Source organism: Kitasatospora sp. NPDC053057 (assembly GCF_044546945.1).
Taxonomy (GTDB): Bacteria; Actinomycetota; Actinomycetes; order Streptomycetales; family Streptomycetaceae; genus Kitasatospora.
In genome coordinates this window covers 1-56404 of the sequence record NZ_JBITZP010000032.1, presented here as the reverse complement: position 1 = coordinate 56404, position 56404 = coordinate 1, and the positions used below count along the sequence as shown (strand labels likewise).

53 protein-coding genes and 1 tRNA gene (1 of these 54 cut by a window edge) are annotated in these 56404 nt (G+C 72.5%); 13 read left to right on the top strand and 41 right to left on the bottom strand.

The features are described 5' to 3' along the window. The 18 genes from ACIG5E_RS28285 to arc all read right to left on the bottom strand — a co-directional run. Positions 1-1221, bottom strand: partial view of an NAD(P)/FAD-dependent oxidoreductase gene (locus tag ACIG5E_RS28285; protein WP_396537968.1) — the 5' portion only. Its footprint begins 165 nt before the window's first position; 1221 of the gene's 1386 nt are visible here — the first part of the coding sequence; it begins with the start codon at positions 1219-1221; its stop codon lies beyond the left edge, outside the window. Next, a complete protein-coding gene (locus ACIG5E_RS28280) occupies positions 1202-1522 on the bottom strand; it encodes a (2Fe-2S)-binding protein (protein WP_396537966.1) in 321 nt (106 codons plus the stop codon). The genes ACIG5E_RS28285 and ACIG5E_RS28280 overlap by 20 nt, the downstream gene beginning before the upstream one ends. 66 nt (positions 1523-1588) lie before the next feature. Continuing rightward, complete coding sequence (locus ACIG5E_RS28275) at positions 1589-2788, bottom strand: NAD(P)/FAD-dependent oxidoreductase (protein ID WP_396537964.1); 1200 nt, start codon at positions 2786-2788, stop codon at positions 1589-1591. Positions 2789-2929: 141 nt separating this feature from the next. Continuing rightward, entirely contained in the window at positions 2930-3820 is an 891-nt protein-coding gene (tatC, locus tag ACIG5E_RS28270; protein WP_396538032.1) for a twin-arginine translocase subunit TatC, read from the bottom strand. Positions 3821-3986: 166 nt separating this feature from the next. Beyond that, positions 3987-4289, bottom strand: coding sequence for a Sec-independent protein translocase subunit TatA (gene tatA / locus ACIG5E_RS28265; protein WP_396537962.1), 303 nt, complete (start codon positions 4287-4289; stop codon positions 3987-3989). 212 nt (positions 4290-4501) lie between these two features. Beyond that, positions 4502-4678 (bottom strand): hypothetical protein, encoded by a 177-nt coding sequence (locus ACIG5E_RS28260; protein WP_360421834.1) that lies wholly within the window; start codon positions 4676-4678, stop codon positions 4502-4504. 29 nt (positions 4679-4707) lie between these two features. Continuing rightward, on the bottom strand, positions 4708-4938 hold the full coding sequence (locus ACIG5E_RS28255) for a hypothetical protein (RefSeq protein WP_396537960.1): 231 nt from the start codon (positions 4936-4938) through the stop codon (positions 4708-4710). A gap of 3 nt (positions 4939-4941) precedes the next feature. Beyond that, a complete protein-coding gene (locus tag ACIG5E_RS28250) occupies positions 4942-5898 on the bottom strand; it encodes a YafY family protein (protein WP_380417799.1) in 957 nt (318 codons plus the stop codon). Positions 5899-5971: 73 nt separating this feature from the next. Then, positions 5972-6946, bottom strand: coding sequence for a helix-turn-helix transcriptional regulator (locus ACIG5E_RS28245; RefSeq protein WP_396537958.1), 975 nt, complete (start codon positions 6944-6946; stop codon positions 5972-5974). A gap of 199 nt (positions 6947-7145) precedes the next feature. After that, positions 7146-7529, bottom strand: a complete 384-nt coding sequence (locus ACIG5E_RS28240; protein ID WP_396537956.1) for an FKBP-type peptidyl-prolyl cis-trans isomerase — start codon at positions 7527-7529, stop codon at positions 7146-7148. 163 nt (positions 7530-7692) lie between these two features. Further along, positions 7693-9015, bottom strand: coding sequence for an FKBP-type peptidyl-prolyl cis-trans isomerase (locus ACIG5E_RS28235; RefSeq protein ID WP_396537954.1), 1323 nt, complete (start codon positions 9013-9015; stop codon positions 7693-7695). Between the two features lie 203 nt (positions 9016-9218). Beyond that, positions 9219-10208, bottom strand: coding sequence for an FKBP-type peptidyl-prolyl cis-trans isomerase (locus tag ACIG5E_RS28230; protein ID WP_396537952.1), 990 nt, complete (start codon positions 10206-10208; stop codon positions 9219-9221). A 114-nt stretch (positions 10209-10322) separates the two neighbouring features. Continuing rightward, the gene (pafA, locus tag ACIG5E_RS28225; protein WP_396537950.1) at positions 10323-11684 is read right to left on the bottom strand and encodes a Pup--protein ligase; all 1362 of its coding nucleotides are present in this window, start codon (positions 11682-11684) and stop codon (positions 10323-10325) included. Positions 11685-11804: 120 nt separating this feature from the next. Further along, the gene (prcA, locus tag ACIG5E_RS28220) at positions 11805-12560 is read right to left on the bottom strand and encodes a proteasome subunit alpha (RefSeq protein ID WP_396537948.1); all 756 of its coding nucleotides are present in this window, start codon (positions 12558-12560) and stop codon (positions 11805-11807) included. Between the two features lie 31 nt (positions 12561-12591). Further along, positions 12592-13434 (bottom strand): proteasome subunit beta, encoded by an 843-nt coding sequence (gene prcB / locus ACIG5E_RS28215; RefSeq protein WP_396537946.1) that lies wholly within the window; start codon positions 13432-13434, stop codon positions 12592-12594. Between the two features lie 161 nt (positions 13435-13595). Further along, positions 13596-13814, bottom strand: a complete 219-nt coding sequence (locus ACIG5E_RS28210) for a ubiquitin-like protein Pup (RefSeq protein ID WP_396537944.1) — start codon at positions 13812-13814, stop codon at positions 13596-13598. Positions 13815-13997: 183 nt separating this feature from the next. Continuing rightward, complete coding sequence (gene dop, locus ACIG5E_RS28205; RefSeq protein WP_396537942.1) at positions 13998-15509, bottom strand: depupylase/deamidase Dop; 1512 nt, start codon at positions 15507-15509, stop codon at positions 13998-14000. Positions 15510-15738: 229 nt separating this feature from the next. Beyond that, positions 15739-17505, bottom strand: a complete 1767-nt coding sequence (gene arc / locus ACIG5E_RS28200) for a proteasome ATPase (protein ID WP_396537940.1) — start codon at positions 17503-17505, stop codon at positions 15739-15741. A gap of 286 nt (positions 17506-17791) precedes the next feature. On the opposite strand from arc, the gene ACIG5E_RS28195 reads away from it, so the two are divergent. Then, positions 17792-18097 carry a ferredoxin gene (locus tag ACIG5E_RS28195; RefSeq protein WP_207809367.1) on the top strand — a complete coding sequence of 102 codons (306 nt, stop codon included), beginning with the start codon at positions 17792-17794 and terminating at the stop codon, positions 18095-18097. A gap of 3 nt (positions 18098-18100) precedes the next feature. Here ACIG5E_RS28195 and ACIG5E_RS28190 read toward each other — a convergent pair whose 3' ends face one another. The 3 genes from ACIG5E_RS28190 to ACIG5E_RS28180 all read right to left on the bottom strand — a co-directional run bounded on the left by ACIG5E_RS28190 (position 18101) and on the right by ACIG5E_RS28180 (position 21063). Then, positions 18101-18763: a hypothetical protein gene (locus ACIG5E_RS28190; protein WP_396537937.1), complete on the bottom strand. Its 663-nt coding sequence runs from the start codon at positions 18761-18763 to the stop codon at positions 18101-18103. 80 nt (positions 18764-18843) lie between these two features. After that, positions 18844-19803: a tRNA (adenine-N1)-methyltransferase gene (locus tag ACIG5E_RS28185; protein ID WP_396537935.1), complete on the bottom strand. Its 960-nt coding sequence runs from the start codon at positions 19801-19803 to the stop codon at positions 18844-18846. Positions 19804-19851: 48 nt separating this feature from the next. Further along, entirely contained in the window at positions 19852-21063 is a 1212-nt protein-coding gene (locus ACIG5E_RS28180; RefSeq protein ID WP_396537933.1) for a site-2 protease family protein, read from the bottom strand. Between the two features lie 201 nt (positions 21064-21264). On the opposite strand from ACIG5E_RS28180, the gene ACIG5E_RS28175 reads away from it, so the two are divergent. Together ACIG5E_RS28175 and ACIG5E_RS28170 are read left to right on the top strand one after the other, a co-directional pair. Then, the gene (locus tag ACIG5E_RS28175; RefSeq protein WP_396537931.1) at positions 21265-22182 is read left to right on the top strand and encodes a RecB family exonuclease; all 918 of its coding nucleotides are present in this window, start codon (positions 21265-21267) and stop codon (positions 22180-22182) included. Then, on the top strand, positions 22182-22853 hold the full coding sequence (locus ACIG5E_RS28170; protein WP_396537929.1) for a response regulator: 672 nt from the start codon (positions 22182-22184) through the stop codon (positions 22851-22853). Before ACIG5E_RS28175 ends, ACIG5E_RS28170 begins: the two co-directional genes overlap by 1 nt. A gap of 92 nt (positions 22854-22945) precedes the next feature. On the opposite strand, the gene ACIG5E_RS28165 is transcribed toward ACIG5E_RS28170, so the two are convergent. The 3 genes from ACIG5E_RS28165 to metH form a co-directional block, all read right to left on the bottom strand. After that, a complete protein-coding gene (locus ACIG5E_RS28165) occupies positions 22946-24559 on the bottom strand; it encodes an ABC transporter substrate-binding protein (protein ID WP_396537927.1) in 1614 nt (537 codons plus the stop codon). A 255-nt stretch (positions 24560-24814) separates the two neighbouring features. Further along, complete coding sequence (locus tag ACIG5E_RS28160) at positions 24815-25519, bottom strand: HAD family hydrolase (RefSeq protein ID WP_396537925.1); 705 nt, start codon at positions 25517-25519, stop codon at positions 24815-24817. A gap of 153 nt (positions 25520-25672) precedes the next feature. Beyond that, positions 25673-29200 carry a methionine synthase gene (gene metH / locus ACIG5E_RS28155; RefSeq protein ID WP_396537923.1) on the bottom strand — a complete coding sequence of 1176 codons (3528 nt, stop codon included), beginning with the start codon at positions 29198-29200 and terminating at the stop codon, positions 25673-25675. Positions 29201-29385: 185 nt separating this feature from the next. Here metH and ACIG5E_RS28150 point away from each other — a divergent pair, with 185 nt between their 5' ends. After that, positions 29386-30438: a hypothetical protein gene (locus ACIG5E_RS28150; RefSeq protein ID WP_396537921.1), complete on the top strand. Its 1053-nt coding sequence runs from the start codon at positions 29386-29388 to the stop codon at positions 30436-30438. Here ACIG5E_RS28150 and ACIG5E_RS28145 read toward each other — a convergent pair. Beyond that, positions 30435-30956 carry an SRPBCC family protein gene (locus tag ACIG5E_RS28145; RefSeq protein ID WP_396537919.1) on the bottom strand — a complete coding sequence of 174 codons (522 nt, stop codon included), beginning with the start codon at positions 30954-30956 and terminating at the stop codon, positions 30435-30437. The two genes, ACIG5E_RS28150 and ACIG5E_RS28145, sit on opposite strands and share 4 nt — an antisense overlap. A gap of 356 nt (positions 30957-31312) precedes the next feature. On the opposite strand from ACIG5E_RS28145, the gene ACIG5E_RS28140 reads away from it, so the two are divergent. Then, positions 31313-32266, top strand: coding sequence for a PAC2 family protein (locus ACIG5E_RS28140; RefSeq protein WP_396537917.1), 954 nt, complete (start codon positions 31313-31315; stop codon positions 32264-32266). Between the two features lie 85 nt (positions 32267-32351). On the opposite strand, the gene mshC is transcribed toward ACIG5E_RS28140, so the two are convergent. The 6 genes from mshC to ACIG5E_RS28110 all read right to left on the bottom strand — a co-directional run bounded on the left by mshC (position 32352) and on the right by ACIG5E_RS28110 (position 37441). Then, positions 32352-33581 (bottom strand): cysteine--1-D-myo-inosityl 2-amino-2-deoxy-alpha-D-glucopyranoside ligase, encoded by a 1230-nt coding sequence (gene mshC, locus ACIG5E_RS28135; protein WP_396537915.1) that lies wholly within the window; start codon positions 33579-33581, stop codon positions 32352-32354. 209 nt (positions 33582-33790) lie between these two features. Next, a complete protein-coding gene (locus tag ACIG5E_RS28130; protein ID WP_396537913.1) occupies positions 33791-33961 on the bottom strand; it encodes a helix-turn-helix domain-containing protein in 171 nt (56 codons plus the stop codon). Positions 33962-33966: 5 nt separating this feature from the next. Further along, positions 33967-34752 carry an SCO1664 family protein gene (locus ACIG5E_RS28125; protein ID WP_396538030.1) on the bottom strand — a complete coding sequence of 262 codons (786 nt, stop codon included), beginning with the start codon at positions 34750-34752 and terminating at the stop codon, positions 33967-33969. Positions 34753-34808: 56 nt separating this feature from the next. Continuing rightward, entirely contained in the window at positions 34809-35375 is a 567-nt protein-coding gene (locus tag ACIG5E_RS28120) for a DUF3090 domain-containing protein (RefSeq protein ID WP_396537911.1), read from the bottom strand. Between the two features lie 205 nt (positions 35376-35580). After that, positions 35581-36273, bottom strand: a complete 693-nt coding sequence (locus ACIG5E_RS28115; RefSeq protein WP_396537909.1) for an MSMEG_4193 family putative phosphomutase — start codon at positions 36271-36273, stop codon at positions 35581-35583. A 121-nt stretch (positions 36274-36394) separates the two neighbouring features. After that, on the bottom strand, positions 36395-37441 hold the full coding sequence (locus ACIG5E_RS28110) for an LLM class F420-dependent oxidoreductase (RefSeq protein ID WP_396537907.1): 1047 nt from the start codon (positions 37439-37441) through the stop codon (positions 36395-36397). 241 nt (positions 37442-37682) lie between these two features. Between ACIG5E_RS28110 and ACIG5E_RS28105 the strand changes: the two genes are divergently transcribed. Further along, positions 37683-38663, top strand: a complete 981-nt coding sequence (locus tag ACIG5E_RS28105; protein ID WP_396537905.1) for an aldo/keto reductase — start codon at positions 37683-37685, stop codon at positions 38661-38663. 59 nt (positions 38664-38722) lie between these two features. Further along, the gene (locus ACIG5E_RS28100; protein WP_396537903.1) at positions 38723-40840 is read left to right on the top strand and encodes a helix-hairpin-helix domain-containing protein; all 2118 of its coding nucleotides are present in this window, start codon (positions 38723-38725) and stop codon (positions 40838-40840) included. Positions 40841-40920: 80 nt separating this feature from the next. Here ACIG5E_RS28100 and ACIG5E_RS28095 read toward each other — a convergent pair whose 3' ends face one another. Next, entirely contained in the window at positions 40921-41520 is a 600-nt protein-coding gene (locus ACIG5E_RS28095; protein ID WP_196948001.1) for a hypothetical protein, read from the bottom strand. A 362-nt stretch (positions 41521-41882) separates the two neighbouring features. Between ACIG5E_RS28095 and ACIG5E_RS28090 the strand changes: the two genes are divergently transcribed. Then, entirely contained in the window at positions 41883-42092 is a 210-nt protein-coding gene (locus tag ACIG5E_RS28090) for a DUF5703 family protein (protein ID WP_033350848.1), read from the top strand. A 179-nt stretch (positions 42093-42271) separates the two neighbouring features. Here ACIG5E_RS28090 and ACIG5E_RS28085 read toward each other — a convergent pair whose 3' ends face one another. From ACIG5E_RS28085 to ACIG5E_RS28075, 3 genes are all read right to left on the bottom strand, one after another. Next, positions 42272-43045, bottom strand: a complete 774-nt coding sequence (locus ACIG5E_RS28085) for a chaplin family protein (protein WP_396537900.1) — start codon at positions 43043-43045, stop codon at positions 42272-42274. A gap of 364 nt (positions 43046-43409) precedes the next feature. Then, on the bottom strand, positions 43410-43652 hold the full coding sequence (locus ACIG5E_RS28080) for a chaplin family protein (RefSeq protein ID WP_396537898.1): 243 nt from the start codon (positions 43650-43652) through the stop codon (positions 43410-43412). 278 nt (positions 43653-43930) lie between these two features. After that, positions 43931-45262, bottom strand: coding sequence for a M20/M25/M40 family metallo-hydrolase (locus ACIG5E_RS28075; protein WP_396537896.1), 1332 nt, complete (start codon positions 45260-45262; stop codon positions 43931-43933). 291 nt (positions 45263-45553) lie between these two features. Here ACIG5E_RS28075 and ACIG5E_RS28070 point away from each other — a divergent pair. After that, positions 45554-45641, top strand: a tRNA-Leu gene (locus ACIG5E_RS28070). 86 nt (positions 45642-45727) lie between these two features. On the opposite strand, the gene ACIG5E_RS28065 is transcribed toward ACIG5E_RS28070, so the two are convergent. From ACIG5E_RS28065 to ACIG5E_RS28055, 3 genes are all read right to left on the bottom strand, one after another. Beyond that, positions 45728-47629 (bottom strand): FAD-binding protein, encoded by a 1902-nt coding sequence (locus tag ACIG5E_RS28065; protein WP_396537894.1) that lies wholly within the window; start codon positions 47627-47629, stop codon positions 45728-45730. A 328-nt stretch (positions 47630-47957) separates the two neighbouring features. Continuing rightward, complete coding sequence (locus ACIG5E_RS28060) at positions 47958-48647, bottom strand: HAD family hydrolase (RefSeq protein ID WP_396537892.1); 690 nt, start codon at positions 48645-48647, stop codon at positions 47958-47960. Between the two features lie 23 nt (positions 48648-48670). Beyond that, positions 48671-49378, bottom strand: a complete 708-nt coding sequence (locus ACIG5E_RS28055) for a ScbR family autoregulator-binding transcription factor (RefSeq protein WP_396537890.1) — start codon at positions 49376-49378, stop codon at positions 48671-48673. A gap of 155 nt (positions 49379-49533) precedes the next feature. Between ACIG5E_RS28055 and ACIG5E_RS28050 the strand changes: the two genes are divergently transcribed. The 3 genes from ACIG5E_RS28050 (at position 49534) to ACIG5E_RS28040 (ending at position 53292) form a co-directional block, all read left to right on the top strand. Then, the gene (locus ACIG5E_RS28050; RefSeq protein WP_396537888.1) at positions 49534-50625 is read left to right on the top strand and encodes a ScbA/BarX family gamma-butyrolactone biosynthesis protein; all 1092 of its coding nucleotides are present in this window, start codon (positions 49534-49536) and stop codon (positions 50623-50625) included. Then, positions 50622-51758, top strand: coding sequence for an oxidoreductase (locus ACIG5E_RS28045; protein WP_396537886.1), 1137 nt, complete (start codon positions 50622-50624; stop codon positions 51756-51758). Before ACIG5E_RS28050 ends, ACIG5E_RS28045 begins: the two co-directional genes overlap by 4 nt. Before the next feature lie 166 nt (positions 51759-51924). Then, entirely contained in the window at positions 51925-53292 is a 1368-nt protein-coding gene (locus ACIG5E_RS28040; protein ID WP_396537884.1) for a TetR family transcriptional regulator, read from the top strand. 33 nt (positions 53293-53325) lie between these two features. Here the strand turns inward: ACIG5E_RS28040 and ACIG5E_RS28035 are convergent, their stop codons facing one another. After that, on the bottom strand, positions 53326-53664 hold the full coding sequence (locus ACIG5E_RS28035; protein WP_380421206.1) for an ArsR/SmtB family transcription factor: 339 nt from the start codon (positions 53662-53664) through the stop codon (positions 53326-53328). A 201-nt stretch (positions 53665-53865) separates the two neighbouring features. On the opposite strand from ACIG5E_RS28035, the gene ACIG5E_RS28030 reads away from it, so the two are divergent. Next, entirely contained in the window at positions 53866-55308 is a 1443-nt protein-coding gene (locus ACIG5E_RS28030; RefSeq protein WP_396537882.1) for an MFS transporter, read from the top strand. 169 nt (positions 55309-55477) lie between these two features. On the opposite strand, the gene ACIG5E_RS28025 is transcribed toward ACIG5E_RS28030, so the two are convergent. Together ACIG5E_RS28025 and ACIG5E_RS28020 are read right to left on the bottom strand one after the other, a co-directional pair. Continuing rightward, positions 55478-56164, bottom strand: a complete 687-nt coding sequence (locus ACIG5E_RS28025; RefSeq protein ID WP_396538028.1) for a TetR family transcriptional regulator — start codon at positions 56162-56164, stop codon at positions 55478-55480. A 144-nt stretch (positions 56165-56308) separates the two neighbouring features. Next, a complete protein-coding gene (locus ACIG5E_RS28020) occupies positions 56309-56392 on the bottom strand; it encodes an acyl-CoA dehydrogenase family protein (RefSeq protein ID WP_094743042.1) in 84 nt (27 codons plus the stop codon). Positions 56393-56404 lie beyond the last annotated feature (12 nt).

Sequence of the window (56404 nt, the reverse complement as noted above, 5' to 3'; positions counted from 1 at the left end):
GGGGTCGCCCGCGCCCAGTTCCTCCACCGCCTCCCGGATCCGCGCGACCGGCACTTCCTCGCACCGGCACACATCGGTGTCCGGCCGCAGCCACCCGGTCCAGCCGGGCCCCGGCCGGTGGGCCGCCGCCATCAGCTCGGCGAAGGCCCGCAACCGCGCCCGGCGGCGCAGCAGCGCGCGCCCCGGCAGCGCCCCGGCGATCGCGTGCGCGGCCAGTTCGCCCTCGGCCAGCGCGAGGTCCGCGCCGCCCACGCCGTTGGTCTCCCCCGCGGACCACAGGCCGGGGACGGAGGTGCGCAGCCGCGCATCGACCCGCAGGGCGACCGCGCCGTCCGGCCCGGTCCGGGTTTCCGCGCCGAGCTCGGCGGCCAGGTCGATCTGCGGCAGCAGCCCGTGGCCGACGGCGAGCGCGTCGCAGTCGATCCGCCGCTCGGTGCCGGGCAGCGGCCGCCAGTCGGCGTCCAGCCGGGCCACGGTGACCCCGGTGACCCGCTCGTCCCCGTGCGCCTCGACGACCGCGCTGCGCGGCCGCAGCCGTACGCCGTGCCGCAGCAGCGCGCCCCCGTGCCCGGCGCCCTCGACCAGCTTGGCGGGGACGGCCGCCAGCACGCCGGGGCGCCGGGCGTACCCGAGGTAGCCGCTCGCCTCGACCACCGCCGGGACCTCCGCGCCAGCGCTCACCAGCGAGGACGCGGCCGCGAGCAGCAGCGGCCCGCTGCCGGCCACCACGATCCGTCGCCCGGGCAGCACCAGCCCGGCCTTGAGCATCGCCTGGGCGCCGCCAGCGGTGACCACCCCGGGCAGGGTCCAGCCGGGGAACGGCAGCTGCCGCTCGTAGGCCCCGGTGGCGAGCAGCACCGTCCGGGCCCGGACGGTGGTCCGGTCGGCGGCCTCCGGCCCGAGCGTGACGTGCACCGCGAAGCCGTCCGCGGTCCGTTCCAGCGCCCACACCTGGTGGCCGCCGCGGAAGACCGCCTGCCGGTGCGCCGCGAGCCGCGCGGCCAGCCCGGTGTACGCCGACCAGCCGTGGTGCAGCCGGTCCGGGCGGGCCGCGCCGAGTCCGGGCGCGGGGTGCCGGTAGTACTGCCCGCCGGTCCGGTCCGCGCCGTCCAGCAGGACGCAGCGCAGCCCGAGGTCGGCGGCGGTGACGGCGGCGGCGAGTCCGGCCGGCCCGGCGCCCACCACCGCGAGGTCGAAGAGCTCAGACGGCGAGGTCGGCACGGCCGTGTCCCTCCTGGGTGGTGACGACGGTGCCCGGCTCGGCGGGCAGCAGGCACAGGCGCTGGTTGGCCCGGCCGTTGACGGTGGCCAGGCAGTCGAAGCAGGCGCCGATCCCGCAGAACGCCCCGCGCGGCCGCCCGCCGATCCGGGTGGTGCGCCAGGCGAGGACGCCGTCGGCCCAGAGCGCGGCGGCGATCGACTGCCCGGGCAGGGCGCGGACGGGCCGCCCGTCGAACTCGATGTGGTGGCCGGGCCCGGGTTCGGCCTCGACCAGGGCGGCAGGGGTGTGGCGACGCGTCACCGGCTTCTCCAATCCATCACCGGCTTCTCCAATCCGGAAGGAACATCCCAGGAATGCGGCACATGATCACCCGGCCGAAGACGGGTCCGCCGGATCCGCCGGAAGCCCGTCCCCCGGGAACCGGTCCGCCCGGAACGGCGCGAGGTCCAGCTCCGGCCGCTTCCCGGTCAGCTGTTCGCTGATCAGCAGCCCGGTGGCGGGCGCCAGCCCGATCCCGGCCCCCTCGTGCCCGCAGGCGTGGTAGAGCCCGGGAACCCGCGGGTCCTCCCCGATGGCCGGCAGGTGGTCCGGCAGGTACGGGCGGAAGCCCCGGTAGGTGCGCATCACGGCGGCCTGCGCGAGCACCGGGAACAGCGCCGCCGCCTCGGCGGCCAGCCGTCCGATCGCCTCGTGGGAGATGGTGCGGTCGAAGCCGACCCGCTCCCGGCTGGCGCCGATCAGCACCGGCCCGCCGGGGGTGCCCTCGATCACGGAGGAGGTCTGCAGCCCGGCCGAGCCGCTGGCCACGTCGGCCACGTAGTCGGCGGAGTAGACCTTGTGCCGGACGACCCTGGGCAGCGGTTCGGTGACCAGCACGAAGCCGCGCCGGGGCAGCACCGGCAGGTGCACCCCGGCCAGCGCGGCCAGTTCGGCCCCCCAGGCGCCGGTGGCGTTCACCACGGCGGGCGCGGCCAGCCGGCGCCGGTCGGTGCGGACGCCGCACACCGCGCCGTCCGGCCCCCGTTCCACCGCCGTCACGGTCTCCCCGGTGGTCAGTTCGGCGCCCATCCGACGGGCCTCGCGCAGCAGGTGGGCGGCGGCGAGCGCGGGTTGCACCTGGGCGTCCTGCGGGTAGTGGTAGCCGCCCGCCAGCCCGGGGGCGAGGTGGGGCTCAAGCTCGTGCAGCCGCTCGGCCGGGACCTCCTCGGCGGTCACCCCGGCCGCGGTCTGCCCGGCGGCGAAGTCCCGCAGCGCCTGCTGCCCGGCGGCCGTCGAGGCGACCACCACGCCTCCCTTGGGCTCGTACTCCACGGCCGGGCCGAGCTGTTCGGCGAGCTCGCGCCAGAGCCGGAGGCTGAGCAGGGCGAGGTCGAGCTCGGGCCCGGGTTCCTTGTCGGAGACCAGCAGGTTGCCCTCGCCCGCGCCGGTGGTGCCCCCGGCGACCGGCCCGCGGTCGACGACGGCGACGCCGAGCCCGGCGCGGGCGGCGTAGTAGGCACAGGCGGCGCCGACGACTCCGGCGCCGACCACGACGACGTCCAGGGGAGGTGTCCAGGTCTTCAGCACACCAGTAATATGTCACATTCCATCAACCCTGCCAAGAGCGCACCGAGGGCAGGCACGGGAGAGGAACCGAACAGCGGAAAGCCCCGGCCCTCCGCCCGAAGCGGAGGACCGGGGCCACCCGGCTGGAGAACCGTCACCGGCTCAGGTGATGTCGTCCATCTGCTCCCGGGGCGCGGTCGGCACCGGCGCACTCGCCTCCGGAGCCGACGAGGCCTGGACCGTCTCCGCACCCGCCACCGGCTGCACCGTGAGGTCCAGGTGCGAGGCCTCCTCGTCGTCCAGGTCCGCATCCGGGTTGTTCCGGCGCTTGCGCCGGTCGTTCATCATCGCGATGCCCACCGCGATGAAGTACAGCGCCCAGATCGGCGCGGCCAGCGTCAGCATGCTCACCGGGTCGGCGCTCGGCGTGGCGAAGGCCGCGAACACCGTGATGCCCATGACCATGCCCCGCCACCAGCCGAGCAGCCGCTTGCCGGTGACCATCCCGACCTGGTTCATCATCACCAGCAGCAGCGGGAACTCGAAGGCCAGGCCGAAGACCAGCACCATCCGGGTCGCGATGTCGAGGTAGTCCTCGGGCGGCAGGATCGGCGTGGTGTTGTTCGGGGTGAACGAGATCAGCACGTCGACCGTGGTCGGCAGCACCAGGATCGCCACACCCACACCGGCCAGGAACAGCGGCGCCCCGCAGGCCATGAAGACCACCGCGTACTTCTTCTCGTGCCTGTGCAGACCGGGCGCCACGAAGGCCCACACCTGGTACAGCCAGATCGGCACGGTCGCGACCACACCGGCCGTCAGCGAGACCTTGAGCATCCAGGTGAAACCGGCGGTCAGACCGATGTTGGAGACCTGGGCGCACTTGCCGTGGTACTGCCCGGCGGTCTCCAAGGTGCAGCGCGGCAGCGGCTGCAGCAGGAAGTCCTCGATCCTCTGGTGGTAGATCGCCGCGATGACGGTGATCACCACGATCGCCAGGACCGACTTGACCACGCGGTTGCGCAGTTCCCGCAGGTGGTCGGCGAGGGCCATCCGCCCCTCAGGATCCTTGGGCGCCTTCGGCGACGCCTTGGAGAGCTTGCTCAACCCCGGTCCTCAACTCGTGCGTCGAGGCCCGCCGGTCGACGGGCCTCCGTGGTCGCGTGCGTCGCGTACGTCACGCGTGCCGTGTGCGTCGTGTACGTCACATGCGCCGCGCTCAGTGCGGGCGGTCGCCGTCGGGCGCACCCTGCCCGGCACCGGGCTCGGCGACCGGACGGGCCGTGGCCGAGGCCCCCGGAGCGGTCTGGACGGTCCTGGTCGTCGGTTGCGGAGCGACCTGCGGCCGGGCGGCCGGCGCGCTCCCGTCCGGCTCGTCCTCCGAGCGCATCGCCTTGGCCTCGCTCTTCAGGATCCGCATCGACTGCCCCAGCGAACGCGCCAGTTCGGGCAGTCGCTTGGCCCCGAACAGCACGATGGCAACCACCACGACCACCACGATCGCGGTCATCGAGAAGCGCATGCGTCGACCACCTTCAGCATCCGCGGCCCGACAGGCCGCCCGCCGCGGATGCTAACCGCTGCGGATGACGCCCCGACGACGGCCGCCCGAACAGGACAGCGGCCCCCGGTTCGCAGTTCAGGAGCCACCTGAGAGCGTAACCCGCCCCTACCTCCGCGCAGCAGCCCCCGTACCGCCCGGTGCCCCGGGTGTGCTAACGGACAGCCGGCGCCCTACGGGTTCGGGACCGCCGAGGCCAGCTCCCCCGCCGCCTCGGTCAGCGCCCGCGAGGCCGCGTCCACGCCCTTGGCCAGCGCCCGCACGTCCAGCCAGAGCCGGATCGCGAGGACCCCGAGGACCAGCAGGCCCGCGGTGGCGAGCAGGACGGCGGCGACGAGCATCCAGGACATGCGCCCACCCTATACGGGGCGCGAGCGCGCTATCCCTCCGCCGGGACGAGCCTCATGGTGCGCACCCCCGCCGCGGTGAGCGCCTCGACGATCTTCTCCCCGGCCGGCTTGCGCACCGCCGCCCCGCAGAGCGGGCAGCCGAAGCTGTAGTGCGCCTGCGCCGCGGTCCGACCGAGGGTCAGCCGGAAGTCCTCGGCCGGGAGCTCGACCTTCTCGCGGCACTGCGAGCAGTACACCTTGAATCTCGTCCCGGGCTCCACCGCTCAGACCTGCCCCTCCCCGTAGGCGGCCAGCGCCTCCCGCGCGGCCGAACGCGCCTGCTCGGCCAGCTCGGGCGGCGACACGATCCGGCCGTCCCGGCCCAGCCGCAGTGCCAGCGGGCGCAGCTGGGAGGGGTCGGCGCTGCGCAGGGTGATCCGCAGCCCGCCGTCGGGCAGTTCCTCGGCCCGGTCGTGGGTGTAGTACTCGGCGACCCAGCGGCCGCCGGAGGAGACCTCCACCACCACCTCGGGGTCGTCCGCCGCCGGGTTGACCAGCCCGCCGCTCAGGTCGCGCGGCTCGCGCCGGGGCGGGTCGGCCGGGACGTCCAGGACGCGGATCTCGGCGACCCGGTCCAGCCGGAACATCCGGTGGTCCTCCGAGGTGCGGCACCAGGCCTCGAGGTAGGTGTGGCCCTCGGTGAGCAGCCGGATCGGGTCGACCTCGCGCTCGGTCATCCCGCCGCGCCCGTGCGAGTAGTAGCGCAGCCAGACCCGGCGGCCCTCGCTGAGCGCGCGGTCGATGTCGGCGAAGACGTGACTCTCCGCCTCGAAGGTCACGCCGACCCGGGCGCTGCCCTCGGCGCTCTCCCCGGCCGCGTTCTCGATCTTGGCGACGGCCCGGGTGAGCGCCTCCCGGTCGCCGGCCCGCAGGCCCGGCAACCCGGCCACCGCGCGGGCGGCCACCAGCAGCGCGGTGGCCTCGTCGGCGGCCAGCCGCAGCGGCTGGGCCACGTCGTCGACGTTGTGCCACCAGATCCGCTCGCCGTCGGTGTCGATGTCGAGCAGGTCGCCGCCGCGGAAGCTGGTGCCGCACATCGGCAGCACGTTGAGGTCCCCGATCAGCTCCCGCTCGCTGATCCCGAACGCCCGGGCCACCTCGGCGACCTCGGCCCCGGGCCGCTCGCGCAGGTAGGTGACCAGCGACAGCATCCGCCTGGTCTGGTCAATGGCGTTGCTCATGCGTCCACCTCGCTGCGCTCGGCGGGCGCTTCGTACGATGCGCACCTTCCGATGGTTCGCCCGCTTCGCTCGCTCACGCGCCCACTCCCTCGAATCCCGCGACCGCCCGCAGTCGGTCGACCACATCCGCCCGCAGCTCCTCCGGCCCGAGCGCCAGCACGTCCGGCCCGAACTCGGCGAGGTCGGCGCCCAGGCCGTTGCCGTACGGGATCTCCAGCTCGTCCCAGCCCTCGTCGACCCGGGTGCTGTTCAGCGCCTTGGTGCGCAGCGGGAAGCCCGCGCCCCGGCGAACCCGGACGGTCGCGGTGGCGGTGGCGCCCTCGCCGGCGAACTTGGCCACGGTGGCCCGGACGTCCACGTGCTCGGGCACCGTGCCGAGGAAGGCGCCGCCCTTGGCCTTCACCTTGCCGGTGATCCGGCTGAGCCGGAACACCCGCGCGTCGCCGCGGTCCCGGTCGTACCCGGCCAGGTACCAATGCCCGCGCCAGCACTCCAGCGCCCACGGCTCGACGCTGCGCTGCTCGACGGCTGCGGCACCGGCCTTGCGGTACTCGAAGGTGACCGGACGGCGGTCCCGGGCGGCGGTGAGCAGCGGCTCGAACGCGGCCTCCCGGGCGGGGATGCGCGGCTCCAGGGCGGTCCGGCCCTCGGCCTCGCCGAACGGCACCCCGGCCGCGCGCAGCTTCTGCAGCGCGCCGCTGGCCGCGCCGGACATCTTGGCCTGCTGCCAGACCCGGGCGGCCAGGGTGAGCGCGGCGGCCTCCTCGGCGTCCAGCGCGATCTCCGGCAGCCGGTTGCGGTCGGGACGGGCGAGGTAGCCGAGCTCGCCGTCCAGCGCGCTCTCGTCGACGTCGATCACCAGGCCGAGCTCGCGCAGGTCGTCCTTGTCCCGCTCGAACATCCGGTTGAAGGCGTCCTCGCTGCTGTTCTGCCAGGCCTCGCGGTACGCCTCGATGGATTCCCGCAGCTCCTTCTTGGAGAGCGGGCGTCTGGTGTTCATCAGGCACAGGGCGAGATTCATCAGCCGCTCTGCCTTGGCGATCGCCATCGGTGACCCTTCCGGTGTGCCGCGCCGCGCGCGGGGTGCGCCAACCGGGCGATCCTCACCCGGCGGGACCGACCGTACCGGTAGCGGTACGCACTGCAAAAGCCGCGTCCCACGCCTGATCCCCGGGGCGTGCCGTTCGGGCCCGAACACGGCCTCGGGCCGGACCCCCGCAGGGGTCCGGCCCGAGGCCAGCGCGGGCTCAGACCGCCAGCAGGTCGACCACGAAGATCAGGGTCGAGTGCGGCGGGATGAGCGGCGACGGCGACGCGGCGCCGTACGCCAGGCGCGACGGGATGGTCAGCTCGCGACGGCCGCCGACCTTCATGCCGACGACGCCCTGGTCCCAGCCCTTGATGACCTTGCCGGCGCCCAGCGGGAACACGAACTCGTTGGGCGTCCGGTTCCAGCTCGCGTCGAACTCCTCACCGGTCTCGAAGGTCACGCCGACGTAGCGCACCTTGACGTTGCTGCCCGCCTTGGCCTCGGCGCCGTCGCCCACGACGATGTCGCGGATCTGCAGCTCGGTCGGAGCGTCACCGATCGGGAAGTCGATCTCGGGCTTCTCGTTCAGGTTCACAGCCATGGTCCCTCTTCTCACGTTCGCAATTCCCTGCACGACCAAGCGGCGGGCGCCCGCACCACGGTCCGTTCCTGGACCACAGTACGGGCGCCCGCCGCCCGTCGGGACGCGGCCACGCGGCCGGCCCCGAAGGTCACACGCCCACCATTGTCACCCGAAAAACGGATCAGCCCTGACCGGCGTCCAGGATGTCCACCACGAAGACCAGGGTCGAGCCGGGCGGGATGTCGCCCTGGCCCTTGTCCCCGTAGCCCAGCGCGGCCGGGATCACCAGCTCGACCCGACTGCCGACGGTCTGACCCGCCAGCCCCTGGTCCCAGCCCTGGATGACCTGGCCGCCGCCGACCGCGAAGGAGAACGCCTGGCCCTTGCTGAGCGAGGAGTCGAAGATCTTGCCGTCCTTGGCCAGCGCGCCGGTGTACTGGACGACGACCTTCTCGCCCTTCTCCACCGCCGGCCCGGTGCCCTTGATCAGGACGTGGGTCTTCAGCTCGGTCGGGTCCTTGGCGCCGGCCACCGGGGTGATGTCGGCCGGCTTCTTGCCGTTGTCCTTGACCTGCGGGAAGTCCGCCGGCGGGGGGGTGACGGTACCGCTCACCACGGCGTCGGGCGCGTTGGTGTTGCGGATGTCGATCACGAAGATCAGGTTGTCCTTGGCACCGATCGACATGTCCGGCTTGCCCTGGGAACCGAAGCCCGCGGCCGGCGGGGCCACCACCAGCAGCCGGCTGCCGGCCTTCTTCCCGATCACGGCCTGGTCCAGCGCCGGGATCAGCGCGTCGGTACCGGCCTGGAAGATCTGCGGCTTGCCCTTGTCGTCGTACGAGCTCGGGATGTCCTTGCCGGTGTTCCAGTCCTTGGCGGTGTAGTCCACCGAGGTCCAGTTGTTCTTGTCCACCTTGGGCCCGCTGCCCTCGGACAGCACCTTCACCACGAAGGAGCCGTCGGAGGCCTCGCCCGGCACCTGGATGTCGGCCTTCTTGCCGAAGTCACCGGTGACCGTCGGCAGCACCTTGGCGCTGTCCTTGATCGGCGGCACCGGCTCGGCGCTCGGCGTGGGCGGCGCGGACTTCGTCGCGTCCGGCTGGGCGGAGGCGGCGGTGTCCTTGGAGCCGTCCTTGTTCACCATGTACAGCGTGATGCCGCTGCCGACCAGCAGCACCGCCAGCACCGTGCCGAGGATCACGCCCAGCTTGCCCACGCCCGGAGGGTTCTCGTCGTACCCGGCCTCCGAGGTGTCGGACTTGCGCACGTTGCTGGCGAAGATCTGCGGGGCGTCCTCGTCGTCCGTCTTGGTCCCGCCCGCCGGCCGCGGCTTGTCGCCGGGCTGTGCCCAGCCGGCCTGCTGCGCGAGGATCGCCGGGGGGACGACGATCGACTCGCGGTCCGCCGCAATCGGCCCGCCGGGACGAGAGGCGGCCGGGTCACCCGCAGGGCTGTCGTTCGCCGCGGTGCCGGCCCCGCCCGGGCTCGGCGTCTTCTCAGTCATGACTCCCCATCCATCTCGCCACAGGTTTTCCAGGTCTGCGCCCGGCGTGGTGAGCGCCGGCCTGCCGCCGCACCGCCCGCCCCGGACCTCGGCGCCGGGCGGCGCCTGCCACAGTGCGAGGGCAGTATGACAGCTCAGGATGAGGGCGGACGCTTCGTTGTACGAGCGTCCGCCCAAGCGTACGGAATCCCCCCGGCGACTTCCTAGACCGCTTCCAGAATGTCGATCACGAAGACCAGGGTGGAGTTCGGCGGCACCGACCCCTGCGCCTGGTCCTTGTACCCGAGCGCGGGCGGCACCACCAGCAGCACCCGGCTGCCCACGGTCTGCCCGACCAGCCCCTTGTCCCAGCCCTCGATCACGCTGCCGGTGCCGATCTGCACCGCCTGCGCGCCGCCGTGCGCCCAGGAGGCGTCGAACTGCTGCCCGTTGCTCCACAGCACCCCGGTGTACTGCACCACCAGGGTCTGCCCGGTCTTGACCTGCTTGCCCTCGCCCTTGATCAGCACCGCCTGCTGGAGGTCGGTGGGCGCGGCCTGCCCGGCCGGGATCGTGATTCCGGCCGGCGCCTTCCCGTTGTCCTTGACCTGAGGCAGCGTCGCGGCCGCCTGGGTCATGTTCCCGGTCAGCGTGGAGTCCTGCGGCAGGCTCTCCACGATGTCCAGCACGAACACCACGGTGTCGCCCTTGTTGACGCCCAGCTGGGTGGAGCCCTGCGCGCCGAAGGCCGCCGCCGGCGGGGCCACCACCAGCAGCCGGGTGCCCACCTTCTTGTCGATCACGCTCTGGTCCAGCGCCGGCACCAGCTGCCCGCTGCCGGCCTGGTAGAGCTGCGGCTTGCCGTTGTCGTCGTACGAACTGGGCAGGTCCTTGCCCGTGGTCCAGTCCTTCGCCGTGTAGTTGACGGTCACCCAGTCGCCCTTGTTGACCGTCGACCGCTCCCCCTCGGTCACCGTGTTCACCACGAACTGGCCGCTGGGCTGCTGGCCCTCGGGAATGGTGATGGTGGCCTTGCTGCCGAAACCGCCACCCGAAAGAGTGGGCATCGGCGACGCCTCCCCCACCGGCGCCGGCACCGTCGGCGCGGCGCTCGCCGTGGACGGCGTCGCCGGGCCGACCGCCTTGGGCGAACTGCTGCAGGCGACCGCGAGCAGCAACGGCAGGGTGAGAAGCAAACCGGCGGTGCGGCGCACGGTGGTCCTAACTGTCGGTCGAAGTCGGCTCTCCTGACTCGACGGACAGCGTATGCCCGGCATGCGTCCGGCCCCGGTAGACACCACCGGGGCCGGACGACACCTTGATCACGGTCACATGCCGGCGATCAGCTTCTCCACCCGCTCGTCCACCGAACGGAACGGGTCCTTGCACAGCACCGTGCGCTGCGCCTGGTCGTTCAGCTTCAGGTGCACCCAGTCCACCGTGAAGTCCCTGCGCTGCTCCTGCGCCCGGCGGATGAAGTCCCCGCGCAGCCGGGCCCGGGTGGTCTGCGGCGGGATCGACTTGGCCTCGAAGGTCTTGAGGTCGGTGGTCACCCGCTCCGCTTGGCCCTTGCCCTGGAGCAGGTAGAACAGGCCGCGCCGACGGTGGATGTCGTGGTATGCGAGGTCGATCTGGGCGACCCGCGGGTTGGACATCGTCATCTGGTGCTTCTCGCGGTAGCGCTCGATGAGCTTGTACTTCATGATCCAGTCGATCTCGGTGGCCACCCCGTCCAGCCGCTCGCTGCGCACGGCCTCCAGGGTGCGGCCCCACAGGTCGAGGACCCGGGCGATGGTGCCGGTGTTGATGCCCTTGCGGTCGGCGAACTCCAGGGCCTTGGTGTAGTACTCCTCCTGGATGTCCAGCGCGCTGGCCTCCCGGCCGTTGGCGAGGCGCACCTGATGGGTGCCGGTGAGGTCGTGGCTGACCTCGCGGATCGCCCGGATCGGGTTCTCCAGGGTGAGGTCGCGCATCACCACGCCGGCCTCGATCAGCCGCAGCACCAGGTCGGTGGCGCCGACCTTGAGCAGGGTGGTGGTCTCGGACATGTTGGAGTCGCCGACGATCACGTGCAGCCGGCGGTAGCGCTCGGCGTCCGCGTGCGGCTCGTCCCGGGTGTTGATGATCGGCCGGGAGCGGGTGGTGGCGGAGCTGACGCCCTCCCAGATGTGCTCGGCCCGCTGGCTGACGCAGTACACCGCGCCGCGCGGGGTCTGCAGCACCTTGCCCGCGCCGCAGATCAGCTGGCGGGTCACCAGGAACGGGATGAGCACGTCGGCCAGCCGGGAGAACTCGCCGTGCCGGGCCACCAGGTAGTTCTCGTGGCAGCCGTAGGAGTTGCCGGCCGAGTCGGTGTTGTTCTTGAAGAGGTAGACGTCCCCCGCGATGCCCTCCTCGTGCAGCCGCCGCTCGGCGTCCACCAGGAGCCCTTCGAGGATGCGCTCGCCCGCCTTGTCGTGCGTCACCAGCTCGACCACGTCGTCGCACTCGGGGGTGGCGTACTCGGGGTGGGAGCCGACGTCGAGGTAGAGGCGGGCGCCGTTGCGCAGGAAGACGTTGCTGCTGCGGCCCCAGGAGACGACCCGGCGGAACAGGTACCGCGCGACCTCGTCCGGCGACAGCCGCCGCTGCCCGCGGAACGTACAGGTCACGCCGTACTCGTTCTCCAGCCCGAAAATCCGGCGGTCCATGAGCACTCCTATCTCGTCGGAGCTGTCCGAAACCGCCTCCACGACGACTGGGCCGCCGCAGGGGCACCGGAGCCCCGTACGCCGGCGGTCCGGCCGCCGTACGGGACTCCGCAGGCACTGCTACTCCGGCGTGGTGTCCGCCGGGTTGTCCTCGTCGTCCGACTCGGCGGACTGGTCGCCGTCGAGCAGGCGACCGAGCTGGTTGCCCAGGATCCGCTTGAACTTGCGCTGCTGGAACCGCTGGCGGTCGAGGACCGCGACCTCCAGCTGTTCCGGGGTGAGGGCCCGCGGGCTGCCGCCGTTGGGGTCGCGGGCGAGCGAGTCCACCGCGACCTTCACCGCCTCGGTGAGGCTCATGCCCACGCGGTGGCGCTGGCCCAGGTAGTTGCCGATCGAGTCGGCGTTGCCGCCGACCACGACGTAGTTCTTCTCGTCGACGACCGAGCCGTCCGGGGTGAGCCGGTAGATCTGGTCGTTGTCCGCGGTGCGGCCGACCTCGGCGACGATCAGCTCGACCTCGTACGGCTTCTCACCGACCGAGGAGAAGACGGTGCCCAGGGTCTGGGCGTACACGTTGGCAAGGCCCCGGGCGGTGACGTCGGCCCGGTCGTAGGAGTAGCCGCGCAGGTCGGCGTAGCGGACGCCGCCGATGCGCAGGTTCTCGAACTCGTTGTAGCGGCCGACCGCCGCGAAGGCGATCTTGTCGTAGATCTCGGAGACCTTGTGGAGCGCCCTGGAGGTGTTCTCCGCGACGAAGACGATGCCGTCGGCGTAGGTGAGCACGACCACGCTGCGGCCGCGAGCGATGCCCTTGCGGGCGTACTCCGCGCGGTCCGCCATGGCCTGCTGGGGCGAGACGTAGAACGGTGTCGACACCGGCGGTCGTCCCTTTCCTGTGAGGTGATGGCTAGATCAGCGGGGCCTGCGGGCCGTTGGGCCGGGTCAGGCGCTCGTCGGTGATGGCGACCACGGTCTCGGCGACCTCGGCTTCGGTGAGCCGGCGGAAGCCGTCCTCGGTGATCAGCGAGACGATCGGGAAGATCTTGCGGGCCAGGTCCGGCCCGCCGGTGGCGGAGTCGTCGTCCGCCGCGTCGTAGAGCGCCTGGACGACCAGGGTGACGGCCTGGTCGGCCGTCAGGTCCTCGCGGTAGAGCTTCTTCATCGACCCGCGGGCGAAGACCGAGCCCGAGCCGGTGGCGGCGAAGCCGCGCTCCTCGGAGCGCCCGCCGGTGACGTCGTAGTTGAAGATCCGGCCGCGGCCGCGGTCGAGGTCGTAACCGGCGAAGATCGGCACCACCGCGAGGCCCTGCATCGCCATCCCCAGGTTGCCCCGGATCATGCTGGTGAGGCGGTTGGCCTTGCCCTCCAGGGAGAGCGTGGTGCCCTCGATCTTCTCGTAGTGCTCCAGCTCCAGTTGGAACAGCCGCACCATCTCGACCGCGAGGCCGGCGGTGCCGGCGATGCCGACCGCGCTGTACTCGTCGGCCGGGAACACCTTCTCGATGTCGCGCTGGGCGATGACGTTGCCCATGGTCGCCCGGCGGTCACCGGCGATCACCACACCGCCGTCGAAGACCGCGGCCACGATCGTGGTCCCGTGCGGGGCCTCCACCACGGCCCCCTCGGGGAGCCCGCTGCGACCGGGCACCAGCTCCGGCTTGTGCTCGGCGAGGAAGTCGAGGAACGAGGAGGACCCCGGGGTCAGGAAGGCAGCCGGTAGACGCCCGGTGCCACGAGTGTTGGCTTCCACACGATTCCTTCCAGGTAGCTTGAAGCGCGCAATGCCCGCACCCTACCCGCCGACGATCACTGTCCACGCGTGGAGGGGCCGGTGCCGGGCGGCCGGGCGGACGTTGCCACCCGACCGCCCGGACGGTCGCGACCGTGAATTCCCGAATACCGGGGAGCGGACTATTGCCCACCCTTTTGCACAAAGCCGCGCACGAAATCTTCCGCGTTCGACTCCAGGACTTCGTCGATTTCGTCCAGCACCGCGTCGACGTCGTCGCTCAGCTTTTCCTGGCGTTCCTTGAGGTCATCGGAATTCTCGGTTTCCGCGACCTGCTCCTCGACCTCCTCGGAGGAGCGGTTTGCCCGCTGCTGGCCGCCGCCGGTGTCCTTGCTCGCCATTTCCCTCACCCCGCTCGAATCGTCTGGCACGGTTTGGTCGGTCGGTCGTTGCCGGTTGGCACCGACCCTATACACAAGGTGCGACTGCCGCTCCCGGTTTGCCGGTGGCGCTTCCTGTCCAACACCCGCTGCCACCCCGGATGATTCCCATTCGGCGGACGTTCACCCGTGGTGATCGAAAAGTTACCCGCCGGACAGCACCCGCAGCAGGTCCTCCGCCGTGCGGCAGCGGTCCAGCAGCTCCTTGACGTGGTTGCGGGTGCCGCGCAGCGGCTCCAGCGTGGGCACCCGCTGCAACGAGTCCCGGCCCGGCAGGTCGAAGATCACCGAGTCCCAGGAGGCCGCGGCGACGTGCTCCGCGTACTGCTCCAGGCAGCGGCCGCGGAAGTAGGCCCTGGTGTCCTCCGGGGGCTTGATGACGGCCCGCTCGACCTCCGCCTCGGTCAGCAGCCGCTCGAACCGGCCGCGGGCCACCAGGCGGTTGTAGAGGCCCTTCTCGGCCCGTACGTCGCTGTACTGGAGGTCGACCAGGTGCAGCCGCGGGTTGTCCCACTCCAGGGCGTCCCGGCTGCGGTAGCCCTCCAGGATCTCCCGCTTGGCGATCCAGTCCAGTTCCCTGGAGAGCGACATCGGGTCGCGCTCCAGCCGCCCGAGGACGTCCTCCCAGCGCGTCAGCACGTCCACGGTCTGCTCGTCGGCGTCGGTGCCGAAGCGGTCCTCGACGTACTTGCGGGCCAGCTCGAAGTACTCCAGCTGCAGTTGGACGGCGGTGAGCTTGCGCCCGTTGCGCAGGGTGATCAGGTGTTTCAGCGTCGGGTCGTGGGAGACCCGGTGCAGGGTGCGCACCGGCTGGTCGACGGCGAGGTCGGAGGCGATGAAGGAGTCCTCGATCATCGACAGGACCAGCGAGGTGGTGCCCAGCTTGAGGTAGGTGGAGATCTCGGAGAGGTTGGCGTCCCCGATGATCACGTGCAGCCGGCGGTACTTCTCGGCGTCGGCGTGCGGTTCGTCCCGGGTGTTGATGATCGGCCGCTTGAGGGTGGTCTCCAGGCCGACCTCGACCTCGAAGTAGTCCGCCCGCTGGCTGATCTGGAAGCCGTGCGCCGAGCCGTCCTGGCCGATGCCGACCCGGCCGGCGCCGGTGACCACCTGGCGGGAGACGAAGAACGGGGTGAGGTGGCGGACGATGTCGGCGAACGGTGTCGCCCGCTTCATCAGGTAGTTCTCGTGGGTGCCGTAGGAGGCGCCCTTGTTGTCGGTGTTGTTCTTGTAGAGGTGGATGTTCTGCCCGTTGGGCAGTTCCAGCGCGCGCTGCGCGGCGGCCGCCATGATCCGCTCGCCGGCCTTGTCCCACAGCACGGCGTCGCGCGGGTTGGTCACCTCGGGCGAGCTGTACTCGGGGTGCGCGTGGTCCACGTAGAACCGGGCCCCGTTGGTCAGGATGACGTTGGCGAGACCGATGTCCTCGTCGGTCAGCTGGCTCGCGTCCGCCACCTCGCGCGCCAGGTCGAAGCCCCGGGCGTCGCGCAGCGGGTTCTCCTCCTCGAAGTCCCAGCGGGCCCGCCGCGCCCGGTGCATCGCCGCCGCGTAGGCGTTGACGATCTGGGACGAGGTGAGCATGGCGTTGGCGTTGGGGTGCCCGGGCACGGAGATCCCGTACTCGGTCTCGATGCCCATCACGCGCCGTACGGTCATGCGGCCCTCCTTGCCCGGTGCACCGCCCCCGACGGACGGAACACGCTGACGTACCGCTGAACAACACCGGCGCCGGCGGTCTGCCCGCGGACGGTGGGTCGAGCCTAGAACCCGGCGCCGGCCGGCGGGCCCCGAGACGCGCCGTCCGGCTGCGGGGCCGCGAGGCGCCACAGCCGGACGGTGTGCGTACAGCTCCGGGGACCGCTGCCGGCCCGGACAACCGTGTGTTTTACAGGTACTGCCCCGTGTTGGCGACAGTGTCGATCGAGCGGCCGGACTCGGCGCCCTGCTTGCCGGTGACCAGCGTGCGGATGAAGACGATCCGCTCGCCCTTCTTGCCGGAGATGCGGGCCCAGTCGTCCGGGTTGGTGGTGTTGGGCAGGTCCTCGTTCTCCTTGAACTCGTCCACGCAGGCGGCGAGCAGGTGGGAGACGCGCAGACCGCGCTGACCGTGGTCGAGGAAGTCCTTGATGGCCATCTTCTTCGCGCGGTCGACGATGTTCTGGATCATGGCGCCGGAGTTGAAGTCCTTGAAGAACAGGACCTCCTTGTCACCGTTGGCGTAGGTGACCTCCAGGAAGCGGTTCTCCTCGGTCTCGGAGTACATCCGCTCCACGACCGACTGGATCATCGCCGCCACCGTGGCCTCGACGGAGCCGTCGTGCTCCTTCAGGTCGTCCGGGTGGAACGGCAGCGAGTCCCTGAGGTACTTGGAGAAGATGTCCTTCGCGGCCTCGGCGTCCGGGCGCTCGATCTTGATCTTGACGTCCAGGCGGCCGGGCCGCAGGATCGCCGGGTCGATCATGTCCTCACGGTTCGAGGCACCGATGACGATGACGTTCTCGAGCCCCTCCACGCCGTCGATCTCGGCGAGCAGCTGCGGGACGATGGTGTTCTCCACGTCCGAGCTGACACCGGAACCGCGGGTGCGGAACAGCGACTCCATCTCGTCGAAGAAGACGATGACGGGCGTGCCCTCGCTCGCCTTCTCCCGGGCCCGCTGGAAGACCAGGCGGATCTGCCGCTCGGTCTCGCCCACGTACTTGTTGAGCAGCTCGGGGCCCTTGATGTTGAGGAAGTAGCTCTTCCCCTGGGGGCGGCCGGTGACCTCGGCGACCTTCTTGGCCAGCGAGTTGGCGACCGCCTTGGCGATCAGCGTCTTGCCGCAGCCGGGCGGGCCGTAGAGCAGGACGCCCTTGGGCGGGCGCAGCTCGTACTCCTTGAAGAGGTCGGCGTGCAGGTAGGGCAGCTCGACCGCGTCGCGGATCTGCTCGATCTGGTTGCTCAGGCCGCCGATCTGGCGGTAGTCGATGTCCGGGACCTCCTCGAGGACCAGCTCCTCGACCTCGGACTTCGGCACGACCTCGTACACGTAGCCGGAGCGGGGCTCCAGCAGCAGGGCGTCCCCCGCCCGGACGGTGAGCTCGCGCAGCGGTTCGGCGAGGCGCACCACCCGCTCCTCGTCGGTGTGGCCGAGAACCAGGGCGCGTTCGCCGTCCTCCAGGACCTCCTTGAGGGTGACGATCTCGCCGATGCGCTCGAAGGCCATCGCGTCCACGATGTTGAGGGCCTCGTTGAGCATCACTTCCTGGCCGCGCCGCAGTTCGTCGAGGGCGACGTTCGGGCTGACGTTGACGCGGAGCTTGCGACCGCCGGTGAAGATGTCGGCGGTACCGTCCTCGTTCGCTTCAAGGAAGGTGCCGAACCCGGCGGGGGGCTGTGCCAGCCGGTCCACTTCCTCCTTGAGGGCCACGATCTGGTCGCGGGCCTCGCGCAGGGTGGAAGCGAGTCGTTCGTTCTGGGCGGTCACGCCGGCCAGGTTGGTCTGGAGCTCGACGATCCGCTCTTCGAGGATTCTCGAATTGCGCGGCGAGTCGGCGAGCTTGCGGCGCAGTACGGCGATTTCCTGCTCAAGGTACGAGACCTGAGCGGCCTCGTCGGAACCACGAGCGGGCCTGCCGGTGCTTCGGTTGTAGTCGTCATCGTGGGCTGCCACGGTCCTCACCTCCTCCGGGGAGCTGGACGCTTCCAGACCCTACCTGGGACCAGGGGTCCGTAAACCCCTAGATCAAGAAAGATGGAACGGGCGTGTCCGATCTTCGCCCCAGCGTGCTTCCCCTCTGCTAAGGGGATACCCACCGCGCACCACCCAAAGCGGGCCAGATGTATCGTCGAGCGAAGTGATATCCGATCGCGACCGCAGTGGTTGGGTCCGATCGTTGTACGAATGGCGGGATTGCTCCAGGAATAGGGGCGACCCGGGACAGAAACGGCAGGGGACCATGTCGGTGACCGAGCAGACCGCGGCGGCGACCGAGGAGCTGGAGGTGTGGATCGACCAGGATCTGTGCACCGGCGACGGCATCTGCGCCCAGTACGCGCCCGAGGTCTTCGAGCTGGACATCGACGGACTGGCGTACGTGAAGGGCCCGGACGACGAGTTGCGCCAGCAGCCCGGGGAGACCGCCCCGGTGCCGCTGACGCTCCTTCAGGACGTGGTGGACTCGGCGAAGGAGTGCCCCGGCGACTGCATCCACGTGCGCCGGGTCGCCGACCGGGTCGAGGTCTACGGGCCGGACGCCGAGTAACGCCTAGGCGGAGCCGGCCGGGGCGGCGGTCTGGGAGCGTTCCCAGCCGCCGCCCTTGTGCGTCCAGGTGAGGTCGAGTGAGACGTCGGGCCGGAAGCGCGGCACGTCGTCGCTCGAATACCCCTGCGCGCGGCCGGTGATGGCGCCGTCGGAGCGCACCGCGAGCCGGCTCAGGGTGAGGTTCTCGCGCTCGGTCAGCAGGGTGGCGACCACCACCGGGCGCTCGCCCGGGCCGAAGCCGAGCAGGTAGACGGAGTCCGGCGGGGTGCCGGTGTCGGTGGCGCAGTGCGCGGCGACGACCGTACCGGGGTGTCCGTCGCCCAGCTCGGCGGGCACGCTGAGCACCGTCTTGACCGGGAAGGGGCCGCAGTCCATGGGCAGTTGGGCCTTGGCCGGGTCGGGGGCGGCGCTCGCGGCGAGCGCCTTGGGGGTGCCGCCGGCCGCCAGCGGGGTGCCGGTCGCCGGGGAGGCGGCGAGCACCGCGGCCACCACCGCGCCGCAGCCGGCCAGGGCAACGGCCCAGTGCCAGGGGGCGGTTCGGGCGTGGGCGGGCCCGGTGCGCCCCCGCCGTGTCTGCTGTCCAGCCGTCGCCGTCGTCGTCCCGACCGCGGTCTCCACCAGGCGTCCCCTCCAGAGCTCCAGGAGCTGGTCTGCGTGAGCGAGCATCGTCCCACACCGCGGTGCACGGAAGACGAAAGGGGTGGTGCGAGCTCGACGCTCGCACCACCCCTTCTTCAGGTACGGACTCAGCCCAGGTCGGGCTGCTCGGCCTCGGGATCGCGGGCGGCCTTGCGGGCCGCGGCGCGCTCCTGCAGGGTCGGCTCGGGCGCCCCGCTGTCGTAGTCCTCGCCGTAGGCGCCCTTGGCCGGGCGGCGGCGGCGCAGCGGCGGCTCGACGCCGTCCGCCAGGCGGCGGGCGGTGAGCAGGAAGCCGGTGTGGCCGATCATCCGGTGGTCCGGGCGGACGGCCAGGCCCTCCAAGTGCCAGGTGCGGACCATGGTCTCCCAGGCCTGCGGCTCGGTGAAGGTGCCGTGGTCGCGCAGGGCCTCGACGGTCTTGGACATCTGCGTCGTGGTGGCCACGTAGCAGCAGATGAGGCCGCCGGGGACGAGCGCCTTGGAGGCGACGTCCAGGCACTCCCAGGGGGCGAGCATGTCGAGGATGACGCGGTCGACGTCGGTCTCGACCAAGTTGTCCTGGAGGTCGCCGACGGTCAGCTTCCACGCCGGGTGCGGGCCGCCGAAGTAGCGCTCGACATTGCCCTGGGCGATGTCCGCGAAGTCCTGGCGGCGCTCGTAGGAGGCCAGCATGCCCTGCTCGCCGACAGCGCGCAGCAGGTAGGTGCTGAGCGCCCCGGAGCCGACACCCGCCTCGACCACGCGGGCGCCCGCGAAGATGTCGGCCATCGCCAGGATCTGCCCCGCGTCCTTGGGGTAGATCACGGCGGCGCCGCGGGGCATGGACAGGACGTAGTCGGGGAGCAGGGGGCGCAGCGCGAGGTACGGGACGTTCCCCGTGGTGCGCACGACCGTGCCTTCGGGGGCGCCGATCAGCTCGTCGTGCGGGAACGCACCCTTGTGGGTGTGGAACTGGTTCCCGGCCTGGAGCGTGAACGTGTAGTGGCGACCCTTGGGGTCGGTCAGCTGGACCTGGTCCCCGACCTGGAAGGGCCCGCGTCGGCGGGCGGCACCGGTCGGTTCGGACATGCGGCCAATCCTAAGGGAAGCGGGCCGCCCCGCCTCACCAGGCCCTGGTCACCTGCCCGAGACGGCGGCGGTGAGGCGCTGCTCGATGTCGGTGAGCGCGGCCACGCCGTACACCCGGCCGTCCGCCTCGACCACCAGGTACTCCCCCGCCGGGGTGGCCTGAATGGCCCGCAGCAGGTCCTCGCCGCCGAGGTCGGCGTCCAGCCGCAGCCCGGGTTCGAGGTCGCGGGCGAGCGGGCCGACGGCCACCCAGGGGCGGCGGTGCTCCGGTACGGCGCGTACCGCGGACTCGCGGACGATGGCGATCGGGTCGCCCCGGCCGTCCACCACCACCACCGCGCCGGCCTCGGCCTCGCGGGCCCGGCGCATGGCCTCGCCGAGCGGGGTGTCGGCGGTGACCTCGACGGTGCGGCGGGCGAGGTCGCGCAGCCGCAGCCCGGGCAGCGCCTCCTTGAGGCGGGCGTTGCGCAGGCTGCCGGTGGCACCGTTCCAGATGATCGCGGCCAGCACGGCGGCCAGCACCGCGTCCACCAGGGTGTCGGTGGTGGTGCGCTCGCCGCCGCGGGAGGCGCTGACCAGCGGCAGGCCGATCAGCACCGCGATGGCCAGCGCCCGGCCGATCCAGGCGGCGGCCACCGTGCCGGTCATCGCCCTGCCGGTGACGGCCCAGACCACGGCGCGCAGCATCCGGCCGCCGTCCAGCGGCAGGCCGGGCAGCAGGTTGAAGGCGGCGACCACCAGGTTGGAGACCATCAGGCCGGTCAGCAGCACCCCGGGCACGCTGGACAGTTCGACGGCTCGCAGCGCGAGGTAGAAGACCCCGCCGAGCACCAGGGACAGCAGCGGGCCGACGAAGGCCAGCCAGAACTCGCGCCAGGGACTCTCGGCCTCGTTCTCGATCTCGGAGACGCCGCCGAAGAACTGCAGCTGGATCCGCCGCACCCCGAGCCTGTAGCGCAGCGCGACCAGGGTGTGGGCGAGTTCGTGGACCAGGACGGAGGCGTAGAAGGCGACCGCGAAGAAGAAGGCCAGCAGGTAGCGCACACCGCTGCCGAGTTCGGGCAGGACGTCGCCGAGCTGTCCGCCGAACACCCAGGTGATCAGTGCGGCGATGACGAACCAGGACGGGGTGACGTAGACGGGCACGCCGAAGGGGCGCCCCATCAGGAGGCCGCCGCCGCGCTCCGGGGGCGGCCCGGTGGGGCGCCCGCCGTCCTGCGGCGGCTGCTCGGAGGTCTGCTGCCCCCTGGTGTCGCTCACCGTGATCCCTTCGGTCGTCCGCCCGTCGTGCCCCCGGTGCGCCCACGCTACGTGATCGCGGCCACTCGGTGCCGCGCGCCCCTCTGTCAGGCTTCATACCCACTGGACCGACCCCGGACCGGCCCCCGGCCGCCGATGCACCGAGCGGTGTGGCAGCACGGTGGCAGCGGGATGACAGCAAAGGGCAATAGGGTCGTAGCCATGCAGCAGACCGACACCAGCAGTGCCGCCGGGGCTCCGGCGCGCCCGGCGGCGCCCCCGTCCGGGCTGTCCCCGTCCCGCGCGGGGGACTTCCTCACCTGTCCCCTGCTGTACCGGCTGCGGGTGATCGACCGGCTGCCCGAGCCGCCGAGTTCGGCGGCGACCCGGGGCACGCTGGTGCACGCGGTGCTGGAGCGGCTGTTCGACAGCCCAGCGGCCGAGCGGACGCCGGAGCGGGCGCTGGGCCTGCTGCGGCCGCAGTGGGAGCGGCTGCTGGGCGAGCGCCCGGAGCTGGGTTCGCTGTTCCCCGACGACCCGGACGGCGCGGCGCTGGCCCGCTGGCTGGCGGACGCCGAGAAGCTGGTCGGCCAGTGGTTCCGGCTGGAGGACCCGACCCGGCTGCACCCGGTGGAGCGGGAGCTGTACGTGGAGACCGCCCTGGAGTCGGGGCTGCTGCTGCGCGGCTACATCGACCGGGTGGACGTCGCCCCCACCGGTGAGGTCCGGCTGGTGGACTACAAGACCGGCCGGGCGCCCTCGCGGGACTTCGAGGGCAAGGCGATGTTCCAGATGAAGTTCTACGCGCTGGTGGTGTGGCGCTGGAAGGGCGTGATCCCCAAGCGCCTCCAGCTGGTCTACCTCGGCGGGGGCGGGGACGTGGTCAGCTACGACCCGGACGAGGCCGATCTGCTCGCGGTGGAACGCAAGCTGCAGGCGCTGTGGGAGCGGATCAGCCACGCAGTGGCCACCGGGGACTTCCCGGCCACCCGCAACCGGCTGTGCGACTGGTGCGACCACCAGGCCAGCTGCCCGGAGTTCGGCGGCACCCCGCCGCCGTACCCGCTGCCCGTGCCGGCACAAGCCCGTACGTCGGATGAGAGCGATCCCACGGGGGATCCGATGAGCAAGGAGTCTTAGTGACGATCCGAGTGCTGCTGGTCGACGACCAGCCGCTGCTGCGCACCGGTTTCCGGATGATCCTGGAGGCCGAGTCCGACCTGGTGGTGGTCGGTGAGGCCGGCGACGGTCAGCAGGCGCTGGACCAGGTGCGGGCGCTGCAGCCCGACGTGGTGCTGATGGACATCCGGATGCCGAGAATGGACGGCGTCGAGGCGACCCGCCGGATCGCCGGCCCGGGGCGGGACGGCCCGGCCAAGGTGCTGGTGCTGACCACCTTCGACCTGGACGAGTACGTGGTGGAGGCGCTGCGCGCCGGTGCCAGCGGCTTCCTGCTGAAGGACGTCCCGGCGGAGGAGCTGGTGCAGGCGATCCGGGTGGTCGCGGACGGCGCGGCGATGCTGGCACCGAGCATCACCCGCCGGCTGCTGGACATGTACGCCACCAAGCTGCCCTCGGGCGAGGATGCGCCGCCGCAGGCGCTGAGCGCGCTGACCGAGCGGGAGTTGGAGGTGCTGAAGCTGGTGGCGCGCGGGCTGTCGAACGCGGAGATCGCGGCCGAGCTGTTCGTCAGCGAGACGACCGTGAAGACCCACGTCGGCCACGTGCTGACCAAGCTCCAGCTGCGCGACCGGGTGCAGGCGGCGGTGTACGCCTACGAGAGCGGGCTGGTGCGGCCGGGCACGCTGTAACTGCCCGCAGCGGCAAGGAGAAACGTGACGGCGGCCCGCCCGCTTCCCCCGTCGGTACGAGGGGAAGCGGACGGGCCGCCGTCCGTGCCGGGCTACTTGGCGTTGCGGCTGATCTCCCAGAAGCGGAAGAAGCCGGTGGTGTCGACGGTGGACTCGACGCCGGTGATGTACGAACGGGCCGCGTAGAAGGCCTTGTTCTGGTACAGCGGGACCATCGGCACGTTGTCGGCGACGGTCTGCTGGATCTGCGCGTAGCCGGCCGAGGCGGCGCTGCGGTCGGCCTGCTTGAGGCCGTCCGGGATCAGCTTCTGGCTGATCCTCGGGTCGTCCCACCCGGTGTGGAAGACGCCGCCGTCGACCAGCAGCGGGGAGATGTAGTTGTCCGGATCCGGGTAGTCGGCGTACCAGCCGATGACGTACGCCTGATACTTGCCCTCGGTCCAGCCCTTCTTGTACGCGGTCCAGTCCGCCTCCTGCTGGACCGTCACCTGGAACAGGCCACCGGTCTCCAGCTGCTTCTTGATCGTGTCGGCCTCGAGGCTGCCGACCCGCGAGCGGGACCAGGTGAGGGTGAGCTTGACCGGGGTCTGGACCTTGCTGTCGGTCAGGGCCTTCTTGGCCTTGGCCACGTCCTGGTCGCCCCAGCGGTCGAAGAAGGAGGTGGTGTGGCCGGTGACGCCGGCCGGGACCAGGGCGTACAGCGGCTGGACGGTGCGGGCGAAGACGTCGCGGGCGAGCGCCTTGCGGTCGAGCAGCGCGGCGGCGGCCTGGCGGACGCCGATGTTGCTCAGGACCGGGTCCTTGGTGTTGAAGGCCAGCGAGTGGGTGTCGTTGCTGTCGCCCTCGACCACCTGGAGGTCGGTCTTGCCGCTCTGCTGGTCGGAGCGGATCTGGGCGGCGGTGTTCGGCTCCAGGCTGTTGTCGGTGAGGTCGACGTCGCCCTTGTCCAGCGCGGCCTTGAGGTCCGGGGCCTTGTCGTAGTACTTGACGGTGAACTTGTCGTTCAGCAGCTTGGCGTCGCCGCTGTACTTGTCGTTGGGCACCAGCACGACCTTGCCCAGCTGCTTGCCGTTGTCGCCGGCCATGTTCTCGAACGAGTCGAAGCGGTACGGGCCGGAGCCGACCAGCTTGTCGTTGGGGAGGACCTTGTCGGCCGGGAAGACCTGGTGGTCGACGATGGCGCCGGCCGGGCCGGCCAGCTTGGCCGGCAGGGTGGCGTCGGGGGTCGACAGGTGGAAGACCACCTCGTTGTCGCCCTTGGCCTCGACGCTCTTGATCGAGGCGAGCAGGCCGGCCGGGCCGTTCGGGTCGTTGATCTTCTTGGTCCGCTGGATCGAGAACACCACGTCCTCGGCGGTCAGCGGGTGGCCGTTGGAGAACTTCAGCCCGGGCCGCAGGGTGCAGTGGTACTCGCTGGCCTCGCCGCCGGAGAAGTCGCAGGACTTCGCGGCGTCCGGGGCGGGCGTGCTGGCGGCGGCGGGGAAGGTCAGCAGCGACTGGAAGGTGTTGCGCAGCAGCAGCCAGGCACCGGAGTCGTAGGAGGCCGCGGGGTCCAGTGTGGCGGTCAGCTGGGAGGTTCCCATGGTGATCGACTTGCCGCCGCTGTCCCCCTTGACGGCGTCGGTGACCGATCCGCAACCGGCCACCGTCACGGCGACCAGACCGGCACAGCCGAGTACTGCCAGGCGTTCAGCTGAAGTCTTCACGGGAGCGTCCTTCGGGGGTGTCGCGAACCCGAGTAGCGTGCCATATCGAACACGCACGACCGATACCCGTGCAGATGACGTTTGGGACACGGTGGTTGGGGGCATCACGGCGCGCCCGACGAGTTGTCAGTCAATGCCCGTTTTCTCCCCGGCCGACCGTCCGCAGATGCCGGGCGGGGCCGCTTACCGGCGGGTAGTGGCGAGGCGCAATGAGATGACAATCACATCCAGCGAACGTCGCTCCGCTTGCCCCGGCTACACCCGCGAGGCGACCAGCGAGCGCAGCAGTTCGAGATCGACCTGCTCCAGCGAGGGGAGCACCAGCCGCCCGGGCGCCGCCTCGATCGGCGCCACCGAGGGCACCGCGATCACCGGGCAGCCGGCCGCCTCGCCCGCGCGAACCCCGGTCGGGGTGTCCTCGACGACCACGCAGCGGGCCGGCTCCGCACCCAGCCGCAGCGCCGCCGCCAGGTACGGGTCCGGGAACGGCTTGGTGCGCGGCACCTCGTCCCCGGCGATGGTGAAGGCGAAGCGCTCGGCGCCCAGCGAGCGCAGCACGATGTCGATCACGTGCCGGTGCGAGGCGGACACCAGCGCGGCCGGGACGCCGTGCGCGGCAAGGGTGTTGAGCAGCCGCTCGGCGCCCGGCATCAGCGGCACGCCGCCGGCCAGCAGGTCGACGAAGCGCTGGTTGACCAGCACCCCCAGGTCGGCCGGGGCGATGTCCACCCCGGTGCGGGCGACCAGGTAGTCCATCACCCGGGTCATCGGGCCGCCGACCACGTGCGCCCGGTCCTGCTCGTCCAGCTGGTGGCCCAGCTCGGCGAAGAGCGTGACCTCGGCCTGCCACCAGAAGTCCTCGGTGTCCACCAGCGTCCCGTCCATGTCCAGCAGCACCGCCTGCAGGCCGCGGTCGTCCCCGTGGTCGAGCGCCAGGGCGGTGGTGGAGCTGGTGGTCATGGCGAGTCCTTCCGGCAGTACCCCGCGAAGCGTCCTCGGACGCCCCTCGGGGATGGCACAGGCCGGCCCGCTGGTGAGCGGACCGGCCCGTTCAGGATCATCCAGGATACGCCCGCTTCGCCCGGAAAGAGCGAACGGAGAGGGGCGTACGGATTACCGGGCGTTGAAGTACTTCGCCTCCGGGTGGTGGATCACGATCGCGTCGGTGGACTGCTCCGGGTGCAGCTGGAACTCCTCGGAGAGCACCACGCCGATCCGCTCGGGCTTCAGCAGCTCGGCGATCTTGGCGCGGTCCTCCAGCTCGGGGCAGGCCCCGTAGCCGAGCGAGAAGCGGGCGCCCCGGTACTTGAGCGCGAACATTGCTTTTAGATCAGGCCCAGTCTTGACGTCCTGGGGGTCCTCCCCGTGGAAGCCCAGCTCGTAGCGGACCCGGGCGTGCCAGAACTCGGCGAGCGCCTCGGCCAGCTGCACCGAGAGGCCGTGCAGCTCCAGGTAGTCGCGGTAGGAGTTCCCGGCGAACAGCTCGTTGGCCGCCTCCGAGATCCGGTTGCCCATGGTGACCACCTGCAGGCCGACCACGTCCCGCTCGCCGGACTCCTCCGGGCGGAAGAAGTCCGCCAGGCAGAGCCGGCGGCCGCGGCGCTGGCGGGGGAAGGTGAAGCGGGTCCGCTCGGTGCCGTCCTCGTGGAAGACGATCAGGTCGTCGCCCTTGGAGTTGGCCGGGTAGTAGCCGTAGACCACGGCCGCCTCCAGCCAGCCCTCGGTCTGCAGCCGGTCCAGCCAGGCCCGCAGCCGCGGCCGGCCCTCGGTCTCCACCAGCTCCTCGTAGGACGGGCCGTCACCGTTGCGGGCGGCCTTCAGGCCCCACTGGCCCTTGAACAGCGCGTCCTCGTCCAGCCAGGAGGCGTAGTCGGCGAACGGGATGCCCTTGACGATCCGGTCGCCCCAGAACGGCGGGGTGGGCAGCGTGTTCTCCAGCGTGACGTCGGAGCGGATCTGGCCGAGGTTGACCTCGGGCTCCGGCTCCTCCACCTCGACCCGGGCGTGCCGGCGCTGCTTGAGTTCCGGCAGGGTCGCGCCGGGCACGCCGCGCTTGACCGCGACCAGCGCGTCCATCAGCCGCAGGCCCTCGAAGGCGTCCCGGGCGTAGCGGACCTCGCCCTCGTAGATCTCGTGCAGGTCCTGCTCGACGTAGGCGCGGGTCAGGGCGGCGCCGCCGAGGATCACCGGGTAGCTCGCCGCCAGCTTGCGCTGGTTCAGCTCCTCCAGGTTCTCCTTCATGATCACGGTGGACTTCACCAGCAGGCCGGACATGCCGATCACGTCCGCGTTGTGCTCCTGCGCGGCGTCCAGGATCGCCGAGACCGGCTGCTTGATGCCCAGGTTGACCACGTTGTAGCCGTTGTTGGACAGGATGATGTCGACCAGGTTCTTGCCGATGTCGTGGACGTCGCCCTTGACGGTGGCCAGCACGATGGTGCCCTTGCCCTCGCTGTCGGACTTCTCCATGTGCGGCTCCAGGTGGGCCACCGCGGTCTTCATCACCTCGGCGGACTGGAGCACGAACGGCAGCTGCATCTGGCCGGAGCCGAAGAGCTCGCCGACCACCTTCATGCCGGACAGCAGGGTGTCGTTGATGATCTCCAGCGCCGGGCGCTCGGCCAGCGCCTCGTCCAGGTCGGCCTCCAGGCCGCCCCGCTCGCCGTCGATGATCCGGCGCTGCAGCCGCTCCTCCAGCGGGAGCGCGGCCAGCTCCTGCGCCTTGGAGGCCTTGACCGAGGCGGTGGAGACGTTCTCGAACAGCTCCAGCAGGCGCTGCAGCGGGTCATAGCCGTCCCGGCGGCGGTCGTAGACCAGGTCGAGGGCGGCCTCGCGCTGGTCCTCGGGGATCCGGGAGATCGGCAGGATCTTGGAGGCGTGCACGATCGCCGAGTCCAGGCCGGCCTCCACGCACTCGTGCAGGAAGACCGAGTTGAGCACCACGCGGGCGGCCGGGTTGAGGCCGAAGGAGATGTTCGACAGGCCGAGGGTGGTCTGCACCTTGGGGTGGCGGCGCTTGAGCTCGCGGATCGCCGCGATGGTCTCGATGCCGTCCCGGCGGGACTCCTCCTGGCCGGTGGCCAGGGTGAAGGTGAGGCAGTCGACCAGGATCGAGCCCTCGTCGATGCCGTAGTCGGCGGTCAGCTCGGCGATCAGCCGCTCGGCGATCGCGACCTTCGCATCGGCCGTACGGGCCTGGCCCTGCTCGTCGATGGTCAGCGCGATCAGGCCGGCGCCGTGCTCGCGGGCCAGCGAGGCGATCCTGCCGAAGCGCGAGTCGGGGGCGTTGCCGTCCTCGTAGTTGACCGAGTTGAGCACCGCTCGGCCGCCGAGCGCCTCCAGACCGGCCTTCAGCACGGGCGGCTCGGTGGAGTCCAGCACGATCGGCAGGGTGGAGGCGGTGGCCAGCCGACCGGCGATCTCCTTCATGTCGGCGACGCCGTCGCGGCCGACGTAGTCCACGCACAGGTCCAGCAGGTGCGAGCCGTCCCGGATCTGGTCCCGGGCGATCTCCACGCAGGCCTGCCAGTCGCCGGCCAGCATCGACTCGCGGAACTTCTTCGAGCCGTTGGCGTTGGTGCGCTCGCCGATCGCCAGGTACGAGGTGTCCTGGCGGAACGGCACCGCCTGGTAGAGCGAGGCGGCCGAGGGCTCCGGCTGGGGCTCGCGCCGGGCGATCGGGCGGCCCTGGACCTTCTCGACCACCTGGCGCAGGTGCTCGGGGGTGGTGCCGCAGCAGCCGCCGACCAGCGAGAGGCCGTACTCGCGGGTGAACACGTCGTGCGCCTCGGCCAGTTCGGCCGGGGAGAGCGGGTAGTGGGCGCCGTCCTTGCCCAGCACCGGCAGGCCCGCGTTGGGCATGCAGGACAGGCCGATCTTCGCGTTCTTGGCCAGGTAGCGCAGGTGCTCGCTCATCTCGGCCGGGCCGGTGGCGCAGTTGAGGCCGATGTAGTCGACGCCGAGCGGCTCCAGCGCGGTGAGCGCGGCGCCGATCTCGGAGCCGAGCAGCATGGTGCCGGTGGTCTCCACCGTCACCTGCACCAGCACCGGCAGGTCCAGCCCGGCCTCGGCCAGGGCGCGCTTGGAGCCGAGGATCGCGGCCTTGGTCTGCAGCAGGTCCTGGCTGGTCTCCACCAGCAGCGCGTCGGCGCCGCCGGCGATCAGGCCGGCCGCGTTCTGCTGGAAGCCGTCGCGCAGCGCCTCGTACGGGGCGTGGCCGAGGGTCGGCAGCTTGGTGCCGGGGCCGATCGAACCGAGCACCCAGCGGGTGCGGCCGTCGGCGGCGTGGGCGTCCGCCACCTCGCGGGCGATCCGGGCGCCGGCCTCGGACAGCTCGAAGATCCGCTCCGGGATGTCGTACTCGCCCAGCGCGGCGAAGTTGGCGCCGAAGGTGTTGGTCTCGACGCAGTCCACGCCCACCGCGAAGTAGGCCTCGTGGACGGAGCGGACGATGTCCGGCCGGGTGATGTTGAGGACCTCGTTGCAGCCGTCGAGGTCCTGGAAGTCCTCCAGGGTCGGGTCCTGCGCCTGGAGCATGGTGCCCATCGCACCGTCGGCGACCACCACCCGGGTGGCAAGCGCTTCACGCAGCGCGTTCGCGCGGCTCTGCTGAGTGATGGACGGGTTGGCTGCAGTGGCCATGGGGCGTCTCCCTGGTGCGACGGCTGTCGGCTTTGCGAACCCGCTTGCTCGGGCCCGCACGTCGCCAGGGTATCCGGCACACGGCCCCGCCCGCGGGCCCATTCCGTATCCTGAGCGCTCGACCGCAAGGGGGGAGCAACCGCGTGGCCCGATTCCGGACCGCCGCGCGGCGCGTGGGTCGGGCCGTGACGGCCCCGTTCCGGGCGCTGCGCGCGCGTTGGAGAGGCTGGTCCCGGTGGCGCCGGGCCCTGCTGGCACTGGGGCTGGCGGTGGCCGTCCCGGTCGCCGCGCTGGGCTCGGTGCTCGTCGCGATCCGACTGCACTACACGGGTGAACCCGCCGCCGAGGCCCGCACCCGCGGCCGGGACGCCGTCTGGCTGGGCCACGCCTGGGTGGACGGCCGCAAGACCGACGCGGACGTGGCGGCGCTGGCCCGGCAGCTGGCCGGTACCGGCGTGCGCGACCTGTACGTGCACACCGGGCCGCTGGAGCACGACGGCTCACTGCCGGCGTCCGTCCACCCGCAGGCCCGCTGGTTCACCGAGGCCGCCCACCGGGCGCTGCCGGGGGTGCGGCTGCAGGGCTGGCTGGGCGACGAGGTCAAGCCGGAGCGGGACGCCCTGGACCTGGACGACGCGCCCACCCGGGACCGGATCACCGCCTCCGCCCGCCAGGTGCTGGACCAGGGCTTCGACGGCGTGCACTTCGACATGGAGCCGATCCGCCCCGGCACGGCCGGCTGGCTCGCCCTGCTGGACGAGGTCCGCGCGGTGACGGCCGCGCGCGGCGCCACGCTGTCGGTGGCGGCCCCGCAGATCGACCCGGTCCCCGGCCTGCACACCGCCGGCATCCTGCTCACCGACCACGGCAAGTGGTGGGACCAGGCGTACTTCCGCGAGACCGCCCGCCGGGTCGACCAGATCGCGGTGATGGCCTACGACACCTCGATGCCGACCGAGCCGCTGTTCGGCGGCTACGTCGCCCAGCAGACCGAGCTGGCGCTTCGGGCCACCCCGCCGCAGGTCGACCTGCTGATCGGCCTGCCGTTCTTCTGGGACGACAGGTGGGGCCACCTGGGCCGAGCGGAGACCGTCCCGGCGGCCATCCGGGGCGTCCGGCTGGGCCTCGGCCGCGAGGATCTGCGGCGGGCCGACTTCGGCGTCGCGCTGTACGTGGACTTCGCCGCGACGCCGGAGAACTGGGCGGCGTACCGGCGGGGCTGGGTGGACCCCGGCTAGGGAGCCATCCGGTGCGCCAGGGCGCCCAGGTAGCGGTGGACGGTGGCGTCCTCGCCGGTCAGGTAGTGGGAGACGGCCCGGTGGAGCGGCCTGCGGACCTCGCCGCGCTCGGTGACGGTCAGCGAGCAGCCGGGCCCGGCCGGGGTGAGCTGGTACGTCCAGGTGCCGCCGTAGGGCAGGTCCGGGTCGGCGATGCCGGTCACCAGGCGGTGCGGGGCCTCGCTGGCGACCACCTCGTAGGTGATGTGCCCGTGCCGGTCGTACTCGCGCCAGCGCGGGCGGCCGCCGGCCCCGGCGGGCAGCCGTTCGACGTGGGTGAGGCCCGGGCGCCAGGCCGGGTACAGGTCGATGTCGGTGAGCACGTCCCAGACCGCGCCGGGAGTCTGGGCGAGCTCAAGCCCGCCTTCGGTGACGTGCTCCACCGGCAGCCGGCGCCCGGCCCGGTCCGCCGCCAGCAGCGCGGCCCCGGCCAGCGCCGCCGCTCCCGCACCCGCGCCGATCCACAGCCATCGGTTCATCGGTCGGCCCCTTCCGCCCCGGCCCCCGCCCACCATCATCGCGCCGCCGTGCCCGGGCGTCACTCCTGTGCGCTCCGTCGCCGGTCGGACACCGTGCGCCGCCGTCCGGGCCGGGCGGCGGGGCGTCAGCCGTCACGGAGCGGATAACCGCTGGATCGCGGCGGCCCGCTCCCCCAGACTGTCCCGGTGCCCTGGCCGCCATGCGCATCAAAGCCCGTAGGCTGGGCAGGTAGGGACCATGGAGCGAGCCGTTCCATGGGAGACGAGAGGTTCGAAGGCGGGAGCCGGCCCGTCAGTGCCCCGGCAGGCCAGCCGAGGCGGTGCCGGTCCGACCGCCGACCGGAGGGAGACGCTGGGTGATCGAGCTGGAAGATGTTCCCGAGTTGATCGACCCGGTGATGGTGTGCGCCTTCGAGGGGTGGAACGACGCGGGTGACGCCGCCTCCGCGGCTCTGGCGCATCTGGACGAGACCTGGGGCGGCAAGGTGGTCGCCGCGCTGGACGCGGAGGACTACTACGACTTCCAGGTCAACCGGCCGACGATCTGGCTGGACGGCGGCATCCGCCGGATCACCTGGCCGACCACCAGGCTCTCGGTGGTCCGGGTGACGGAGCCGGTGACCAGGGACGTGGTGCTGGTGCGCGGCATCGAGCCGAGCATGCGCTGGCGCTCGTTCTGCAACGAGCTGCTCGGCTTCGCGCACGAGCTGGGCGTCGAGCTGGTGGTGATCCTGGGCGCGCTGCTCGGCGACACCCCGCACAGCCGCCCGGTGCCGGTCAGTGGGGTCACCTCCGACCCGGAGCTGGCCCGTCGGCTGGACCTGGAGGAGAGCCGCTACGAGGGCCCGACCGGGATCGTCGGGGTGCTGCAGGAGGCCTGCACCCACGCCGGGGTGCCGGCCGTGACGCTGTGGGCCGCGGTGCCGCACTACGTCGCGCAGCCGCCCAACCCCAAGGCCACGCTGGCGCTGCTGAACAAGCTGGAGGACCTGCTGGACCTGCGCATCCCGCCGGGTGAGCTCGGCGAGGACGCCCGGGCCTGGCAGCTCGGCGTGGACCAGCTGGCCGCCGAGGACAGCGAGGTGGCCGAGTACGTCCAGCAGCTGGAGGAGGCGCAGGACACCGCGGAGCTGCCGGAGGCCTCCGGGGACGCGATCGCGCGCGAGTTCGAGCGCTATCTGCGCCGCCGGGAGAACGTCGGGCCGACCGGCGAGAAGCCGGTGTCCGGGCATGCGACGGCGGAGCGGCCGGCCGAGCCGGAGTCGCCGGGCACGACCCGGGAGAGCCAGGAGGGCGCCGAGGAGGAGTAGTCCTCCCCCCCGGTGAACGACGCCGAAGGGGGCGTCAGGACCTCGGTCCTGACGCCCCCTTCGGCGTCGTTGCGGGACTACCGGACTACAGCGCGACGCCGAGCAGGGCGTCCACCGTCCGGCTCACCAGGCCGGGCGCGCCGATGTCGGTGCCGCCCTCGCTCTCCTGCTGCGCGGCCCAGCGGTCGACGGCGGCCAGCGCGGCGGGCGCGTCCAGGTCGTTCGCCAGCGCCGCACGGACCTCGGCGAGCAGCTGCTCGGCCGCCGGGCCGTCCGGCCGGGAGACCGCGGCCCGCCAGCGGGCGAGGCGCTCGACGGCCTCGTCCAGGACGTCCTTGGTCCACTCCCAGTCGGCGCGGTAGTGGTGCGAGAGCAGCGCCAGGCGGATCGCCGCCGGGTCGACGCCGTCGCGGCGCAGGGCCGAGACGAAGACCAGGTTGCCGCGGGACTTGGACATCTTCTTGCCGTCCAGCGCGACCATGCCTGCGTGCACGTACGCCTTGGCGTACGGGTGGGAGCCGGTGGCGACCTGGGCGTGCGAGGCGCCCATCTCGTGGTGCGGGAAGGACAGGTCGCTGCCGCCGCCCTGGATGTCGAAGGTCATGCCCAGGTACTGCAGCGCGATGGCCACGCACTCGATGTGCCAGCCGGGGCGGCCGTGGCCGAGTTCGGTGTCCCAGGCGGGCTCGCCCGGGCGGGCGGCCAGCCAGAGCAGGGCGTCCAGCGGGTTGCGCTTGCCGGGGCGGTCCGGGTCGCCGCCGCGCTCGGCGAAGACCGGGCGCATGGCCTCGCGGGTGAGGCCGGAGACCTGGCCGAAGTGCGGGTCGGCGTCGACCGAGAAGTAGATGTCCTCGTCCACCTTGTAGGCGGCGCCGGAGGCCAGCAGCTTCTGGACGATCGGGACGATCCACGGGATGGACTCGACGGCGCCGATGTAGTGGGCCGGCGGGAGCAGCCGCAGGGCGGTCATGTCCTCGCGGAACAGGGCCGTCTCGCGCTCCGCGAGGGCCACCCAGTCCTGGCCGGTCTCGACCGCGCGCTGCAGCAGCGGGTCGTCCACGTCGGTCACGTTCTGGATGTAGAGGACGTCGTGACCGGCGTCCTTCCAGACCCGCTGCACCAGGTCGAAGGCGTTGTAGGTGGCGGCGTGGCCCATGTGGGTCGCGTCGTAGGGGGTGATGCCGCAGACGTAGATCCGGGCGGTGCCGTCCTGCGGCACGACCTCACGGACCTTGCCCGCTGCGGTGTCGAAGATGTGGAGGGGGAGCCCCTGACCAGGCAGGGCGGGGACCTCGGAGGCGGGCCAGGCATGCATGGGATCGACTTTAACCTTGAGAACATTTGAAAGCCTAACCAGTATCCAAGATCGACTGAATTCGCATCCTGTCGTTGCCTGACCGCTTTCCGACTGATAGTGAGCGTTCCGTTTCGGGCATAAGGCGCGCTCCGGCCCGCGGGCACGGGTGAGCGCCCGGTCGGCCCTGCCGCCGACGGGCGCCCGGCTCCCGGTGGCCAGCAGTGAATCTACGGACCGTCCGGTGCGACGGCGATGGACATGATCCGGGGATCATGGTGATTTCCGTCGACCCGGGCCCGGAACTCCCCCGGGGTCATCCCGGTCTCCCGCCGGAAGAAGCGGCAGAAGTACGCCGGGTCCGCGAAGCCCGCCTCCTTGGCCACCTGACCTGTCGTCAAGGGGCCTACACCGGCGGCCAGGGGATCGCCGGCCAGTCCGTGGAGGGCAGCGGGTGCCTGCCCGAGCCGCGCAGCGCGGCCACCCGGGCGCGGGTGGCGTCCAGTTCGGCGCCGGTCAGATGCGGGGCGAGGCGCTCGGCCAGCTCCCCGTCCAGCTGCCGGGCCAGCCGGGACAACACCTCCAGCGCCTCGGCCGGCAGCCGGTCCCCCGCCCAGCCCCACAGCAGGGTGCGCAGCTTGCCCTCGGTGTTGAAGGTGACGCCGTGGTCGATGCCGTACACCCGGCCGTCGGCGGCGGGGATCAGGTGGCCGCCCTTGCGGTCGGCGTTGTTGAGCACCGCGTCCAGCACCGCGAGCCGGCGCAGCCGCCAGTCGTCGTGGTGCACCAGCAGCGCGGTGCGGCCGTCCTCGACCTCGGCGCGGACGATCGGCAGCCAGCCCTCCTCCGGGCCGTTCGGGTCCTGCAGCGCCAGCAACGGCTCGGCCTGCGGGTCCGGTTCGACCCACAGCTGCACCATGCCGGGCCCATGCGGCCCCTCGCGCAGCACCGTGGGCGGGATCAGCTCCCAGCCGGTCGCCGCGGACAGCTCGTACGCGGCGACCTCGCGGCCGGCCAGGGTGCCGTCCGGGAAGTCCCAGAGCGGTCGCTCGCCGGCCACCGGCTTGTAGATGGCCTGCGCGCTCAGCGAGCCGTGCTCGACGGTGCAGTACAGCGCGGCGTTGGAGGCCTCGGTGAGGCGGCCGTGCACCGTCAGCACGCCCTGGCGCAGCAGCGCGAGGGCGGTCGGCACGTCGGCGGCGAGGGCGGCGGCCGCTCCCGGGTCGGCCTGCGGCGGGGTCTCGGTGTTCAGCGCCGGTAGCCGTTCGCGCGCGGGCACAGGTGGCCCTCCGGGTCCAGCGGCAGGTTGCAGAACGGGCAGGGCTTGCGGCCGGCCGCGACCAGGTCCAGCGCGCGCTTGGCGAACACCCGGGCCATCGCACCGGTCAGCCGCACCCGCAGCATGTCCGGGCCGTTCTCGTCGTCCTGGAAGACCGCCTCCTCGCCGTCCTCCTCCTCGTCCTCCACCAGCGCCTGCGCCTCGACTACCAGGCAGGCGTCCACGCTGTCCCAGGCCAGAGCCATGGTGCCGACCCGGAACTCCTGCTCCAGCGGGAGGTCCAGCGGGGCGGTGTCGAGCAGGTCCTTGGGCGCGGCGGCCGGGATGGCGGCGTCGCCGCCGCTGCGCCGCAGCGCCTCGTCCAGGACCTCCTCGATCCGCTCGGCGAGGGCGGCGACCTGGTTCTTCTCCAGCAGCACGCTGGTGATCCGGCCCCGGGCGCTGGCCTGCAGGTAGAACGCCCGGGCGCCGGGCTGGCCGACGGTGCCGGCCACGAACCGTTCGGGCTGGTCGTAGAAGAAGACCTGACGGGGCACGCTCTAGCTCCGGATCGTGTCGGTCGGTGCGGATCCGCCATGCGGGATCGCGGGGTTGTCCAACGGGGCGAGGTCGTTCAACGGGCGGGTGGTCCAACTGCGGAGCACTCATCAGTCACCCTACGACCTCCGGGGCCCGGCCGGGGAGCCGAGCCGGAGGCCGCGGACGGGGTGGCACCCGCGGGCCCGGGCGGTGTCGCGCGGCTCAGGCCGTTCCGCCGACCACCGCGTCGCCGGCCGGGGTGGCCGGGGCGGCGGAGGGCTTGGGCGCCAGCGAGGAGAGGTCGCCGGTGTCGCCCATCCTGAGCACGAAGGGCCGCTGCGGGGTGTAGCGGATCGCGGTGACCGAGCAGGGCTCGACGCTGATCCGCTGGAAGTGGTCCAGGTGCAGGCCGAGCGCGTCGGCCACCACCGCCTTGATCACGTCCCCGTGCGAGCAGGCGACCCAGACCGCGTCCTCGCCGTGCTCGGCGGCGATCTTCGCGTTCCACTCGCGGACCGCGCCGACCGTGCGGTGGCTCAGCTCGCGCAGCGACTCGCCGCCCGGGAAGGCCGCGGCGGCGGCGTGGTCCTGCACCGTGCGCCAGAGCGGCTCCTTGGCCAGCTCGGCCAGCGGGCGGCCGGTCCACTCGCCGTAGTGGCATTCCCCCAGCCGCTCGTCCTCGGCCGGCGGGCCCAGCTCGGGGCGGACGGCGAGCAGCGGCTCCAGGGTCTGCCGACAGCGCTCCAGCGGGCTGCTGACGGCCTGCACCAGCGGGATCGCGGCCAGCCGGCCGGCCAGTGCGGCGGCCTGCGCGCGCCCGGTGTCGTCCAGGTCCACGCCGGGGGTCCAACCGGCCAGGATTCCGGCGGTGTTCGCGGTCGAGCGGCCGTGGCGGACGAGCAGCAGGGTGGGCATGGGGCTCAGCCTACGGCCTCCGGACGCGGCGGTGGGGTGCGGTTCCCGGCAAGCTCGGCCGCCCACGGCTGAGAAGTCGACGCGGCACGACTGGCTGTCGTGCCGCTCTCGTTCCGACCGGTTACGCGAGCCCGGCCCGCTCCAGCGCCTCGACGCCCGTGCGCAGCGCCTGGATCCGCTCGTCCAGGGTGAAGCCGGACGGGGCCAGGGTGAGCGTGGTGACGCCCGCGTCGGCGTAGGCCTGCATCCGGTCGGCGATCCGGGCGGTGTCGCCGATCAGCGAGGTGGCGTCGATCAGGTCGTGCGGGACGGCGGCCGCGGCGCCCGCGTAGTCCTTGGCCAGGTACTTCTCCTGGATCTCGTCGGCGGCCTGCTCGTAACCCATCCGCCGGGTGAGCTGGTTGTAGAAGTTCTTCTCCTTGCTGCCCATGCCGCCGATGTAGAGCGCGGCGTAGGAACGCTGGGAGTCGACGCCGGCCTTGATGTCCTCGCCGACGGCGATGGTGACGGTCGGGCAGAGGTCGAAGCCGTCCAGGGACTTGCCGGCCTTGGCGCGCCCGGCCTTCAGCGGGTCGAGGGAGAGCGCGGCGTGCTCCGGGGCGAAGAAGATGCCGAGCCAGCCGTCGGCGGTCTCGCCGGTCTGCTCCAGGTTCTTCGGGCCGATCGCGGCGATGTACAGCGGGATGTGCTCGCGCACCGGGTGCACGGTCAGCTTGATCGGCTTGCCCGGGCCGCCGGGCAGCGGCAGGGTCCAGTGCGCGCCCTCGTGCACCAGGCGCTCGCGGGACATCGCCTTGCGGATGATCTCCACGTACTCGCGGGTGCGGGCGAGCGGCTTGTCGAACTTCACGCCGTACCAGCCCTCGGACACCTGCGGGCCGGAGACGCCGAGGCCGAGCCGGAAGCGGCCGCCGGAGAGGGTGTCCAGGGTCGCGGCGGTCATCGCGGTCATCGCCGGGGTGCGGGCCGGGATCTGGAAGATGGCCGAACCGACGTCGATCCGCTCGGTCTTCGCGGCGACGAAGCTCAGCACCGTCGCGGCGTCCGAGCCGTACGCCTCGGCCGCCCAGCAGACCGAGTAGCCGAGCCGGTCCGCCTCCTGGGCCACCGCGATGTTGTCGGCATCCATGCCGAGTCCCCAGTAGCCGAGGTTGATGCCGAGTCGCATGTGCCGAACCTTCCAGTCGGGTGGGCTTGGTGGTCGAGCGTAGTGGTGCCCGTACGGCTCAGGCTACTGACGGGTAGCGGTGGTCTGGGTCACAGCGCCGGTGTTGATCGTTCTGCGGGTCTGCGCCCCTGCCCGGGCACCGGCCGCTACGCTCAGCCGACGTGGGGAGCGCTCTCCCCACCTGCGCGTTTACAGGGCTACCGGGCCACCGGTGCCACCCGGCGAGTGGAGGGCCAGTCCGATGGAAAAGCGTCACCTCGGCCGTACCGGCCTGCAGGTCTCCCGCCTCGGCCTCGGCACCATGACCTGGGGCCGGGACACCGACGAGCACGAAGCCGCCGAGCAGCTCAAGGAGTTCGTCGACGCCGGCGGCAACCTGGTCGACACCGCCGACGTGTACGCCGACGGCGGCGCCGAGTACCTGATCTCCCGCCTCACCGACAGCCTGATCCCGCGCTCCGAACTCGTCATCGCCACCAAGGCGGGCAGCGTCCCCGAGTCCGCCCGCCGCTTCGACTGCTCCCGCGGCCACCTGCTCGCCGCCCTGGACGCCTCGCTGCGCCGGCTCGGCACCGACTACGTCGACCTGTGGCAGGTGCACGCGTTCGACCCGATGACCCCGGTCGAGGAGACCCTCAGCGCTCTCGACATCGCCGTCTCCTCCGGCCGCGCCCGCTACACCGCGGTCTGCGACTTCAGCGGCTGGCAGCTCGCCAAGGCCGCCGCCTGGCAGCGCGCCCGGCACGACCGGATGCCGCTGGCCGGGGCCCAGTTGGAGTACTCGCTGCTCCAGCGCGGCATCGAGCGCGAGGCCCTGCCCGCCGCGCTGGACGCCGGGGTCGGGATCCTGGCGGGCTCGCCGCTCGGGCGCGGGGTGCTCACCGGCAAGTACCGGCACGGCGTCCCCCAGGACTCGCGCGGCGCCTCGGCGTACCTGTCCGGGTTCGTCCAGCCGTACCTCGGGGAGCGCTCCCGGCGGATCGTGGACGCCGTCGCCACCGCCGCCGACGGGCTGGCCAGCAGCCCGCTCGCGGTCGCCCTGGCCTGGGTCCGGGACCGGCCCGGCGTGGCGAGTGCGCTGGTCGGGGCGCGCACGGTGGCACAGCTGCAGGCGGCACTGTCAGTGGAGGCGCTTACGCTTCCGGGTGAGATCCGTGGCGCGCTGGACGACATCTCGTCGCCGGTGCACCGCTACCCGGACCACGGGTGGACCGAGCTGTGACCCCCGGGCCGGGTTGTCGAGCAGAACGTGCAGTGGAGTGACCTTTGGAGCGGACGACGATGAGTGACACGGGGAACGGCGCTCCGGAGGAGACTGCGCTCTCGCCCGCCGACAAGGCGGCGAAGATCGCCGAGCTCGCGGCGCAGATCCGCAGGATCGGGCCGCAGGGTTCGGGGCCGGCAGCCCCGGCGCCCGAGCCCTCGGAGCCCAGGACTTCCGAGCCCGGGGCGTCCGGGCCGGGGGCGTCCGGGACGGCTGAGGCTACGGCTGCTGCGGGTTCGGCGGCTCCTCGGGCCGCCGTCGAGGCCGCCCCGGCCGCGCGGCCCGACGGGCCGCGCGGCGACGCGCTCCAGGAGACCGTCGAGGTGCTGGCCGCCGGCGGCGCCCCGGCCGAGCTGGCGGCCGCCGCCGTCGCACAGTTCGGCGAGGACGCCGCCGAGCGGCTGCGCCAGGACCCGTGGGCGATCCTCGGCCTGCCCGGCGTACGCCCCGAGCACGCGGACCACTTCGCCCGCGGGCTGCTCGGCAACTCGGCCGCCCCGGACGACGCGCGCCGGGCCCAGGCGCTGGTGGTCTGGCTGCTGGAGCAGGCGGCGCTGCGCGGACACTCGGCCCAGGAGCTGGCCGAGGTGGCCGCCGGGCTCGAACGGCTCCGGATGCCCGAGCCGGCCGCCGCGATCCAGGAGGCCGTCGCGGACGGGCGGGTGCTGCCCTTCCAGGAGGAGCTGAGCGGAGCCGAGGCGCACGCGGCGGGCGGCGACGAGGACGAGGCGCCGACGCGGACGCTGCTCGCGCTGGAGGCGCTGGCGATGGCGGAGGACAGCCTCGCCGAGAAGCTGCTCCAGCTGATGGCCACCTTCGTGCCGGGCGAGGACGTCGACGTCGAGGAGGGCTCCGAGGTCGAGGAGGGCGAGGTCGAGGAGGGCTCCGAGGTCGAGGAGGGCGGGGCGGCGGACGGCGCGGCCCCCGCCGAGGCCGTGCCCGTCTCCCCCGGCCCCGCCGCCTGGGAGGCCGCCGCCGAGGCGGCGCCGTCCTCCTCCGCGACCGCCCTGATCCGGGCCGTCGCCGAGAGCGCCCTGGTCCTGCACACCGGCGGTGAGGCGGCCCGCGCCGAGCCGGCCGCGCTGCTGGCCGCCGCCGTGGGACTCGGGCTGCGCGCCTGGGCCGCCACCTGGACCGACCAGGGCAAGGAGTCCTTCGACTCCCTCGTCGAGGCAGAGACCCCGGTGGTCACCCTCGCCGAGCTGCTGTCCGGTGCGGCCGGCCCCGGCCGCTCCTCGGACGGCTCGCTCGCCCTGGACCTCCTGATCGTGCTGGACGCGCCGCTGCTGGACGTCGAACTGGCCGCCACCGTGCTGGAGTCGCTCGCCGACGGCACCCGGCTGGTGCTCAGCGGGGACCCTGGCCAGCTCTGGTCGGCCGGCCCGGGCCGGTTCTTCGCCGACCTGCTGGCCGCCAAGGTCTGCCCGGCGGTCGCGTCCCGCACCCCGGACTTCGGCCCGATCGGCGAGCTGGTCTCGGGGGTCGGCATCGGCGAGCTGCAGCCCGTCGATGCGCCGGACAAGGAGGTGGTCATCCTGACCGCCAAGGACGGCGGCGAGGCCGTCCACCGTGCCGTCCAGTTGCTCACCGACTCCATCCCGCGCGCGCTCGGCATCCCCGCCGAGCAGGTGGTGCTGCTCACCCCGGGCCACGGCGGCCCGGCCGGTACGCGCGCGCTGAACGCCGCCGCCAAGGCCCGGCTGAACCCGGGCCCCGGCCGGTTCGGCGGCTTCGACCCGGGCGACCGGGTGGTCGAGTCCCCCACCCCCGGCGTCACCCGCCCGGCCCGGGTGCTGGACGGCGACGCCGCCGGCCTGCACCTGGAGTACCCGGACGGCTCGCGCCGGACCGTCCCGCCCGCCGAGGTCGGCCGGCTGCGGCACGGCTGGGCGCTGACCGTCCACCAGGCGCTGGGCCGCCGTTGGCCCGCCGCGGTGGTCGTGGTGCCGGAGGCCGCCGGCCCGGCGCTCTCCCGGCAGTGGGTCTACACCGCGTTCGGGCGCGGCGAGCGCCACCTGTCCGTGGTCCACGCGGCGGGCCCGGCGCTCGTCCAGGCCGTCGCCGAGCGCCCGGCGCAGCCGCGCACCACCCGGCTGCGGGCGATCCTCGCGGAGAACGCGGCCTCGGCGTACTGACCCGTGGCCGATCCGACCGGCTGACGCGCGAAGGGCGGGCCCGGTGCTCCCGGGCCCGCCCTTCGCGCGTACGGGCGACGTCAGTCGTCGGGGTCCTCGTCGTCGTAGACCTCGCTCACGTCGAACCGGCAGATCAGCAGCTGCGGGTCGGCGTGCTCGAAGGGCTCCGGCAGCCACTCCCCCGGCTCGGTCGGCTCGGCCGCCGCGACCCAGAGCGTCGAGTCCGCCTCCTCCAGGCCGAACTCCTCGCTGCGGGCGGCGATCTCGTCCGGCTCGTACTCGCCGAACAGCACGCCGATCGCGGCGTTCACGCCGCCGGCGCCGCCCGGGGTCAGCGACTCGTCGAGCCGCTCGGCCTGCGCGCGCAGCCGCTTGGGGTCGACCACGTGGTAGTCGCGGCGGATCAGCACGCTGATCGCCTCGGGCTGCTCCGGGCCGTGGTAGCCGCCCGGTCCCTCGTCGCCGGGGATCTCGAAGGGAGTGACCTCGTCGTAGGCCTCGTACAGGAGTTGGTCGTAGGCGATGGCCGCCGTCGCGAGCTGCTCGTAGGCAGCGGACACGGCGGGATCATCAGCTGCGTTGGGGCTTGACACCGCTTCCAGATGACGGTCGATGGCGGCCTTGACCGCCTCAGCGGCGGCGCGTACCTCGGCAATGGTGGGCTGCGCGGCATCAGACATGGTGCAGACGCTATCTCCCCACGGCGCCGGTACGCACAGCGGTTGTCACCTACACCCGCGATTTCACCGCAACTTCCCCCCTGATGTCCGATTCCGGGGTTTCTGTCCACCGACAGAACCGGCGTGGGGCGGCGCAGAGGGCGCGCGACCGGTCCGGCGGGGCCGTCCGGGTGCGGCTACGCGCGCCGGTATCGGGGAATCCACTCCACAACCACAACAGAACTGATGCACTGTCAGACGAGTGCCCGGGGTGAGGGCCGTCGGGCCGCCGCGGCGGGGCGGGAGGACGGCCGGAAATACCCGGGCCGACTGTCCGGGGCAAGCCGTAGGCTTGCGTGCAGGTGATCCTCAGGAGGAGCGTTTTGACCCCACCGAAGCCGGTCCGGCAGCCGGAGTACGAGTACCAGTCGCTGCGCATGCCGCGCGGGACCACGCGCAACGCGGCACGCCAACTGCTCACCGAGCACGCCGAGTACGGGCACTGGGAGCTCGACCGGCTGAGGCTGTTCCCCGACGGGAGCCGGACTGTCCGGCTGAAGCGGCGGATCATCCGGCAGGTCCGGAGCTGGTGACGGGCGGGGCCCGGTCCGCCCTGGGGGGATGCACGCCGAGCCTTCACGCACCCGCGGCCGCCCGTCGTTCTACGGGCGGCCGCGGGTGCGTCGTTTCGTCGGCGGGTGCTGCCTCGGCGGGTGTGCCGTTTCGCCGACGGGTACCGCTGAGCGGTCGGGGGCTCAGCCCGCGGGAGGACTCAGCGGGCGCCGGCGCGGGCGCGGCGGTAGAGCACGCCACCGCCGATCAGCAGCGCGAGCCCTGCGGCACCGAGCACCTCGACGCCGCCCGCGCCGGTGTGGGCCAGCTGGCTGTCCGCGGCGACGCTCTGCGCGGCGGGAGCGGCCGGGGCGCTGGTACGGGCGGCGGCGGGGACGGCCTGGGTGCTCGGGGCGGCGCTGGTGGACGGGCCGCCGTTGCGCGGGCCGCCCGGGGTGTCGCCGCCGGTCGACGGCGGGGTGGAGGGGGTGCGGCCCTCGGGGCAGTCGTCGGTCGGCTTCGGGGCGGGATGGGCGACGTTGCCGCACTCGTTGCCGAAGGCCGGGTTGCCGGCGCCGACCACGTTCACGGAATTGCCGCAGGCGTTCACCGGGACGTGCACCGGGGCCTGGACGCTGTTGCCGGAGATCACCCCGGGCGAGCCGGCGGTGGTGCCACTGGCGGAGGCACCGGAGGCGGAGGGGCCGTGGCTCGCACCGGTGCCGGAGCTGTCACTGCCCCCGGGCTGACCGGTCTGGCCGGGCTTCGGGGCGGCGTGACCGCCGCCGCCGACGTTGGCGCAACGGTTTCCGTACGCCGGGTTCAGCGCGCCGACCACGTCGACGGTGTTGCCGCAGGCGTTGATCGGCACCTCGACCGGCACCTGCACCGAGTTCCCGGATGCGACACCCGGCGATCCCGCGGCACCTCCCTGCGCCTCGGCGGCCGCGTAGGCGTAGCCGGCGGTGGAGGCCAGCACACTGCCGGTGGCCACGGCAGTGAGGATCCCCTTCTTGGCTACATTCCTCATGATTTCCCCTGACGTTTCGAGACGGCGTGGCGACCTTGACGTGAACCTTATGAAAATCGGAATTTCCGTATATCCGGCAATCACGCAAGGTCTTTGACTGCACAGGAGTTAACGAGGGGCGAACACCGAGGTTGGGCCGAACGAAGCATCTTCACCCGATCGAGCGATCGGAGCGTCGGGGCCTTGCCGAGCCTCATGAACGGGACCGGACGCGGACCCCGGCACGACCCCCGGCCCGGAACGCACAAAGGCCCCCGATGCGGCGCGTCCGCCGCCCGGGGGCCGTGCTGAATCGGGCTCAACGGGCCTCAGCGGCCCGGAGGTTGACTCAGACGTTGGCGCAGTGGTTGCCGAACGCCGGGTTGATCAGACCGATCACGCTGACGGTGTTGCCGCACACGTTGACCGGCACGTGGACCGGAACCTGGACCTGGTTGCCCGCGACGACACCCGGAGAGCCCGCGGCCACACCCTCGGCGCCGGCACCGCCGTGAGCGGACGCGACACCGGCGGCGGCGAGCACCAGGCCACCGGTGGCGGCGGCGACAGCGGCGATCTTCTTGACCTTCATCATTCCTCCTGTATGGACAAGCAACCCGTTCGGCGGGCTGCACAGGAATGAACGACGCTGCGGCAAACGGGGTACGGAACAGATTTCCCATTCACCCGCAACGGTGACGCTTCGCACAGACAAGCGGCGCGGAATCGCGGGCGGAATCGTTTCTGTTGATCTCCTCCGACCCGTCCCACAATCATGCGCTCGGACAATGCGGTCAGCCCGCCCCCGGCAGTCCGGGAGCGGGCCGACCCAGTCGCCTGATCAGCAGGCGCGGCAGAGCGCCGGGGCGCTCAGCAGGCGTCGATGAAGCGGTCCAGCACCCGGACGCCGAACTTTAGCCCGTCCACCGGCACCCGCTCGTCCACGCCGTGGAACATCCCGGCGAAGTCCAGCTCCGGCGGCAGCTGCAGCGGCGCGAAGCCGAAGCAGCGGATGCCGAGGTCCTGGAAGGACTTGGCGTCCGTCCCGCCCGACAGGCAGTACGGCACCGCGCGGGCGATCGGGTCCTCCGCGCGCAGCGCGGCCTGCATCGCCTCGACCAGCGAGCCGTCGAAGCTGGTCTCGATCGCCCGGTCCGAGTGCAGGCTCTCCCGCTTCACGCGCGGGCCGAGCACGCTGTCCAGCTCGGCCAGGAACTCCTCCTCGTAGCCGGGCAGGAAGCGCCCGTCCACGTGCGCGGTGGCCTGACCGGGGATCACGTTCACCTTGTAGCCGGCGCCGAGCATGGTCGGCTGGGCGGTGTTGCGCAGCGTGGTGCCGATCATCTTGGCGATGCCGCCGAGGACGCGCAGCGTCTCGTCCATGTTCTCCGGGTCCAGCTCGACCCCGAGCGCGTCGGACAGCTCGTCCAGGAACGCCCGGACGGTCTTGGTGATCCGCAGCGGGAACTTGTGCCGGCCGAGCCGGGCGACCGCCTCGCACAGCTCGGTGATCGCGTTGTCGTCGTTCTCCATCGAGCCGTGCCCGGCCCGGCCCTCGACCGTCAGGCGCATCCAGTGCATGCCCTTCTCGGCCGTCTCCACCAGGTAGAGCCGCACCTGGTCGTTGACCGTGAAGGAGAAGCCGCCGACCTCGCCGATGCCCTCGGTCACGCCCTCGAACAGCTCCGGATGCTTGTCCACCAGGAAGCGCGCGCCGTAGGTGCCGCCCGCCTCCTCGTCGGCGACGAAGGCCAGCACCAGGTCGCGCGGGGGCTTGCGGCCGGTGCGCAGCCGGTCGCGGACGACCGCGAGGGTCATCGCGTCCATGTCCTTCATGTCGACCGCGCCGCGCCCCCAGACGCAGCCGTCGGCGATCTCACCGCCGAAGGGGTCGTACGTCCAGTCCGCGGCGTTGGCCGGCACCACGTCCGTGTGGCCGTGGATCAGCAGGCCCGGGCGGGACCGGTCCTCGCCCTCGATCCGGATCACCGTCGAGGCCCGGCCCTTGGCCGACTCGAAGATCTGCGGCTCCACGCCGAACTCGGCGAGCTGCTCGGCCACGTACTCGGCCGCCTTGCGCTCGCCCGGGCCGGAGCCGTCCCCGTAGTTGCTGGTGTCGATCCGGATCAGATCGCGACAGATCTCCGCGACCTCCGACTCAGCCGTCACCTTCGGCGCCGCCGACTCGCTCCGCTCGCTCACGGTCACTCCTCGTCTTTGACCCGCACCGACGCACCAGCGCGCCACCCCCAGGCTCTGCACCCGGGCCGTACGAGCACGTCCGCCCATCCTCCCCCAGCCCCCGATCCCGATCCACCCCCCGTACGGCCCCGAAACCCGCTGGTCACGCCCCCGCCACACGCCACCCCTTGCCCCCGCCACCAGCCTGGTGGCCCGGTCCGGAGCCGTTTTGGGAGCCCAAGCCGATCTTTGCTACAGTTACATCTGTCAGCGCGACGGACGAGAGATCGGAAGCCGCGAGGACGACACCCGGTCCGGGTGGCGGAATGGCAGACGCGCTAGCTTGAGGTGCTAGTGCCCTTTATCGGGCGTGGGGGTTCAAGTCCCCCCTCGGACACCAGTTAAGGCCCCAGTTCAGCTGGGGCCTTTCTGCTTTTCCGGGCCGTGGCGCGAGCGACGGCCCGGAGCAGCATCGAGGCCTGGCGGTCAGGCGCGGGCCGGGTCGGCGGGCTTGATGTTCTGGTTCACCCGGAAGACGTTGGCGGGGTCGTACTTCGCCTTCAGTTCGGAGAGGCGCTGGTAGTGGTCGGCGCCGTAGGCCGAGACGATGCGCCGCTCTCCCTCGTCGAGCAGTTCGTTGACGTACACGCCGCCCGAGGTGAAGCGCTGCATGGTGTCGTAGACCTCGCGGCACCAGGCGGTGTTGGCCGCGTCATCCCGCTCCTCGGTCCAGCCGCCGAGCAGGGTCACCAGGAAGCCGGGCTCGCGGTGCGGGTAGGCGGTGGCCTCCGGGGCGACCCGGGCGACCTGGCCGCCGAGGAGCATCATGCCGATCTGGGACAGCTCCGACTTCCGGGTGCGGAACCCGTCGATCAGGCCGGCCAGGGCCTCGGCCGTGACCGTCTCGATCATGAAGGACCGGGTGTAGTAGCGGCGGTGGTGGGCCATGTCCGAGTCGGCGAGCTGCTGGACCTTCGGGTACGGCGTGGTCTCGGAGGTGCGCGGCACCGGCTCGGGCCCGAAGTCGGCCAGCGCGTCGACGAGCGCGTCGGTGTCCTCGGCCGGCGCGGTGTCGACGTAGCGGATGGCGATGCCCGTGTCGCCGTCCTCCAGGTCGAAGAGGCCGACGGCCAGGGCCAGGCGGTCCGGGGCGGTGGCGGCGAAGGCGGACAGGCCGGTGGCGACGGCCGCGTGGTCCCCGGCGCGGCAGGCGACGATGCCGGTGCGGCAGGCGCCCTGCGGGTGGAGCCGGTACTCGAAGGACGTGACGATGCCGAAGTTGCCGCCGCCGCCCCGGATCGCCCAGAACAGGTCGGCGTCGTCCTCGGCACTGGCCCGGCGCACCTCGCCGGTGGCGAGGACGACGTCCGCGGCGACCAGGTTGTCGACGGTGAGCCCTCGGGAGCGGCACAGCCAGCCGATGCCGCCGCCGAGGGTCAGCCCGGCGATGCCGGTGTGCGAGACCTGGCCGCCGGTCACGGCGAGGCCGAAGCGGTAGGTCTCGTCGTCGAGTTCGGCCAGCAGCCGGCCGGGCTCGCAGATCGCGACACCGCGTTGCAGGTCGACCCGGATGCCCTTCAGTCCGCTCAGGTCGACGACCAGGCCGTCGTCGATGGTCGAGTGGCCGGGGTAGCTGTGTCCGCCGCTGCGCACGGCGAGCCGGATGTCGTGCCGGGTCGCGAAGCGGACCGCCTCCACCACGTCGGCGGCGCCGGCGCAGCGCACGATCAGGCCCGGGTGGCGGTTGAGGTAGCCGTTCCACACCAGCCGCGCCCGGGCGTAGCCCTCGTCGTCCTGGGCGAACACCTGGCCGCGCACCGTGGCGCGGAGTGCGTCGACGTGTTCGGGCGCGACGGCTTGTCCCGAACGGTCCTTCAGCGTCATGGGGAGAACTTCCTGTTCGTCAGAAGGGGGCGCGCCGGATTCCCGTCGCAGCGCCCGCACCGTCTTGGTGGACGGGCCGGTGACGTCGGCGGCGTGGGAGCCGAGGATCCGCCCGGCCGCCGCCATCCGCTCCGTCCTGGACAGCGGCAGACCGTGCCGGGTGTTGCTCTGGGCCGAGAGCACGAAGGCGTCGCGCTCCGAGCCCTCGAAGAAGCGGACGGGGATGTCGGGTCTGCCTTCGGCGGCCGCCACGCGCAGCCGGTGCATGCCGTCGATCACCCGCATGCTCGAACGGTGGACGATGATCGGCGGCAGGTCGCGGCCGAGTTCGGCCAGCGTCCTCAGGTGCTCCGGGTCCTCGCCGCCGGCGCGCGGCGAGTCGGCCGGCAGCAGTGCGGCGACCGGGACGGGTACCACCTCGGACAGGGCCAGGGCCCACTCCGGGGACGGCGGGCGGGACACCGGGTTCTCCTCGGCTTCGACGGTTGCGGTCTCCTGCGTCACGGCGAGTCCTCTGACTGCAACACGGGAGCGTGGCCGGGCCGAACGAAGCCGCTGTCCGCGCCGCTCGTCCGGCCTCGGGGACCGTGCCGTCCCGCTCCCTGGGTCTGCTGGGGTGTCTCCTCGTCGAGGCCGGCCAAAGGGGAGGCATGCTTCGCAGTGATCGCAGGAGAGCAACATACCTTTGGGAAGGTATTTTAATGCGGCCGCAATGTGCGGCAGCGAGACCGTTACGTGGAGGGACGGTGGAGCCCGGCGATCAGCGTGCCGCGGCCCCGGCCGTCAGCGCGCCGACCGTCAGCGCAGCACCCCGGCCGTCAACGCGCGGCCGTCAACGCGCGGCCGGAAGGGCCCCGCCGGCCGGCAGCAGCCGGGCCCCGGGCACCCGGTCGACCAGGTCCGGGTCGCCGACCACGACGGGGTGCCCGACCTCGGTCAGCATCGGCAGGTCGGAGACGTGGTCCCCGTAGCCGTAGCAGTCCGCCGGATCGACGTGCGGGTACGCCCGGAGCAGGGCGCGCACGGCCCGGCGCTTCTCCTCGCCGATGACCGGCTCGCCGACCAGCTCGCCGGTGAACACTCCCCCGCGCGCCTCCGGCCGGCTGCACACCACGTGCGCCGCGCCGATGTCCCGCGCGATCGGCTCGACCAGCGCCGGGAAGGATCCGGAGACAAGCACCACCGGATCGCCCGCCGCCCGATGCCGCGTCAGGGCCTCGCGGGTGGCCGCGATGTAGAAGTCGGCGCTCCGGGAGCGCCGCGCGAACCACTCCCGGCCGGCCGCGCGGACCGACTCCTCCCGCTCCCCGGCCCAGACCCGGTAGTAGGCCCGGTTCGCCTGCTCGCGCGGCGTCCCGGCGGCCGCCAGCGCGGCCAGCTCGGCCCGCAACCGGGCGGCCCGCCGGACGCCCGACGCCCCGTACCGGCCGCCGAGGTAGAAGTCCAGGAAGTCGAACATGCTCTTGCAGTCGATCAGCGTCTCGTCGAGGTCGCTGAACGCCAGACGGTCGGACTGGACCACGGAGGGCTCCTCGGGGGCCGGGGTCACCCGCGGGTGACGGGTCGGTCGGGGTCGGTGGCGAGGCTCGGCCGGGCGCGCAGGGCGGGGAACAGGGTGTCGCGCACCTCGCGCCAGCGCTCGGCGAAGTCTGCGCGGCCGTACAGGTTGTCGGAGATGTGCTGGGAGCCGAAGAAGGCCGCGACGGCCACCCGCGCGGCGACGTCCGGGTCCACGTGCCGCGCCAACTGGCCCTGCTGGTGGGCCTCGCGCATCAGCATCGAGATCAGGTTCGTCCAGTCCACGTAGGGCGGCGGCAGCTCGACGTCGACGGCGTCGCGCTCGTTCTGCAGCCTGGTCCCGGCCTGCATGATCGGGTCCTCCAGGAACGCGGCGGTGGCCGCGTTGAACATCTCGATCGCGGTGTCCAGCGGCGAGAGGCCCTTGCCGCGCACCGCCTCCAGCGTCACCGGCCAACGTGAGTACAACTCGTCCACCACGGCGATGGCAAGGGCCTGCTTGTTGGGGAAGTGGAAGTAGACGGCACCCTTGGTCATGGCCACCTCGTCCGCCACGTCCTTGATGCTGGTCTGCTGGTACCCGCGCTCGGCGAAGATCCGCGCGGCGCAGTGCAGGATCTGCTCCCGGGTGCGCTCGGCGCGCTCCTGGCGCAGCAGCGGCCCGGCCGTGCCAGAACGCTGGATCTTGGGGGTCGGCCACAGCGACTCCACGGCAACACCCTTGGTCTGACTCACTGTTCGACCTTTCTCTCTACCGAGCACTTCTGGCTATATACCTTCTCCCAGGTATATTTTCGGCCCGGGATCAACGGTCACCTGACATGACCCTCGCCCGCAGATGGGGTGGCACCACCTTAGGGAACGGCACACCAACGGGGAGACCTGCTCGCATGTCCATCATCACCGCACCGCCAAAGTACCTGCCGTCGGACCAGGCAGCACCGCTGCCGTCCGGCCCCAGGCTCTCATTCAGTCACCGCCTTCCGGCCGACTCCGTCCACAAGACCTCCGCCGCGGAAGTCCTGCTCACCGACGCGGTCCGCGCCGGCGACGGCCGCTTCACCGTCGGCGCCGTGTGGCTCCGCGACCGATTCCTCCACCACAGCGGGGACGGCCGGTCGCCGGATCCGCTGCTGCTGGCCGAGACGGTCCGCCAGGCCCTGATATGCCTCTCGCACCGCTTCCACGGCGTACCGCAGGGGCACCCGTTCGTCCTCGACCGGCTCGACCTGGAGCTGGCGGACGGCGCCGCGCCGCTGCGCCCCGGCGCCCCGGCGCACGTGACCCTGGACGTCACCTGCGCCCGGACGGTGACCACGCCGCGCCGCACCGGCCTCGCGCTGGAGGCGACGGCGTCCGTCGACGGCGTCCTGATCGGCCGGGCGGGCATCCGCTGGGAGGTCCTGCACCCCGCGTTCTACCAGGTGGTGCGCTACCGCGAGGCCCGCCCGGAGGCGGGCGGGGCGCCCGAGCACCCCGAGGCTCCCCTCGGCCCGCTGCGGCGGCTCGCTCCGGGCGAGGTCGGGTACCCGGGCGACGAGCACGTCCTGCTCGCCCGGGACTCCTCCGGCGCCCGCGGCGGGTTCTGGCTCGACCCGAACCCGGGCCACCCGGTGCTCTTCGACCACCTGTCCGACCACGTCCCGGGCATGGTGCTGCTGGAGGCCTTCCGGCAGGCCGGCCGCGCCCTGGGCGCTCCGCTGCACCCCGCCGGGCTCTCGGCGACCTTCGCCGCCTTCGCCGAGCCGGACGTGCCGGTGGCCATCACCGTGACGCCCGGGCCGGACGGGCCGGACGGGATGGACGGGACGGACGGTACGGACGGGATGGACAGGACGGACGGGCCGGACGGGACGGACGGGCCGGACGGGACGGACGGTACGGCCCGGATGCGGACGGCCGAGGTCACCGCCGCCCAGCGCGGCGTCGTCCTCGCCACGGCCCGGCTCGCCTACCCGGCGAACCGTCAGGAGACCTCGTGACGGAGCCCATCGTGAGCGCAGCCGCCCTGCCCGCGGCCCTGCCCGCCCCCGCGATCGAGCGGGTGGTGGACGCGGCGCGGCGCGACCTGGCCGGCGTGGAGGACCGGCGCCGGCTCGGCCCGGAGGCGGTCCGGGCCGTCGCGGCCGCCGGGTTCCCCCGACACTTCGTCCCCCGTGACCTCGGCGGCACGGCGGGCACCTTCGCCGAACTGCTCGGCGCGGCGGCCGAGATCGCGCGGACCTGCCCGTCGACCGCCTGGTGCGCCACCCTGTTCGCCGCGCACGGCCGGCTCGCCGCCTACCTCCCCGAGGAGGGGCGGAAGGAACTGTGGGGGGCCTCGCCCGACGTGCTGATCTCCACCTCGATCATGCCGCCGCAGGGCGAGGCGGTCCGGGACGGGGACGGCTGGCGGATCCGGGGCCGCTGGGATACGGCCAGTGGGGTCGACCACGCGGACTGGCTGCTGCTGGCCTCCCGGACCGGCTCCGCGGACCGCCCGGAGCACCGGATCTTCGCCGTCCCCCGGGCGGACTGGACCGTCCTGGACACCTGGCGGAGCCTGGGCATGCGCGGGACGGGCAGCAACGCGGTGGAGATGGCCGGGGCGTTCGTCCCGGACCGGCTCTCCTGCACCCTTGCGGACCTGCAACGGCCGCTGGGACCGGACGCGGCCCGCTGCCACCGGGTGCCGGTCCACCTGGCCGGGGCGCTGATGTTCGCGGCGCCGGTCCTGGGGGCGGCCGAGGGCGCGCTCGACGCCTGGCGCTCGGCCGTGGCACCGCACCTGCACGCCCTCTCCCCCGGCCGGCGGGCGGAGGCCGAGCTGGCGCTGGGCGAGGGCTCGGCCCGGATCGCCGCGGCCCGGCTGCTGCTGGAACGGGTCGCCGAGCGGGCCGACCGGGCCGAGGTGACCCCGCTGCTGGTGGCGGAGAACCGGCGGGACGCCGCGATGGCCGCGGCCTGGTGCGCCGAGGCGGTCGACCGGCTCTTCCGCACGGCCGGGTCGCAGGTGCAGCGGGAGGACTCCGCCCTCCAGCGCTACTGGCGCGACGTCACCACCGCGGCCTCGCACGGTGTCCTCGGCCCGGCGGCGGCCGCCGCCGACTACGCTGCGGCCGTGCTCGGCGCATAGCCGCCCGAGCCACCGAGCCACCGGGGGGACGCTTCGCACCGTCCGTCCCGCGCCAGGGGTCGACCGCCCTTCAGATCGGCGGTCGGCCCCTGGTGTTCCGCCGTCGACAACATACCTTCGCATAGGTATGTTTCTGCGGCATGGACACAGTTGCGAGGCTGCCGCGGTGGTGAAGCAGGCCAGGGCATGGCAGACCCGGGAACGCGTACTGGACGCCGCGGCGGCGGAGTTCGCCGCCCACGGTTTCGCCGCCACCAAGGTCGAGGCCGTGGTGGCCCGGACCGGCATGACGAAGGGCGCGCTCCATGCGCATTTCGGATCCAAGCACCAGCTCGCCGTCGCGCTCGTCGACGAGAGCTCCCGGCACTGGGAGCTGATCCGCGAGCCCCTCCGCGAGGTACCCAGCCCCTCCCCCGGGTCGGCACTCACCGAACTCATCCGCAGCCTGGCGCGTCCTGCACACCGTCCTTCGACTGGGCCGACCAGGGCTTCTTCCCATCCCCGGGGACGGGCTGCCGCGTCGCCGACCGGCCGTCCGCTGTGCAACCGGGGCACCGGCCCCGAGGGCACCTTCGTGGGCCACCCCTCGGCCGGGAACCGCCCGTCCGTCCCGCGCTTCCACGGCGTGGACGCGCTGGCCGGCTGGGCCGGGGTGGTCGGCGCGGTGCACGCCGCGGGCGGCCGCATCGTGCCCCAGCTGTGGCACGTCGGCCAGGACCCGCTGCTGTGGGCCAGGTCGCTGGAGGAGGCCCGCCGCACCGCGCCGAAGGGCGTCGAGCTGTTCGAACCGCCGGGCGGGCTGATCAACCCCGCGGGCCTGGAACCGGGCCGCCCGGCCGGGCGGGCGATGTCCGAGTCCGACATCGCCGAGGTGGTCGAGGCCTTCGCCTGCGGGGCGGCCGACGCCCAGCGCCTCGGCTTCGACGGCATCGAGCTGCACGCGGCCCACGGCTACCTGTTCGACCAGTTCTTCTGGGACGTCACCAACCGCCGCACCGACGGCTACGGCGGCGACCCGGCTGGCCGGACCCGGTTCGCCGCCGAGGTGGTCCGGGCCTGCCGCTTGGCGACCGGCCCGGACTTCCCGGTCATCCTGCGCCTCTCGCAGTGGAAGGTGGCGCACTACCAGGCCCGGCTCGCGGACGACCCGCGGGCGCTGGAGACCTTCCTGGCACCGCTGGTGGACGCGGGGGTCGACCTCTTCCACTGCTCCACCCGGCGGTTCTGGCAGCCGGAGTTCGAGGGCTCCCCACTCAACCTGGCGGGCTGGGTGAAGGAGGTGACCGGACGCCCCACCATCACGGTCGGCTCGGTCGGCCTGCGCGACAGCGACTACCTGGGCTACGTCGAGGGCAAGGGCGCGGAGGTCGACGACGTCGGCCTGGTGGCCGAGCGCCTCGCCCGGGGCGAGTTCGACCTGGTCGCGGTGGGCCGGGCGCTGGTGGCCAATCCGGACTGGGCGGAGTTGGTCCGCACAGGGCGGACGGACCGGCTGCGCCCGTTCGACGCCGCCGAGTTGGCCGAGCTCGACTGAGCCCGACCTCGTCGCCGCGCCCGACGGGGCCGGTCAGCCGGCCTCCCGGTCGGCCGCGGCGATGAGGGCGTCCAGCAGACCGGGGAAGGCCTGCTCCAGGTCGTCGCGGCGCAGGGTGTTCATCTTGGACGTGCCGACGTAGTACTGCCGGATCAGCCCGGACTGCCGCAGCACCCGGAAGTGGTGGGTGCCGGTCGACCGGGTGACCGAGATGTCGAAGGTGCCGCAGGCAGTGTCGCCCTCGGTGCGGGCGATCTGCCGGACGATGCTGCGCCGCACCGGGTCGGCGAAGGCCTCCAGGATGCGCTGCAGGGTGATGTCCGCGGCGTCGGGGTGGTCCCCGATGCGGTCGACGGCGGCCTGTGCGGTCACGGTGCACCTCTCTGGTTCGCGGCGTCCTCATCGTACGACCACGATCGTACGACGGCCACTTTATGACGACCGAAATCAAATTTGACAGCTATCGTCATATGCCCTTCAGTTGGGATCCCGCCCCACTCGCCAACTCGACCATCGTCAGGGTGAGTTGCCCACTCCCCGGGCAGCCGCCATCCGCAAGAGAAGGAACCAGTGATGACTACCGCCGAGACCCGCCCGGCGCAGACCGGCGCCGCCCCCGCCGCCGCCCCACCGGACTCCTCCAGCGGCCTGAAGATCGCCGCGCTGGCCACCGGATTCGTGATGGCCACCCTGGACGTCACCATCGTCAACGTCGCGGGCGCGACCCTGCAGGAGAAGCTGGGGGCCACGCTCACCCAGCTCACCTGGGTCGTGGACGGCTACATCCTGACCTTCGCCTCCCTGCTGATGCTGGCCGGCGGCCTGGCCAACTGGCTCGGCGCCAAGAAGGTCTACATGGGCGGCATGGGCCTGTTCCTGCTGGCCTCGCTCGGCTGCGCGCTGGCGACCACGCCCGAACTGCTGATCGCCGCCCGGATGTTGCAGGGCGCCGGCGCCGCGCTGTTCATGCCGAGCTCGCTGTCCCTGCTGGTGTTCTCGTTCCCGGAGAAGCGCCGGCGCACCAAGATGCTCGGCCTGTGGTCCGCGATCGTCGCCACCTCCTCGGGCATCGGGCCCACCCTCGGCGGCCTCATGGTCGGCTCGCTCGGCTGGCAGAGCGTCTTCCTGCTGAACCTGCCGATCGGCGTGATCGGCATGCTGATGACGCGGCGGTTCATCGCGGCACCGGAGGCGCGCGGTGACCGGCCGGCGCCGTTCGGCCACCTGGTCTGGATCGTCGCGCTCGCCGCGCTCAGCTTCGCGCTGATCGAGGGACCCCAACTCGGCTGGGGCGCAACCCCGGTGCTGCTCTCCTACGCCGTGGCGCTGGTCGCCGCCGCCGTGCTGGTGCGGCGCGAGCGCAGCAGCGACAAGCTCGTGATGCCGTGGACGCTCTTCCGCCGCCCCGGCTTCTCGGGCGCCAACCTGGTCGGCTTCTTCTTCAACTTCGCGCTCTTCGGCACCATCTTCATGCTCGGGCTGTTCTTCCAACACGCCCAGGGCGCCAGCCCGTTCGTCGCCGGGCTGGAGCTGATCCCGATCACCATCCTGTCGCCGGTGGCCAACGTGGTGTACTCGAAGATCTCGGGGCGCTACGCCAACGGCCCGCTGCTGACGGTCTTCCTGCTGGTCGCCGGGGTCTGCTCGCTCGGTCTGACCGCGATCTCCGCGTCGACTCCGTACTGGATCATCGCCGTCGGCATCGGCGTGGCCTGCCTCGGCTCGGGCATCATCTCCCCCGGCATGACGGCGGCGATGGTGGACTCGGCCGGCCCGGAGCACGCCAACGTCGCCGGGTCCGTCCTGAACGCCAACCGCCAGATCGGCTCGCTGGTGGGCATCGCCGTTGTCGGCGTGGTGCTGAACGCCACCCCCGACTGGAGCCGGGGCGCCTCGGTGTCGTTCGTCCTGGTCGGCGTCTCCTACCTGCTCGGCGCGGTGTGCGCCTGGCGGCTGGTCGCCCGCTCGGAGCGCCGCCCCGAGGCCGCGGCCGCGACCGCGCCGGCCCGCACCTGACCTGACCCGACCTGACCGACCCCGCGATCCGGGAGTCCGTCACCCCGTGTTCCCGCGCCTCCTCACCCCGAAGGGCGGGGCGGGAACGCTGAACGGCCCCTCCGGCCGGACCACGAGTCCGGTGGGAGGGGCCGTTCGGCATGATGCGGCGCGGTTCCGCCGGGTCGGGTCAGGGCCGGCGGGTGTCGCCGATGGCGCTCTCGATGCCCTGGACCATCCGCCACAGCGGGGCCCGGCGGCTGGCGACCAGGACCACCACGTCGTCGGCCGCGTCCTCGCCCTCCGGGGTGGACTCGGCGGGGCGGTCGCTCCAGGTGGAGGTGACGAAGGCCATCGCCGCGTCCACCTCGGCCACCCAGTCGCTCTCGCCGCCCGAGCGCAGCCAGGTGCGCAGGGCGTGGTTGTGGGCGGCGACGACGGCGGCGGCGATCACGTCGGCGCGCAGCGGGCCGTCCGGGCGGTCGGAGAAGCGGCCGCGCAGGTAGGCGGCGAGGGTGTGCTCGTAGCGCCAGACCACCGACAGCTCGTACGCCCGCAGGCCGGGCACCTTGCGGGTGAGGCGGTAGCGCTGGACGGAGAAGGAGGGCTGCTCGGCGTACATCCGCAGGACCAGGCGGGCGGCGTCGCAGGCGTGCTTGACCGGGTCCTCCTCGCCGGTGCCGGACTCCAGGAACTCCGTCATCTCGGCGAGGCTGCGCTCGTGGTCGGGGAAGACCACGTCCTCCTTGGCCGGGAAGTAGCGGAAGAAGGAGCGCCGGCCGACACCGGCGAGCGAGACGATGTCGTCGACCGTCGTCTGCTCGAAGCCGCGCTCCAGGAAGAGCTCGAAGGCCGCGGCCACCAGCGCCTCGCGCATCGCCGGCTTCGAGGGCCCGTCGTTCATGGGCACGTCCTGCTCTTCCTTCTCGCTCATTCTCCGGAACTTAGCATCGGCGCAAGGTGTCGGCCCCGACGGCCAGTGGGCTTGCCCGCCCGGCCGTCGGGGCACCTCGGAGCGCCGTTACGGCAGGTTGCGGGCCATGACGATCCGCTGGACCTGGTTGGTGCCCTCGTAGATCTGGGTGATCTTCGCGTCCCGCATCATCCGCTCCACCGG

Coding starts and splice junctions, on each gene's coding strand:
- tatC (WP_396538032.1), bottom strand. CDS start 3,820: ATGGCCCTCGCCGACCACCTGCGGGAACTGCGCAACCGCGTGGTCAAG.
- tatA (WP_396537962.1), bottom strand. CDS start 4,289: ATGCGCTTCTCGATGACCGCGATCGTGGTGGTCGTGGTGGTTGCCATC.
- ACIG5E_RS28260 (WP_360421834.1), bottom strand. CDS start 4,678: ATGTCCTGGATGCTCGTCGCCGCCGTCCTGCTCGCCACCGCGGGCCTG.
- ACIG5E_RS28250 (WP_380417799.1), bottom strand. CDS start 5,898: ATGAGCAACGCCATTGACCAGACCAGGCGGATGCTGTCGCTGGTCACC.
- ACIG5E_RS28245 (WP_396537958.1), bottom strand. CDS start 6,946: ATGGCGATCGCCAAGGCAGAGCGGCTGATGAATCTCGCCCTGTGCCTG.
- ACIG5E_RS28240 (WP_396537956.1), bottom strand. CDS start 7,529: ATGGCTGTGAACCTGAACGAGAAGCCCGAGATCGACTTCCCGATCGGT.
- ACIG5E_RS28235 (WP_396537954.1), bottom strand. CDS start 9,015: ATGACTGAGAAGACGCCGAGCCCGGGCGGGGCCGGCACCGCGGCGAAC.
- pafA (WP_396537950.1), bottom strand. CDS start 11,684: ATGGACCGCCGGATTTTCGGGCTGGAGAACGAGTACGGCGTGACCTGT.
- ACIG5E_RS28210 (WP_396537944.1), bottom strand. CDS start 13,814: ATGGCGAGCAAGGACACCGGCGGCGGCCAGCAGCGGGCAAACCGCTCC.
- dop (WP_396537942.1), bottom strand. CDS start 15,509: ATGACCGTACGGCGCGTGATGGGCATCGAGACCGAGTACGGGATCTCC.
- ACIG5E_RS28195 (WP_207809367.1), top strand. CDS start 17,792: ATGTCGGTGACCGAGCAGACCGCGGCGGCGACCGAGGAGCTGGAGGTG.
- ACIG5E_RS28190 (WP_396537937.1), bottom strand. CDS start 18,763: ATGCTCGCTCACGCAGACCAGCTCCTGGAGCTCTGGAGGGGACGCCTG.
- ACIG5E_RS28185 (WP_396537935.1), bottom strand. CDS start 19,803: ATGTCCGAACCGACCGGTGCCGCCCGCCGACGCGGGCCCTTCCAGGTC.
- ACIG5E_RS28175 (WP_396537931.1), top strand. CDS start 21,265: ATGCAGCAGACCGACACCAGCAGTGCCGCCGGGGCTCCGGCGCGCCCG.
- ACIG5E_RS28160 (WP_396537925.1), bottom strand. CDS start 25,519: ATGACCACCAGCTCCACCACCGCCCTGGCGCTCGACCACGGGGACGAC.
- metH (WP_396537923.1), bottom strand. CDS start 29,200: ATGGCCACTGCAGCCAACCCGTCCATCACTCAGCAGAGCCGCGCGAAC.
- ACIG5E_RS28145 (WP_396537919.1), bottom strand. CDS start 30,956: ATGAACCGATGGCTGTGGATCGGCGCGGGTGCGGGAGCGGCGGCGCTG.
- mshC (WP_396537915.1), bottom strand. CDS start 33,581: ATGCATGCCTGGCCCGCCTCCGAGGTCCCCGCCCTGCCTGGTCAGGGG.
- ACIG5E_RS28115 (WP_396537909.1), bottom strand. CDS start 36,273: ATGCCCACCCTGCTGCTCGTCCGCCACGGCCGCTCGACCGCGAACACC.
- ACIG5E_RS28110 (WP_396537907.1), bottom strand. CDS start 37,441: ATGCGACTCGGCATCAACCTCGGCTACTGGGGACTCGGCATGGATGCC.
- ACIG5E_RS28105 (WP_396537905.1), top strand. CDS start 37,683: ATGGAAAAGCGTCACCTCGGCCGTACCGGCCTGCAGGTCTCCCGCCTC.
- ACIG5E_RS28100 (WP_396537903.1), top strand. CDS start 38,723: ATGAGTGACACGGGGAACGGCGCTCCGGAGGAGACTGCGCTCTCGCCC.
- ACIG5E_RS28095 (WP_196948001.1), bottom strand. CDS start 41,520: ATGTCTGATGCCGCGCAGCCCACCATTGCCGAGGTACGCGCCGCCGCT.
- ACIG5E_RS28080 (WP_396537898.1), bottom strand. CDS start 43,652: ATGAAGGTCAAGAAGATCGCCGCTGTCGCCGCCGCCACCGGTGGCCTG.
- ACIG5E_RS28050 (WP_396537888.1), top strand. CDS start 49,534: ATGTCCATCATCACCGCACCGCCAAAGTACCTGCCGTCGGACCAGGCA.
- ACIG5E_RS28030 (WP_396537882.1), top strand. CDS start 53,866: ATGACTACCGCCGAGACCCGCCCGGCGCAGACCGGCGCCGCCCCCGCC.
- ACIG5E_RS28025 (WP_396538028.1), bottom strand. CDS start 56,164: ATGCGCGAGGCGCTGGTGGCCGCGGCCTTCGAGCTCTTCCTGGAGCGC.
- ACIG5E_RS28020 (WP_094743042.1), bottom strand. CDS start 56,392: ATGATGCGGGACGCGAAGATCACCCAGATCTACGAGGGCACCAACCAG.